Source organism: Archangium lipolyticum (assembly GCF_024623785.1).
Lineage (GTDB): Bacteria > Myxococcota > Myxococcia > Myxococcales > Myxococcaceae > Archangium > Archangium lipolyticum.
This window is the reverse complement of record NZ_JANKBZ010000020.1, coordinates 57672-114865: the sequence shown is the minus strand read 5'-3', so window position 1 is coordinate 114865 and position 57194 is coordinate 57672. Positions and strand designations below refer to the sequence as shown.

Here is a 57194-nt window from a genome sequence, read left to right as displayed (position 1 = left end):
CGCCCTGGCCGCTCAACCGGCGTAGCAACAGGCTGCGGCGGCAGATGATGCGGGCCGCGTCCACCAGATCGAGCGCCCCGGCCACGTGCGCCGCGGCCACCTCGCCCATGCTGTGGCCCACCACCACGTCGGGCACCACGCCCCACGCGCGCCACAGCCGGGCCAGCGCCACCTGCACGGAGAAGAGCGCGGGCTGCACCTGGTCGATGCGCTCCATCCACGCACCGTCGTCCGAGGACAGGAGCTCCAGCAACGACCAGTCCACGAAGCGGCGCAGCGCACCGTCGCACTGTTCGATGGCCGAGCGGAACACGGGCTCCTCGGCCAGCAGCCGGCGCCCCATGCCGAGCCACTGGGAGCCCTGGCCCGGGAAGATGAACACCACGGGCTGGTGCCGGCCATCGGCGCGGCGCGTCATGGCGACCCCCGGGCGCATCTCCCCGCGGATGAAGGCGGCCAGGCCGTCGCGCACGTCGGCGGTGGTGCGGACCATCAGCGCCAGGCGGTAGTGCAGGTGGGCGCGGTGCACGGCGGCCGAGTAGCAGACGTCATGCAGCGACAGCGGGCGCTCCTCCAGACGCTTCAGCAGCAGGTTCGCGCTCTCCACGAGCGCCTCGGGCGTCTGCGCGGACAGGGGCAACAGCTCCGTGCGTCCCGGCACCTCGGCGTGCCACTCCCCGGAGGGCAGCTCGGCCACCGGCACCTCCGGCGGAGGGAGCGCCGTCCAGCGCACCTGGACGCCCCGCGCGTGCAGGGCCCCGAGCGCCTCCAGCATCGCCGCGCGCGGCTCGTCGCGCCGCATCGAGCCCACCGCCAGTCCCCCCGTACGTCCGGCCTTGCGCAGCAGTTGCTCCACCGGGCGGATCAGCGACGGGTGGGGGCTGAGCTCCACGAAGGTGTCGACGCCCTCGCCCACCAGCCGCTCCATGGCCTGGGTGAAGCGCACCGGCTGGCGCAGGGTGCGGATGCGCGTGTCACCCGCGAGGCATGAAATCCAACGCCCCTCCAGCCCGCGGGCCCGCAGCCGCTCCTGGGCCTTCTCCAGCTCGTCGCGCAGCGAGTCCCACTGCCGCAGGCGGCTGGCGCGGTACACCATCCACACCGCGTCGGCGGCCTCCAGCCCCCCGGCGATGCACGCGGCGGCCACCTCGCCCACGCCGTGGCCCACCACCACCTCGGGCTCCACGCCCCAGGAGCGCCACAGGGCCGCGAGCCCCAGCTGCATCGCGAGCGTCAGCGGCTCGGCGGCGTCCTCGTCCAAGCGCACCCGCGTGCCCGGCTCCCGCAGCGCCCCCACCAGGGACCAGCCGGCCAGCGGCATGAAGGTCTTGTCCAGCGTCTCCACGCAGGCGCGGAACACCGGCTCCGTGGCGAGCAGCTCGCGGCCCATGGAGGGCCACTGCGAGCCCTGGGGCGCGCAGAGGAAGGCCAGGCGCGGCGGCGCCCCGGCCTCGCTGGTGAAGAGTCCGGCCCGGCGCTTTCCCTGCCGGAGGGCCTTGAGCTGCGCCGTCAGCTCCGCGCGCGTGCGGAAGGTGAGGGCCGCGCGGTGGGGCCCGCGTCCGGCGCGCAGGGCCCAGGTGCGGCACAGGTCGCGCAGGCACACCGGCTCCTGCTCGTGCAGCACCAGGGCCTCCGCCTTCGCCGCCTGGGCCAGCAGCGCCTCCGCGCTGTCCGCCGCCAGCGGCAGCAGCTCCTCGCGCCCCACCGGAGACTCCTCCAGCACCACGTGGGCGTTGGTGCCGCCCCAGCCGAACGCGCTCACCCCCGCCGTCGCCGGCTCGTCCTCTCCGGGCCACGGCATCAGCCGCTGCGGCAGGCTCAGCCGCAGCTCGCCGAAGGGAATGCGCGGGTTGGGCTCGCCATGCATCATGTGCGGCGGCACCAGCCGGCGCGACAGGGAGAGCGCCACCTTGATGAGGCCCGCGATGCCCGCCGCGCCCTCCAGGTGCCCGATGTTGGCCTTCACCGAGCCGATCAGCAGCGGCCGGTCGGCCGCCCTCCCCTCGCCCAGCGCGGACCCGAGCGCGCTCGCCTCGGTGGGATCTCCCAGCGCCGTGCCCGTGCCGTGCGTCTCCACGTAGTGCACGCGGCTGGGGGGCACTCCGGCGCGCTCGTACGCCTCGTGCAGCAGCGCCGCCTGTCCCGGCACGCTCGGCGCGGTGAGCCCGTTGCCCGTGCCGTTGTTGTTCACCGCGCTGCCGCGGATGATGCAGTAGATGCGCGCGCCCGAGGCGAGCGCGGCCGACAGCGGCTGCAGCACCACCAGCCCCGCGCCCTCGCCCCGTCCGAAGCCATCCGCGCCCACCGCGAACGCCTTGCTGCGGCCATCCGGTGACAGGCCGCCGAACTTGGACAGCAGCACGTTCGCCTCGGGCGAGAACATCAGGTTGGCGCCACCCACCAGCGCCATCCGGCACTCCCCCGCGCGCAGGCTCTGGCAGGCCAGGTGCACCGCCACCAGCGACGAGGAGCACGCCGTGTCCACCGACAGGCTCGGCCCGCGCAGCCCCAGCACGTAGGACAGGCGGTTGGCCACGATGTTGAGCGACTGGCCCGTCGAGCTGTGCAGCGTCACCGCCGCGCGATCCGTCAGGTGCCTGTCCGCGTACTCGTGCCAGATGGCGCCCATGAACACGCCCGTGCGCGAGCCCTTCAGGCTCGAGGACGGCACGCCCGCGTCCTCCAGCGCCTCCCAGCACACCTCCAACATCAACCGCTGCTGCGGATCCATCTCCGCCGCCTCGCGCGGGGAGATGCCGAAGAAGAGCGGATCGAACTGGCTCACCCCGTCCAGGAAGTAGCCGTGCCGCGTCACCATCTTCCCCGGCGCCTGCGGATCCGCGTCGTACCAGGCCGTGTTGTCCCAGCGATCCGGCGGCACCTCCCGGAGCAGATCCCTCTTGTCACACAGCAGCCGCCAGAACGCTTCCGCGTCCGGCGCGCCCGGGAAGCGGCACGCCAGCCCGACCACGGCGATGGGTTCCGCGCCCTGGGCATGCGCGGCTCCTGCCTCGGCTCCCCCCAGCTCCTGCTCCAACTTGGTGGAACCGGCGCCGAGCCCCAGCTGGATCTCGCTCTCCGTCATGAGTTGCCTTCCTGTGACCGACAACGGTCCACTGCGAGCTTGGTGAGTGTCAACCGCCAGACTGTCAATGAATTACGACTCTCACGGGGTTCGCGTGGTTTGCCATCCAGCGCTCAGGTCGTCTCAAGGATGCCATTCCCCCCCGCCAGGTTGCCGGACGCCAATAAACCCAGAGATGCGGCACTCGGACTCGGCATGCCCCAAAATCTCATGTCTTTTTTTGCAGGGGGAGCGGGTAAAGGCAGACCCCCACCCTTTACGGGAGATCCAGGACTCCAGACGTACCGGGGTCTCCCAAACCGATTCCGCCAATTCCAGACAGAACTCAGTTCGCCAGCTTTTCGATTTCTTCAGGGCTGAAGCCTGCCTCTGAAAGAATTTTGTGAGAGTGCTGTCCAAGAGTGGGAGGAGGCCGCAAGGGTGTCTCTCCCATTCGCAGTGGTGTGAGGAGATGGATCACCTTCCGTCCCCGCTGAGAGTCTTCAGACTCGATGAAAAGGCCACGCGCGCGGAGCTGGGGATCCTCCAACACCTCATCGCCCTCGAGGACGGGTTCGACACACAGGTCCCTGCCCGCGAAGCGCTCCTTCCAATGGGACAAGGGGTGCTCGGCGAAGATGCGAGTGAACTCAGACTTCACTCTCAGACCGGCCTCACCCGTGTCGTAGGCGTCCGCGAGGAGCTCCGGGCGGCCCAAAACCTCACACACACCGGCGAGGAACTTGGGCTCCAGCGCGCCCACGGACAGGTAGCGGCCATCGCTGGTGCGGTACAGGCCATAGCAGGCATAGCCGCCGTTGAGGGCCTCGCGGCCGCGGCGCAGGGGTTGGCCGTGCTCGCCCATGACGAGCCGCGCCGCCAGGTGCATGTGGAGGAAGGCCAGGGCGCCATCCGTCATGGACACGTCCACGAGGCGGCCCTCCCCGGTGCGCTCGCGCTCGTGGAGCGCCGCGAGGATGCCCACCAGCGCGAAGAGGCTGCCGCCGCCGATGTCGCCGAGCTGCACGCCCGGGAAGGCCGGTGCGCCCTCCGCGTCCCCGCCGTAGCCGAGCACGCCCGCGCGCGCCGCGTAGTTGATGTCGTGCCCCGCCTTGAGCCGGTCCGGCCCCGTCTGCCCATAACCGGAGATGGCGCAGTAGACGAGCCGGGGGTTCTGCTCGCGCAGCACGCTCCAGCCCACGCCCAGCTTGTCCATCACACCAGGCCGGAAGCTCTCCACCAGCACGTCGTAGCCGCGCACCAGCCGCTTCAAGGCCTCGCGCCCCTCGGGGGACTTGAGGTTGAGCACCAGCGAGCGCTTGTTGCGGTTGAGGCCGTAGTAGAGCGCGCTCTCGTCGTCGCGCATCGGCGGCATCTGGCGGATGTAGTCACCGCCGTCGGGGTCCTCGACCTTGTCCACCGTGGCGCCCAGGTCGGCGAGCACCAGCGTGGCGTACGGGCCCGGCAGCAGCCGGGACAGATCCAGGACCTTGAGCCCGGACAGGGGAAGCGTGTTCATGTTGGGGGAGTGGGGGGCTGGGGGGAGATGCGGACAAAAAAGAAGCGGCGCGGCCCCGGAGAGGAGCTCGCGCCGCCCGAGGAGACTCGCGCCTGGAGGCGCGGCTCCGGCGATTCTAGCCGAGCAGCTTCGCCAGCTTCATGGCGAGGCCCATGTCCATCGGCTTGAACTTGAGCTTGCCCTGCATGGCGGCCATCTGGGCGTTGAGCTGCTTGGCGCGGATCTTCACGAAGTCGTCGTTGCTGACGGTGATGGTCATCTTCGGGGTGCCCTCGGCGCCCTTGGAGACCCAGTCGGCCGGCTTGGTGCAGTCCAGCGTCCAGGTGCCCCCGTTGTCGCCGGTGATGTTGAAGTGGATGACCGAGTTGATGTCCTTGGCCAGCTGCGGGTTCTGCTGCAGCGTGGTCGGGATGTCCTTCTCGATGATCTCCTGAGCGTTCGACATGGCACTCTCCTTTGGAGGATTGACTGCTGAATCAACGACGGGCGGACCGTAATGATGGTACCCGGGCAGGTCAAGCCAGCTGGCGCCCCTCAGCGTCCGGCACTGGCCTGGGCTTGCCCCAGTGAACGCCGGACCATCTCCAGCAGGTCGTTGAGCTCGAAGGGCTTGGCCAGGTGGCCCACCGCGCCGATGTCCGTGGCCTTGCTGCCCACGTTGCGATCCGCACTCAGGACGATGAGCGGGATGTTGGCCACGTTCGGCTTCTGCCTCATCCGCTGGGCGAACTCCCAGCCGTCCATCACCGGCATCATCAGGTCCAACAGGATGAGCTGGGGAGGATCCGGCTCGAGGCGCTCCAGCGCCTCCTTTCCGTTGCGGGCGCGGCGAATCTCGAAGCCCTCGGCCTCGAGAATCTCGGAGAGGGCCTCGAGGATGTCGGGGTCGTCATCGACCACCAGCACGACACTGGCATCAGGGTGCTGAGAGTGAGCTGAGGACAGATTTTTCTCCTGAGGTTGCGCGCACCCAGATTTTCGCCGAATCCGAGCGGAAGGGTACGGAAGATATCAACTGGTACGAGGGGCAGGTTGGCAGGCTCGTTGCAAAATCGACAGTGCCTGCCCACCGTTCTCCTAACCCATGGACCAGGAGACGGCAGGCGTGAGGGAAGAGGGGGAGCAGCGGGTGGTGGCCGGGGAGGATGCGCCCGGATTCGCCATCCTCTCGCGTCGAGGTCATCTGCGCGAGGTGGATGGACGGATGCGGGCCCACCTGGGGGTGGCACAGCTGCCCGAAGCCGTGGGCTCGCTGGAGGAGCTGCTGAGGGGCGTGGGCTTCCGCCAGCGGCCAGGTGCGGATCTGTGGGAGCACGAGGGGCGGCTGCTCCGGGCGGGCGAGCGCCCCCTGGAGGACGGAGCGAGGCTGTTGTGGACGCTGCCCGTCGAGGGGGATGAGGAGCTCGTCCGGCGCCGGGTGCGCTATCTGGGGCTGGCCTCTCATGATCTGCGGGGCTCCCTGGCGAACGTGCGCTCCTATGCCGCCCTGCTGCTCAATGGCCGCATCCCGCTCGAGCCCAAGGCCAAACGCGGGTTGGAGACCATTCTCCGGAACACGGACCGGGCCCTGTCCTTCGCCCAGGATTTCTTCGATGCGAGCCGGGCCGACCTCGGCATGCTGGCGTGCGAGGCGGAGAAACAGGCGCTCGAACCGCTGCTGGCCCAGGCGGTGGAGCACCAGCTGGAGGCGGCGGGCGCGGCGAGCGTGGGCCTGAGCCTGGAGCTGCCCGGCACGGCCCTGCCCGAGGTGGAGGTGGACGGAGGCCGTGTGCAGCACGCCGTGGAGGCCTTCATCCGCCACCACCTGCTGCACGTCCAGCCCGGGGAGCAGTTGAGGGTGCGGGCGAGGCCGGAGGATGGGGGCCTGCGGGTGGAGGTACGGCGTGACGGCGTGCCTCCCTCGGAGGAGGAGACCGCCCTCACCTTCGCGCGGGAGGAGCGCGCCTTCCGGGAGAAGAAGCTGGAGGATCCGCTGCGGCTGGGCCTCGCGCGGCAGGAGATCGAGGCGCTGGGCGGCTCCGTGGGGGTGACGGCGGACGAGGGAGGGATCACCCTCTTCCTTACACTCCCCATCGCACTCGCTTCCTCGGCGAGCGCCCAGGCCTGAGCCTCCCGATCGTCTTGCTGGCGACCCGCGCCCTCCGAGGCTATCCTGCCCCGGCCTTTTCCAAGGAGTGCGAGATGGGTCTGAAGATGTCGGAGATTCTGCTGATCATGGGGGTGCTGCTGCTCCTCTTCGGAGGCTCGCGCCTGCCGCAGCTCGGCTCCGCGCTGGGAAGCGCCATCCGCAACTTCAAGCGCGGCTTCGGTGGCGAGGAGGCCCCCGCCGCCGAGGACAAGAAGCCGTCGGGGACGCTGGCGAGCGGCGGTGGCGTGGACAAGGACGTCAACGCCCGCAGCACCACCACCACCACCCACCAGGGCTGAGAGCCCGGTCCATCGCCGTACCAAGCGCCCGCTCGGCCCGCCCTCCTGGGGTGAGGCTGAACGGGCGTCGCCGCTCCAGCAGCGGCCAGCCGGCCGGGCGCCCGCTCAATCGGCGGTGTCGCCCTCGTAGAGGCTGTCCAGCAGGGCCTTGTGCTTGAGGCTGACGTGCTTGCGCTTCACCTTGAGGCTGGGCGTCAGCTCGCCGGTCTCCTGGCTGAAGTCGGCGTCCATCACCGCGAAGCGCTTGAGCGTGCTGTAGGACGGCAGCCCCGAGTTCACCTTGTCGAGGATCTCCTGCACCGCGGCGCGGAGCTCCGGCCGCCGGCACAGCTCCGCGTAGGAGCCGGGCGTCACGCCCTTGTCGGTGAGCAGCTTGCGCGCGGGCTCCTCGGCCACCGTGATGAGCGCCACCAGGTACTTGCGCTTGTCGCCATGCACCACCGCCTGGCTGATGAGCGGGAACGTCTTGAGCGTGTTCTCGAGGTTCTGCGGCGCGATGTTCTTGCCGCCGGCGGTGACGATGATGTCCTTCTTGCGATCCGTGATGCGGACGTAGCCCTCCGCGTCCACCTCGCCGATGTCCCCGGTGTGGTACCAGCCATCCGGCTCGAGATCCTCCGCGGTGGCCGCGTCGTCCTTGTAGTAGCCCTTCATCACCCCGGGGCCGCGGATGAGGATCTCCCCATCCGGAGCGATCTTCACCTCGGTGCCGGGCAGCGGCGGGCCCACGGTGCCGATCTTGATCTTCTCCGGCAGGTTGACGCAGGTGGCGGCCGACGTCTCGGTGAGGCCGTAGCCCTCCAGCACCTTGAAGCCGAGCAGCTCGAAGAAGTACGCGATCTTCCGCGACAGCGGCGCGCCACCGGAGATGAACAGGCGCATGTTGCCACCCAGCTTCTCGTCGAGCGCGGCGCGCACCTTGGAGAACACCAGCTTGCGCGCCAGGGCGAGGCCCAGTTGGGGCGGCTCGCGGCCCTGGAGCTTCGCCTCCACGTACTCGTCGAAGAGGGAGAACGCCCAGCGGAACAGGCGGCCCTTCAAGCCCGGGGCAGAGGAGCCGTTGGCCACCACGCCGTTGTAGACCTTCTCGAAGACGCGCGGCACGGCCGGGAGGATGGTGGGGCGCGTCTCCGCCAGGTTGGCCAGCAGCTTGTCCGTGCTCTCGGCGAACACCATCCGGAAGCCCATGGACAGCCAGGAGGCCTTCACCACCTGCCCGAAGGAGTGCGCCAGGGGCAGGAACATCATCACCGCGTCGGTGGGCGCCATCACCCCGATGCGCTTCACCCCATTGGCCTCGTAGGCCCAGTTGCCGTGGGTGAGGAGCACGCCCTTGGGATCGCCCGTGGTGCCGGAGGTGTAGATGATGCTGCAGATGTCGTCGGCCTTCATGGAGCGCACCCGCTCCTCGAAGGACTCGGGCCGGGCCGCATGGGCCTCGCGTCCCCGGGCCATCAGGTCCTCCAGCGTCAGCTCCGCGTCGCCGGAGGCCGGGCCCTCGAAGAGGACCACCTCGCGCACGCTGGGACACTCGGCGAGCTTCTGCCTCAGGCGGGTGGCGCGCCCGGCCTGCTTGGGCGTCTTCTCGTCATGGTCCACGAAGACGAGCGATGACTCGGAGTGGTTGAGGATGTAGCGGACCTCGTCCGGGGTGTTGGACGCGTAGATGGGGACGGTGATGGCCCGCGCCGCGTAGATGGCCAGATCACACACCACCCACCGCAGGCTGGTGTCGGCGAAGATGGCGACCCGGTCTCCCGGCTTCACCCCTCGAGCGAGGAGCCCGGCGGACAGCGCCTTCACGTCCTCGAGGATGTGCCCCCACGTGACGTCCTCCCAGCGGCCCCCCGTCTTCCAACTCGCACCGACCTTCGTGGGAGCTTGAGCCCGTTGCAGCAACAGCTCGACGAGGTTGCCCACGGGCGCGGTGGAGGGGGCCAGCTGGGTCTCGGCTCTCATTTGAGTTCCTCCTCGATGGCGGCCTGGACCTTCTTCGCCCACCCCTGGACGCGTTGACCCTCGGCCGGGTCATACCCCACGCTGCCCTGGGTCACCTTGAGGATGGCCTCGTGCGCCTGCTTCTCCTCGCCATCGGCGAGCAGCGTCTCGGCCAGGTACAGCCAGCCCCGAAGCTGCTCGGGATGTTTCGCGATGGCCTTCTGGTAGAGCGAGGCGGACTTCTTCAGGTCCCTCTTGGGCCACGGCAGCTCATAGAAATAACGGCCCTTGGCCAGAAGAGGTCCTCCACGCTCGAACATCGGGTCGATCTTCAGCGCGGCGTCCAGACGCTCGTTGTACTTGCCCTCCAGCCCCTCGCCGAGCGCCGTGACGATCCCCACCGCCTGCGAGTAGGCACCGATCCCCAGCGCCGCGAAGTACTGGCCCTCGACCCGGTCCGGCGACACCTTCCGGGCGCGATCACCCAGCTCCCACATCTGCTTGCCCAGGCTCTTCTTCGCCTTCGAGTCCGCGGTGCCATCCGCCTGCCACTGTCGAAGCCGGGCCGCGCGCCACAGCACCTCGTAGTCCTCGGGCGTGGCCGCGAGCGCCTTCTGCAGGGCCTCGTCCAGCTGCTTCACCGCGGCGGCATCGTTGCGGCGGGCGTACAGGGCATCCCATGAGGACAGCTCTTCAGGGGACGCGGCCAGCGCTGGCAGGGACACCAGCACGAAAAGAGCAAGTGAAATCGAGCGCATACTCGGCGTGTTAGCACGCGCTTTTCTCCACCAGCAACCCGAGCTCCCCAACGACAAGGGCGGCACCCGCGGTGCCGAAGCACCTCAGGTACCGCCCCGTTGGGTTATGGACATGGAGCCTGTTCCTGGGATCAGGCCGCGTCCGCGGAGGAGGGCTGCTGCTCCTCGTCCTGATTGAAGGCAGCCAGGTAGCGCTCGAGGAAGTTCTTCGTCTTGAGCTCCACCTGCCGTACGCGCTCGCGCGACACACCCCAGCGCTGGCCCAGCTCCTCCAGCGTGCGCGGCTTGTCCTGCGTGAGACGCTCCTGAAGGATGTCCCAGCCCAGGTCGCCAATGCGCTTGCGCACCTTGGCCAGCGCCTCCTGAACCTCCTCGGTCTGCTCGCGGCCCAGGAAGATCTCCGCGGGAGACGGGCCGCCGTCCTCGAGCCGATCCAGGAACGTCGTCTCGCCTTCCTCGTCGATGCTCGCATCGAGCGAGAAGTCCGTCATGCTGCCCCGCTCGGCCTCGCCGCCGCGCACCTGGCTGCGGTTGTCCTTCAGGTAGCGGGTGATGTAGGCGCGGATCCACCACACCGCGTAGGTGGCGAAGCGCACGTTCTTCTTCGGATCGAAGTGCTCGATCGCCTTCATCAGACCCACATTGCCTTCCTGGATGAGGTCATCCAGCCGGGCTCCGCGGTTGGCGAATTTCTTCGCCACCGCCACCACGAAGGCCAGGTTGGACGTCGCGAGCGTCTGTCGCGCCGCTTCATCACCCTTGCGGGCACGCCCGGCCAGCTCGTACTCCTGCTCTCGGGTCAGCTGCGAGTGATCCCCGAGATGGCGCAGGTAGTGCGACAGGCCCTCGGCTCCAAACTTCATCGTCCTGTTCGCCATTTTTCGCGTCCTCCATTCCCTCTTTGACGGACGCGCCCGCCCCAGTTCCGCGTCCACACCACTAGGACGCACAACGAGCCGAAGGGTTTCTCATTTCCGTTCAGGGGTATTTCTCTCGCTTACCCTGTCTACAAGCGTCCAGGGTCTGTCACGGGAGCGTTACAGCCCCTCTTCCCCTCGGGGAAGAGGCCCCTTGCCTCGGAAAACGAGCGCATCCGCGTAGGATCAAGAACGCTTGGGCGCGGGAAAGATTTTCTCGGGGTTCAACATCCCTGAAGGATCGAAGAAGCGCTTCAATTGGCGCTGAAGCTCCAGGACGGGCTCGGGCTGCTCCATCGCCAGATATTCCCGCTTGGCGTGTCCCACCCCATGCTCGCCCGTGATGGTGCCACCCATGGAGACGGTGAGCTCCAGCATGCGCTGGATGGCGGTCTCCACCAGCGCGCGTTGATGGGGCCCCTCGTAGAGGATGTTGGCGTGAAGATTTCCGTCCCCGGCGTGGCCGTACGTGGCCACCAGCAGACCCAGCTCTCCACCCATCTTCTTGAGCGCCTGGATGATGTCGGGAATACGGGACCGGGGTACCACGATGTCCTCGGAGATCTTGTGCGGACGCAACGCGCGCAGGGCGCGTGAAACCATCCGGCGGGCCGCCCAGAGTTTCTCGCGCTGGGACTCGTCCTGGGCGACCAGGACCTCCGTCGCACCGTGCCGCTCGCAGATTTCACCGAGCTGGCCGAGCTCCGCGAACAAGCCGTCCTCCACGTTGCCATCCACCTCGGCGATGACGGCCGAGCCGGCCCCTGGAGGGAAGTTGAAGCCCCGACCATCCACGGCCTCGAGCGCCACCTCGTCGATGAGCTCCAGCGTGCGAGGAAGAATCCCGGCGGCCAGCACGGCGGTGATCGCACGTGCGGCGGTGTGCACCGAGTCGAAAATGACCAGGGCCGTCTTCACGTACCGGGGATTGGGGATGAGCTGGACGGTGATCTCCGTGGCCACGCCGAGCGTGCCCTCGGAGCCCACGAAGAGGCCCACCAGGTCATAGCCGGCCACGCCCTTGATGGTGCGGCGGCCCAGGCGGAGCACCTCGCCGCTCGGCAGCACCCACTCCAGGCCGATGACGTAGTCGCGCGTCACACCGTACTTGAGCGCCCGGGGGCCACCGGCGTTCTCCGCCACGTTGCCCCCCATCGTGCAGAACTCCCACGAGTTCGGATCCGGTGGATAGAAGAGCCCCTGCGCCTCCACGGCCTTCATCAGGTCTCCCGTGATGACGCCCGGCTGCACCACGGCGGTGAGGTCCTCCACCGACACGCTCAGGATGCGGTTCATCCGCTCCAGGCTCACCGCCACGCCCCCCATCAAGGGCAGCGAGCCACCGCTCTTGCCGCTGCGCGCACCACAGGGCGTGAAGGGGACACCCAACGACTGGCACGTCCGGAAGACGGCCGATACCTGCGCGGTGTTCTCCGGAAACACCACGAGGTCCGGCGGGAAGACGCCGCTGTCGGACTCGTCCTTGGAGTAGTCCTCCCGCGTGGACTCGTCGCGGCGCACCTGGCCGGGCGAGAGCACCTCCACCAGCGCCGCGTGCGCACGCTCCAGGAGCGAGGGCTCGGGCCTGGGGAAGGTCCGCTCCGCTGGCAGCAGCGTCCTGGCTCCGCTCATCGCCTCGCTCCCAGCCGCGCCCACAGCTCGCGGCGCAGTGCTCCGTCCTTGCGCAACTGGCCCTCGTAGGCCTCCGCGTGGGTGCGGGCGTCACGCTGCCGGTCTCCCCGGATGCGCAGGCACGCCTGCTCCGCCTCGATGATGCAGGCGGTGGCGGGGCTCCCCAGCACACGAGCCAGCGACGAGGCCACCTCGCGCGCCAGGTCCTCCTGGAGGATGAGCCGGTGCGCGAAGCAGTCCACCAGCGCGCTCAGCCGGCCAAAGCCCACCACCCGCTTCGACGGCATGTAGGCCACGTGCGCCCGGCCCTCCAGGGGAAGCAGGTGGTGCGGGCACATGGAGTGGAAGCGCAGGTCCGTCACCACCACCAGCTCTCCGGACGAGCCCGGAGGCGCGGGGAACGTCTCCCCCAGCGCCTCCTCCGCCGTGCGTCCGTAGCCATCGAGGAACTCCTCCGCCCAGGCCTCGGCCACCCGCTCGGGAGTCCCCATCAGGTTGGGGTCCCCCTCCTGCTTCAGGCCCGCGGCACGCAGGAAGTCCTGGATGGCCGCGGCCATGGCCGCCCGGTCCGGCTTGCCCGCTCCTTCCCGTCCGGACTTCACGCCTCCTGGGACACGACGCGGTACTCGGGGGTTTCCCACAGGCGAAGCTCCTTTGAGGCCGTCGAGCGGGTGTCCCTCCCGGCCATCGCTATTCAGGGGGCGGGCAACCTACCCGAAGCCGCCACCTGAATCTCGTCTCCGATGACACGTACAGCGTAGATGCGCACCCGCGCGCCGGGATGCGTGGGGCTGTCGCCGGTGCGGACGTCGAAGGCCCAGGCATGCAGGGGGCAATAGAGGAGGCACCCGTCCAGATCCCCCTCCGACAGGGGTCCTCCCCGGTGGGGGCAGGCCTGCTGCACGGCATGCAGGCGTCCGTCCGCACGGACCAGTGCCACCCACTCCTTCCCTACCCTCACCACCGCCCGGCCCCGCTCGTCCAGATCGGCCAGACGCGCCACGGAAATGAAGTTCTCGTTGGCCTGTCCGTCCATCGCGATCCTCGAAGCACCGATAGGATGGGAGGCGCCTCGCCGCTCCCTTGACACCTCTATAGGGGACCAGTAGAGCAGATAATTACCGTTTTCCTGCCCGATGCGAATGCGCGCCCACATCGTTGCACACCTCATCGCCCTGCTCGCGGTGGGGATATGGGTTGCCCAGCCGCTGCTCGCCATCGCGCACGCGCGGGAACACGTGCACCGCTACTGCCCGACGCACCGTGCCTTCGAGGAGGCCTCGGTCAAAAGGGGGACGGCGCGCTCCAGCCAGGTCCAGGAAGCCAGGGCCATCGAGAAGCAGCCGCCCACCACGGTCGGCACCCTGCTCCATGAGGAGTGCGCCTTCGCGTCGGTCAGCGCTCGGCAGGAGCTGCCAGGGCCTCCCGAGGTCCAGCCCGTCGTCCAGGCCTGCCTCGAGGTGAGCCGCCCGGCCACCGCGCCGCCCCGGCCCCTCTGCGCGCTGTCCGTGCTCGATACCGCCCCCAAGGCCTCGCCTCCAGCGCGCGTCTAGCGCCGTCGAAGCGAAGTCATGGGTCGGCGTCCGCCCTCATCATCCGGACGTCTGGTTCGAGGAGTCCTTGTGTCCGTCACATCGCGCCGGCTCGCCGGCCTCGCCGTCTGCCTGTCGTTCTGTCTCTCCCTGTCCGCGTCGGCCCAGACATCGCCCGACGCGGGTACTCCCTCCGCTTCCTCCGACGCGGGCACACCGCCCGAGGAGGCCTCGCCGGACACGGGTGTCTCGGCCGAGGACATGAAGGCCCTCGAGGAGGCGCTCGGGCAGGACGCCGCCGCGGCGGCGCAGTCGGGCTCGAGCGCCGCGGCCAGCGGCACCCCGGCCACGTCGTCCACCAGTGGCATCACGCTCAGCCCGTCGAACATCAACATCCGGGGCCTGGAGCTGTCCTTCGTCCTGGACGTGGCGGGCGCCGCCTTCACCTCGAAGGAGCCCCTGCAGACGGGCGGGCACGATCCCACTGTCAGCGGCTTCAACTTCCAGCAGCTGGAGATGTCGCTCAACACGGCGGTGGATCCGTACTTCCGCTTCACGGGCAACATTGTCTTCAGCCAGTTCGGCGTCGAGGTGGAGGAGGCCTACGCCACCACCACCTCCCTGCCCGCCAACCTCCAGCTGCGCGCCGGCCAGTTCCTCACCCGCTTCGGCCGGCTCAACGCCACGCACCCTCACGCGTGGGACTTCGTGGATCAGCCCTTCTCCATCGGCCGCGTCTTCGGTGGCGAGGGCAACCGCGGGCTGGGCGTGGAGGCCTCCTGGCTCACCCCGCTGCCCTGGTACGTGGAGGTGATCGGCTCGGTCACCGACGCCAGCGGCGAGGGCACCGCGCGCAGCTTCCTCGGCTCCTCGAGTGGCGGCGTCACCTCTCCCTTCGACTTCCAGTTCACCGGCGCGGTGAAGCAGTTCTTCCCGCTGTCGGATGACCTGTCGCTGATGTGGGGCTTGTCGGGCGCCAATGGCCCCAACCCCACCGGCTACCGCAACCGCACCGACGTGATCGGCACGGACGTGTACCTCAGGTACCGGCCCATCTCGGGCGGCAGCACCACGATGGTGACCTTCCAGGGCGAGCTCTTCTACCGCCGCCGGCAGGTTCCCCAGGACGTGCTGTCGGACTTCAGCGGCTATGGCCAGGCGCTCTGGCGCTTCGACCAGCGCTGGGCCACCGCCGCGCGCTACGAGTTCGGCAGCCCCGCGCGCACCCGGGGTAGCCTCGTCGCGGATGATCCACTCGATCCCGAGTGGACCGACGACCGCCAGCGCATCTCCGCCAACCTCACCTTCTGGCCCACCGAGTTCTCCCGCCTGCGCCTGCAGGCCGCCACCGACCTCGCCCGCTGGCGCGAGCGCCCGGACTACTCGGTCTTCCTCGCACTCGAAGTGGTGATGGGCGCGCACGGCTCCCACGCCTTCTGAAACCCTCTTGCTCCAGGAGTCTCCGATGAGCCCCTCTCGATGGATCGCGGCCCTGAGCGCCGCCCTCTGCCTCCTCCTCTCCTTCCCCGCGCGCGCCGACCTGAAGGTGGTGACCTCCGTGCCAGACATCGCCGCGCTCGCCAAGGCCGTGGGCGGCGACAAGGTGCAGGTCACCTCGCTGGCCCTGTCCACGCAGGATCCGCACTTCGTGGACGCCAAGCCCAACCTCGCGCTGGATCTCAACCGGGCGGACCTGCTGCTCGCCATCGGCATGGATCTGGAGATCGGCTGGCTGCCCACGCTGCAGAACGGCGCGCGCAACGACCGCATCCTCTCCGGCAGCAACGGCTACCTGGACGTGTCCCAGTTCGCGCGCAAGCTGGAGGCCCCCACCACGCCGGTGGACCGCAGCCAGGGCGACGTGCACCCGGGCGGCAACCCGCACTTCCTCTATGACCCGCGCGCGGGCCTGGCGGTGGCCACGGGCATCGCCGACCGGATGATCACCCTGGATCCGAAGAACGCGGAGGCATACCGCGCCAACCTGGCGAAGTTCTCCACCGAGTTGGAGCAGGCGCGCGCCGGCTGGGAGAAGCGCCTGGCCGGGATGAAGGGCGTGCCCGTCATCGCCTACCACCGGACGACGGCGTACCTGGCGGACTGGACGGGCTTCCAGACCATCGCCTACCTCGAGCCCAAGCCCGGCATCCCGCCCAACCCCGCCCACGTGGCCCAGGTGCTGGGACAGGGGCGGCAGAAGAAGGTGCGGATGATCCTGCAGGAGGAGTACTACCCCGCCACCACCAGCAAGCAGCTGTCGAAGCTCCTCCCCGCGCCGCTCGTCGTCCTCCCCGGCGGCACCAACTTCCGTGGCGGGCAGACGTACATCCAGCGCATCGAGGAGGTCGTGACGCGCCTGGAGAACGGCCTGAAGGGCCAGGGGACCTGAGCCATGCGACGCTCTCTCTTCCTGCTGTTGGGACTGGCGCTCGGTGGCTGCGCATGGGAGCCCGGCCAGGGCTTCGCCGTGGTGGAGCCCTCCATGCGCGTCACCTACGAGCCGCTCTCCGAGCGCGCCACGAGCGACGGCTACCAGCGGCTGAGCTCGGACTATCAGGTGCGCGTGGATCTGGCCGTGATGCGGATGTCCGGCATCGAGCTGCTCGCCAGCGCGGGCGGCGGCGGCGGCGCCTTCGATCCGTCCAACCCCCCTCCGGGCTACTCGCTGTGCCACGGTGGCCACTGCCACCGCGACGACGGGGCGCTCATCCCCTACGAGCAGATCGCCGCGGAGATGGGTGGGGGCGGAGGCTCGCGCACGGTGGTGACGCTGCCCGTCGCGGAGCCGCTCGATCTGCTCGCCCCGGAGACGCGCGCGCTGAGCTGCTCGCCCCGGTGCGCCCTGCCGGAAGCCCAGGTGTCCCAGGGCCGCTGGGGCGTCGAGTCCCTGCGGTTGGAGGGCTCCGTGCGTGACGGACGCGTTCCCCCGCGCATCGCCGATGCGCGCCGCTTCCGGGTGGACTTCGTGCCGGACGATCAGAGCGACGCACCCGTGGCGATCCTCTCCGGCGAGTTGGACCTGCCCTCGGACCGCTCCACCCCTCCGGCGGCGAAGCTGGACCTGAGCCTGAAGCTGACGGCCGCGCTCTTCGATCCCCTGGACTGGAGCACGCTGAGTCAGGACCAGAACGGCGTAGTGAACATCACTGCCTCGACCCACCCCGAGGCATACAAGGCGCTGATGGAGCGGCTGGCCCGTTTCTCCCCCGAGGCGGAGGTGACCCGTGCAGACCCCTGACCATGCCCACGCCCACGACCATGCGGATGGACATGTCCACCACCAGCACGAGCACTCGTCCGACCTGCTCCTGTGCTGTGAGGACCTGGTCGTCGGCTACAACGGCAAGCCCCTCCTGCCGGCCATCAGCCTGCAGATCCGCCGGGGCACCTTCCTGTCCGTCATCGGCCGGAACGGCTCGGGCAAGAGCACCTGGTTCAAGACGCTGCTGGGCATGCTGCCCCCAGTCTCCGGCAGCGTGGCCCGCACCCACGAGCGCGTGAAGAGCGCCTACGTGCCCCAGACCTCCGGCATCGACGCGCTGCTGCCGGTGCGCTCGCGCGAGCTGGTGCAGTGGGGGCGGCTGTCCGGGTGGAACTTCCTGTGGCCCTTCCCCAAGAAGCAGGACCGGGCGGTGGTGGAGTCGGCGCTGGACTCGGCGGGAGCCCGGCTCATCGCCAACCGGCCCTACCGCGACCTGTCCGGAGGCCAGAAGCAGCGGGCCCTGCTGGCGCGGGTGCTGGCCACCGAGGCGGACCTGGTGCTGCTGGACGAGCCCACCGCCTCCATGGACGCCGTGGCCGAGCGCGAGACCATGCAGCATCTGGCGGAGCTGGCGCGCGGGCCCCGGCGGCTGGCGGTGGTGGTGGTGAGCCACGACCTGCAGATGGCCGCCGACTTCTGCGACCAGTTCCTCTTCGTGGACAAGGACGGCCCGGCCATCGTTCTGGGGGACGCGAAAACCGTCTTCTGCCATCCTGCCTTCCGCCACAAGTACGGCGACGACTACTGCCCCACCCACAACCCCGTTCACCCCCGATAGGACCGACGCTTGGATCCGCAGCTCGCCGATACCACCACCTGGTCACAGTTCTGGGATGCCTACGAGCTGTTCAGGGACCCCATGCTCTGCGCGCTCATCGCCGGGAGCGCGCTGGGGTTCCTCAGCGTGTACGTGGTGCTGCGGCGCATGGTGTTCGTCAGCGCGGCGGTGACGCAGTCGGCCGGCCTGGGCGTGGCACTGGCCTTCTTCGCGGAGATCCACGTGGGCTTCGCCATCGAGCCCACCCTGGGCGCGGTGGGCATGTCGCTGGTGGCCACGATGCTGCTGATGACGGATCCCTCGCGGCTGCGGCTCACGCACGAGAGCATGCTGGGTCTGGCCTACGCGCTCACGGGCGGCGCGGCCATCCTGGTGGGCGACCGCATCTCCCAGGAGGCCCATGACATCCAGGGCATCCTCTTCGGCACGGCGGTACTGGTGGAGCGGCCCCAGCTCATCGCGGTGACCGTGGTGGGCGGGACCACCCTCCTGCTCCACCTGTGGTGGTTCCGAGGCCTCACCTTCGCCAGCTTCGACCGCACCGGGGCCATGGTGCAGGGGCTGCCGGTGCGCATGCTCGACGCGGTGGTGATGATCTCCATCGGCCTGATGGTGGGCGTGTCGGCGCGGGCGCTGGGCGCGCTGCCGGTGTTCGCCTTCTCCACCCTGTCGGCCATCGCCGCGCTGATGCTGGACCTGCGGCTGCCGTGGACCTTCCTGCTGGCCACGCTCGCCGGAGCCATCTCCGGCCTGGGCGGCTACCTCTTCGCCTACTTCTACAACTTCCCCGTGGGCGGCTCGCAGACGGTGCTCGCGGGCGTGCTGGTGGTCCTCGCCATGGTCGCGCGGGCCCTGCGCCAGCTCTTCACGCACGGCACGTCCAGCTGATCCCAGCCCCTGCCCGGCCTCTCGGAGTCCTGGCAGGCAACCGACGGGTGGCCCGGAAGAAGCGGGCTCTGATGACCCCGGTCGGCCCCCATATTGGGCCGTGGGAGGTCTCATGAAGAGACAGGAGTGCCTCCCAGGGGGTCATCCACGGTGGGCACCACCTCTGGAGAGAAGAGCAAGCACCTGCCCACGGGCGTGGTCGGGTTGGATGTCGTGCTCCACGGCGGGTTGCTGCGCGGCGCGATGTACCTCATCACGGGCGCGCCGGGCACTGGCAAGACGGTTCTTTCCAGTCAGGTCGCCTTCCACCGCGCGGCCGCTGGCGAGAATGTCGTCTACGTCACGACGTTCTCCGAGTCCCACGCACGGCTGCTGTCCAACCTCGAGTCCTTCACCTTCTTCGACCGCTCGCTCGTCCAGAGCCGCCTCACCCTGCTGAGCGGGGTCGCGGCGCTCGAGGAAGGCGGCCTCAAGCGGTTCCACACGATGCTCAGCGAAGCGGTGCGCGAACATCACGCGTCCCTGATCGTCATCGACTCGCTGAACACGGCTTCCGAGCTGGTGTCATCTCCCTTCGCCTACCGCAAGTTCCTGCGGGAGCTCGGGACCTTCCTGTCGCTCATGGGCTGCACGGCGCTGCTGGTCGCGCACAAAGGGGAAGAGCAGGAGATGCTCCATCAGTTCGCCGCCGACGGCATCATCGAGCTCGACCAGAAGATGTTCGGGATGAGGCTGACGCGCGAGCTCCTGGTCCTCAAGCTGCGGGGCAGCTCGCACCTGGGGGGCCGGCACGTCTTCGACATCGGAGACCCGGGTGTCACGGTCCACCCGCGAAGGGAGGCGCTCCTGCTCGATCGGGAGCTGGTCTCCCCTCCCCCGGAGCACAAGAGCCGCTTCGGGATTCGCGGACTCGACAACATGTTGGAGGGAGGCGTGCCCTCGGCTTCGATGACGGCGGTGATGGGCGCTCCCGGCAGCGGGAAGACCCTGCTCGGGCTCCACCTGCTGAAGGAGGGATTGGACCTGGGGCAGCCGAGCCTCTATTTCGGATTCTACGAAACGCCCCCGCGGCTGATCGCCAAGGCGGAGGGAGTGGGTCTGCAACTGCGCGCGCACGTGGAGTCCGGACTGCTGGAGGTGCAGTGGCGGCAGCCGACCGAGCAGTTCCTCGACTCCGTCGCCGAGCAGATATTGGAGGTGGTGTACCGCAACAAGGTGAAGCGGCTGTTCATCGACGGGGTGGATGGACTGATGCAAGCCGCGGCACACCCGGAGCGCTTCCCCGTCTTCTTCACCGCGCTGAGCAACGAGCTGCGCGCGCTCGGAGTGAGCAGTGCCGTCTCGATGGAGACGCCCTTCGGCGGACCCGAGTTCGGCCTCCCCCCGGTGGGTCTGTCCGCGACCGTCGAAAACATCATCTTCGTGCGGTACGTGGAGCTCCGCGCGCAGCTCCACCGGCTCATCTCCATCCTGAAGATCCGCGAGAGCAACTACGACCCGTTCATCCGCGAGTTCCACATCACGTCCCACGGTCTCGAGGTCGCGAGCACCTTCGACAGTGCCGAAGTGGTGCTCGGCCAGATGAGCCAGAGAGGGCAGAAGGAACCCGCCCACGACCCTCCCCCCTCGCACTCCCGCTCCCCACAGGAAGGATCAGGAGACGACGTATGAGGCATGTGCTCATCGTCGATGACGAGCCGGACATCGCGAACGTGCTAGCGGAGCTCCTCGGTGAGGAGGGCTTCGATGTCCGCGTCGTGCACGATGGCCGTCAGGCCCTGGCCGCCATGGCGGAGAAGAAGCCGGATCTGCTCATCACCGACCTGATGATGCCCAGGATGGACGGGCACACGTTGATCCGAGAGGTCCGCGGTAGCGAGGCGCTCCGGGATCTCCCCATCCTGGTGATGAGCGCCGGAACACTGGACAGGAGCCTCGTCACACCCAAGACGCGGTTCCTGCCCAAACCCTTCGAGTTCGACCGGATGCTCGAGGTGATCACGCATCTGGTCGGGTGAGAGCTCAAAACACGCTGCGCACGAGCCCGCCGTCGACGCGGAGGGCGGCCCCGTTGATGGCGGAGGCGAGCGGGCTGCTCACGAAGGCGGCGAAGTCGGCGATCTCCTTCGGGTCGATGAGGCGCTCGATGAGCGACGTGGGGCGGTTCTCGCGCATGAAGCGCCGCTCCGCCTCCTCGAGGGACACGCCGGGGAAGAGATCCTGGACGAACTTGCCGACCCCCTCGGTCCGGGTCGAACCCGGCAGGAGGGTGTTGACGGTGACGGCCGTCCCCTTGGTCAGCTCGGCGAGGCTGCGGGACACGGAGAGCTGCATGGTCTTCGTCGCGGCGTAGTGGGCCATCTCGGGCGAGGGGCTGATGGCGGACTCGCTGGCGATGAAGATCACGCGGCCGGTCTTCTTCGCCAACATGCCCTTGAGGTAATGGCGGGCCAGACGCACGCCGCTCATGATGTTGACCTCGAACAGGCGCTGCCAGGCCTCGTCCGTCTCGTCGAAGAAGCCCACGGCCTCGTAGATGCCGAGGTTGTTGATGAGGATGTCCACCTCGGGGAACTGGCGGACGGTCTCCGCGGTGCCCTCGGCGGTGCCGTTGTCGGCGGCCAGCTTCTCGAGCTTCGCGCCCGGCACGCGGGCACGGATGTCGGCGATGGCGGACTCGACGCTGGAGACGCTGCGTCCGTTGATGATCACCCGGGCGCCCTCACGGGCGAGGGCGGCGGCGATTTCCTTGCCGATGCCGCCGGAGGAGGCGGTAACGAGGGCGAGCTTGTTGTCGAGGTGCAGGTTCATGACGGGTGCTCTTTAACGGGAGAGGGCCTTCGGGGCATCCCGAATTCAGTGCACCCACCTGCCCCCCATTGCTGACATGCTCGTGGCCAGAGGACTCACACCGAGCGGCCATGCAAACGAGCAACTACCACTTCACCACCCTCTGGCGGGTCGAGAGCACGGTCCAGGAGATCTACGAACTCCTGGAGAACGGGCGCGAGCTGCCGCGCTGGTGGCCAGCCGTGTACCTGGAATACGTCGAGCTGGCGCCTGGGGGCAAATACGGCCTGGGCAAGCGCTTCAAGTTCCATACGAAGGGGTGGATGCCCTACACGCTCCAGCTCACCTTCCACCGGACCGAGACGCGGTATCCGCACGGCTTCACCTTGCAAGTGACAGGTGACCTGGAGGGTACCGGCGTCTGGAAGTTCGAGCAGCACGGCCCCTATGTGCATGTCCACTATGACTGGACGGTCCACACGAACAAGCCGCTCTTGAAAGGCCTGGAGTTCCTGCTCAGGCCCTTGTTCGAGTCCAATCATCGCTGGTGCATGAATCGCGGCGAAACAAGCCTCACCCTGGAGCTGGCGCGGCGTCACGCCCGCAGCCCGGAGGAAGCGGCCCGTGTGCCGAATCCCCCTGGCCCTTCGTTCCCGCACAACCTGTGGCACCCCGTGCGCCTACTCGACTTCCCTGAAAGGGGTTAACGGACGGCGGCGGAGACCTTCTTGAACTCGGGAGTGCCCGCGCACCCGAGCAGATCGAAGAGCGCGGCCTCCACGGTGACGATGTGCGCGCCCGCCTCGCGGCACATCTCCAGGCCCACGCGGCGATCCTCCGGGTTGCGCGACATCACGGCGTCCGCGCAGAGGAACGGGGTGAAGCCCTTCTCGGTCAGGTCGCGCACCGTCTGGAAGACACAGACGTGCGTCTCCATGCCGATGAGGAGCACCTGCTTGCGCTGGCCGAGCCGCGTGGCCACGTCGGGCACACAGGCGGTGAACTCGAGCTTCTCCACGGCCGAGTAGTTGCCCAGCCGCATCTTCACCAGCGAGTGCGTGGGCCCCAGGCCCTTGGGATACTGCTCGGTGACGATGATGGGCAGCTCGAGCGCCTTCGCGCCCTCGATGGCGGCGTTGCAGCGGTTGAGCACCCGGTCGAGCGCGTCACGCTCCATGGCGGCGCACAGCCGCTCCTGGATGTCCACGACGAGGAGCGCGGCCTGGTCTCTCTTGAGTCGGAAGGTGGGCATGAGGGCGGATTGTCCGAAGCCGGGCCCCCTCGTCAAGCACGGCGCGCGGGCGATTGATGGCCCCCCAACGGGCCCGCTGAGGTATGCCGGAGCGCGATGAGCGACCCCCTGCACCTGGATGACTGGGGTGGCACCGGTCCGGTGTTGCACCTCGCCCATGCCAACGGCTTTCCACCGGGCAGCTACCGCAAGCTCATCGAGCTCCTCAAGCCGCGCTACCACGTCCTCACCCTCCGGAGCCGCTGCCTCGTACCGGGGACGGATCCGCGCGCGATGCGGGACTGGGACGACATGGCCGACGAGCTGGCCCAGGCGCTGCGCGCGCGCGGGCTGGAAGGGGTGGTGGGCGTGGGCCACAGCATGGGCGGCGTGGCGACCCTGCTCGCCTCCGTGAAGAACCCGGGGCTCTTCCGGGCCGTGGTGGCGTTGGACCCGGTGCTGTTCACGGGCAAACGACTGCTGCTGCTCCAGGCGCTGACCCTGCTCGGGCTGCGGCACCGGGTTCCCCCCGCGAGCCTGGCCCGGCGCCGCCGCGAGTCCTGGGGCTCCCGTGAGGAGGCCGCCACGAGCTACCGCAAGAAGACCCTCTTCCAACGATTCGATCCCGATTGCTTCCAGGACTACCTCACCCATGGGCTCACCGAGGTGCCCGGAGGCGGTTTCCGGCTCACCATCCCCAGGGACTGGGAGGCTCGCGTCTTCGAGACGTCACCGCGCGGCGTCTGGCGGAAGCTGCGCGCGGTTCCCGTACCAGCGCTCGTGCTGCGCGGGGAGGACTCGGACACGCTCCTCCCGGAAGCCCTGGAACGTGTCCGTCGCACGCTCCCCGGCGTTCACACCGGAGAGCAGCCCGGCACCCACCTCTACCCGTTGGAACATCCAGAGGACTGCGGGCGGCGCATCCTCTCGTTCCTCGACTCGGTGCCCGAGCCCGCGCGGCCCACGGCCTGAGCCACGCGGCACGCGCGAACGCTTCAGTACGAGGCGTTCTCCATCGCCCGGAGGGGGATGACATTGGAGCGCGCCACGGCCTTCACTCCGAGCCCGCCCCGGCTCGCGAGGAAGTCGCGGGCACGCCGGCCCTCCGGCAGGTGCGGATCCGCCTCTCGCCAGCACTCCAGGACGGAGGCGAAGGCCGGAGCCGCCTCGGAGAGGGAGCCCCGGGCGACCTGCGCCTCGGCCACGAGGAGCCAGGCATGACCGCAGCCGGGACGCTCCTTCACGAGCGCCTCGGCCAGCTCCAGCGCCCTGTCCGCCCTGCCCGAGCGCAGGCGCGAGCGGGCCAGCGTCTCACGCGCCGGGCGGGAGAAGGCCGCCGGACCCGCGGCGCGCAGCCGGCGCTCCAACCGCATCGCGCGGATGAGCGTGGCCTCGGCGTGGGCGTCATCCCCCTGGCGGGACTCCAGCGCGCCCCGCAGCTCGCAGGCCGCCAGTTCCACCACCCGGGCGACATCGCGCGGGCACAGCATGCGGCTGTCACCCTTGCGCTCCTCGGCCAGCGGCGGGTGCAGCGCATCGAGCTCCTCGCAGGCCCGCTCCGCCTCCACGAGCTTGCCGGACTCCAGCGCGCGCAGCCCCCGGGCATACGTCTCCAGGCCCGCGAGCAGCCCGCGCTCCGCCGGGCTCGCCTCGGGCGGCAGCTCCACGCGAATCTCCGCGGCCGCGCGCCAGAAACCGAAGCGCAGGTGCAGGCTGGCGAGCGCACCGGCCGCGAACACGAGCGCCTGTCCGGAGGGCGGCGTCACCGACTCCACGCGGGACCGCAGGCGGCGCGCCCAGGACTGGGCCTCGCCGTAGCGCCCCGCGTCGGCGCACGCGACGGTGAGCAGGCGCAGCGCATGGCCCGCCACCGGCGCGGCGGACTCGGGCAGGGACTCCTGGGCGAGCCAGGCGTCATCCGCGGCCACCGCCGCCTCGAGCACCTCGCGCGCCTCGCGCGTATGGCCCACGCGCAGCAGCAGCCGGCCGGAGCCGAGCAGCGCCGTGCTCGCGCGAGGTGCCAGCAACCGCAGGCGCCGCGCGCTCTCCAGCGCCGCCTCGGGGCGGGGACCGTCCGCCGTCACCTGGAGCCACGCATGGTGCACGCCCTCGTGGTTCGGGTGCGTGCGCAGCAGCTCGCGCAGGAGCGCCTGGGCATACGGCTGGCCCGCGCCGGGACGCCCATCCGGCTCGTACCCGTCCGTGAGGAAGCCGGCGAGCAGCAGCCGCGCCTCGGCGTCCTCGGGGTAGAGGTCCACGAGGGACTCCATCTCGCGCACGAAGCCATGACGGCCGTTGGCGGGGCCCTTGTCGGCCAGGAAGGTGGCCGCGACGATGTAGCGCTGCTCCGCGTCCGTCACGTCCTCGCTGAGGGCGAGCGCCCGGTGGATGGCCTCCGCCCGCTCCCCCGCGTAGCGGGCACCGGCCCCCCGCGTCATGGCCAGGCCCCAGTACGCCATGGCGAGCCGCGGATCCCTCCGCGCCGCCTCCGCGAAGGCGCGCCGGGCCTCGGCGCCCCACCCCAGGTGCAGCAGGCGCAGGCCCTGATCGAAGTACGCCTGGGCCAGGGGCACCCGGGTGCTCACCGGGAGGTGCGCGCGGCCCAGTCCCTCGCGCAGCGGAGGCGTGGACAGCTCCGCGTCCGGGACGTCGTCCCAGGGGCTGGAGGGGAAGATGGAGGGTTCCTCGGCTCGAAGGTGTCGTGACAGCATGATGACCTCTCTCACGCCCCGACCGGGGCAAACGATTCGTCCACAACGGGCCGCGCCAGCGCCTCGACGCGCCCGGCCAGTTCCCGCCACGCCACCGCCAGCTTCTCCACGGGCACCGGCGGCGCCTTGCGCCGTGCCGCGACGCACTCGTGCCGCCAGCCCATGCCCATCACCTCCACCACCCACTCCTCGTACCCGGCCAGCCATCCGGCCAGGGCCACCACCGCGGTGTGCGCGGCGGAGCACTCCCCCGGGGTGACGGGCTCGCGAGCAGCCCCGAGCCCCGCCGCGTGGAAGACGGGCCAGACCACCCGGCCCTCGTCCACCAGGGACGGGGAGAAACCGTCACGCGGCACGTAGACGGTCTCGCCGCACACGCGGCACAGCGCCCCGAAGCCCCACAGCGTGAAGGCCCCTCCCCCGGGCAACGCACCCGAGTAGGCGCTGGTGCCCTGCTGTCCCGCTGGAATGCGCTCGCGAGTGAGGCCCCGGCGCAACAACAGGTTGTCCACGTGGGAGACATCGCGGCCGATGCACCACATGGAGACGTCGAACAGCCGCTCCCCTTCGCGCCGCACGTCCGGCGGGAGGAGCTGGGGAAGGGAGGCGCCCATGCTCAGCTCGCCTTGGCCGCCGCGCCCTTGCGGGCCGCGACCTCGCCGAACAGCGCCTTGAAGTCGACCTGCTGGCCGCCCTTCTTGCCCAGCACGGCGTTCACCGCGCGCACCAGCTTGCCGCGCACCTTCGGCGACAGCGGCTTGTCCTCCAGGGCGGCCTGCACCTGCTGCACGCTCACGCCCCGGCCGCTCTTCGGCTTGCCGATGCCCAGCTCCGCGTACGGCTTCGTCTGATTCTCCTTGTCGCGCCGCTTGTCGGAGCGCTGCTTCGCCAGCTTGCGATCCGCCTCGTCGCGGGCCTCGAGCTGGCTGGACAGGCGCACCAGCGCCTCGGGCTTCACCTGCTGATCATTCAGGAACTGCTTGAAGGTACCCATCGTCGTCTCCTGCTGTGGAATGGCTGGAAGGGGTGGAGCGGGAGGCGGTCCGAGCCCTCCCGCGCCGGGTTTCAAGAGCGGGAGTGCTCAGTGCTCGTGATCGTGCTCGCCACCCTCCTCCTCGATGACGAGCGAGACGCTGCTCTGGGAGGTGGGGCCGAAGGTCAGCGTGTACGTGCCCACCTGGAGCTCCGCGACGTAGCGGCCCTTGACCTCGCCGCACGCCTCCGAGCTCTTCTCGGAGGACTCGAACGACACGGACGAGGAGCCGGCGGAGGTGGCGATCCCCAGGTTCACGTCGGCGCCGAGGAAGAAGACGTAGTGCGCGGCCTCGCCCACCGCGAAAGACACCGAGCCCGTGTTGCCCCCGGTGCCCGCCGGCAGCGCGATGTCGTAGCGCTTGTGGTCATTGCTCACGGCGGGAGCTCCGTTCGCCGTGGCGGTCGCGGTCACGGAGACGCCGGGGCCCTCCTTGAGGTGCTCGCACCCCTCGGTATCGGCCTCGCTGGTATTGCCGCATCCCACGACGAGGGCACTCGACAGCAGGCAGGCGAACAGGGACTTCTTCATCATGGTGTCTGACTCCAGCTAGGAACTGCGTTGTGGTGCTGCGATCTCCCCACGCTCCCGTCCCGAGGAAGACATGGGACTCCCGGAGCGAGGGGAAAGGCGTGCGCGTGGATGTGGAGCGGCAAGGGCCTCGCCTCACGCACCGGTGCCCTGAAGTCGAAGCGCCGTGGCCATGCACGCGCCGCGTGCTCCGGGCCTCAGGAGAGGCTCGGGCACACGTCCGGGTGCGGGAGACGGAGCCGCGTGGGCGGGGTGCGCGGGCGATTCGCGAGGGGACCACGGCCGCGCGCGAGGAGGGGCAATACCCTCACCCCGACCCTCTCCCAGAGGGAGAGGGAGGAGACGCGCGGCGAAGGACCTCGCGGGCGCTCAGACCACGGGCGGTGAGGACTTGGGTGCCAGGTGGAGCCACTCCACCGGCGGCTCCACGGCCTCGCTGTCCGCCACGAACACCGGCCCTGACAGGACCGGCTCCTCCGGCGACAGCATCACTCCGGCCGGAGGCGGCGCCACCCGGCGGAGGAAGACATGCGCGCAATGCGCGTCCGCGCCGTGCACGGACGCCTGGGCATCCGAGCCCGTGATGCGCTCGTCCTCGAAGGACACCCGCACCACCTGGACCGGCGCGTCACCCTGCTCGACTCCCCCCTCGTGCAGCAGCTCGCCGTGCTCGAGGCACGTGGCGTGCTGCACCAGGACGAAGTGCGCCACGCTCCCCAGGTACGCCAGCACACACAGCAGCACGAGCGGCAGCGCCAGCAGGCGCGACCTTCGGGACAGCTGTGGCTCGGAGAGGTGGCGGCTCACGGGAAACGCGGTTTCAGGGGAAATACAGTTGCGTCTTGGAGTTGTACGCGAGGGCGCGCCCTCATGCAAGCGATTGCCGAATCAGACGGCGTAGCCCATGGCACCCGCCTTCACCGGAGCCTCCGGATCGAGCATCACGTTGACGCAGGCCACCGTGCCGCTGGCCAGGGCCCGTTCGAGCGCGGGGCGGATCTGCGACGGTTCCGTCACGAGCTCGCCATGGCCGCCGAACGCCTCCACGACCTTGTCGTAGCGGGTGGGAGCCAGGCTCGTGCCCGGGGACTTGTCCTCACCGAACATCTGCACCTGGGGAATGCGGATCTGCCCCCAGGCGGCGTCGTTGCCCACCACACACACCATGGGGAGCTTGAAGCGCAGCGCCGTCTCGAAGTCCATGCCGTTGAGGCCGAACGAACCATCGCCCTGGATGATCCAGTGCGTGCGCTCCGGGTGCAGCACCTTCGAGGCGAGCGCGAACGGCGCGCCCACCCCGAGGCATCCGAGCGGGCCCGGATCCAACCACCGGCCCGGCCGGTTCAGCTCGATCACCTTGGCCGCCATGGCGACCCAGTTGCCTCCGTCGGCGATGAACACGGGATCCTGCCCCGGCCCGTTGGCCACGTCCGACAGCTCCCGGGCGAGCCGGTAGTGGTGGATGGGCACGCTGTCGTTCCGCGTCCACTCCTCGAGGTCGCGCAGCTTCTTCTGCTCGCGCTCACGCAGTTGCGCGATGAACGTGTCCCGAGCCCCCCTGGGCGCCGCGTCCGCGAAGGCGGTGAGCGCGCTGTGGCTGTCCGCGATGATGCCCACGTCCACCACGCGATTGCGTCCCACCTCGGTGGGATCGATGTCCACCTGGACGATCTTCGACGCGGCGCTGAAGGTGGGCTCGGCGCCGTAGTTGAGCCGGAAGTCGAAGGGCGTGCCGATGACGAACACCAGATCCGCCCCGCTCAGCGCGTCCTTGCGCGTGTGCTGGAAGAAGAGCGGGTGGTTCGCCGGCAGACAGCCGCGCCCCGCGCCGTTGAGGTACACGGGAATGCGCGCCGTCTCCGCGAAGCGCCGCAGCGCGTCCCACGCCCCGTCCCAGTACACCGACGAGCCCGCGATGATGGCCGGGCGCTCGGCGGACTTCAGCAGCGCCATGGCCTCGTCCACCTTGCGCGGATCCGGCGCCTGCCGCGCGTCCGTGCGGTAGCTCCGGGGCAGTTGCACGGTGTCCTCGTCCACGCCGTTGCAGAGCACGTCCCAGGCCAGCTCCAGGAACACCGGCCCCGGCCGCCCGGAGAGCGCCACGCGGAAGGCCTTGGCCAGGTACGCCGGCACCAGGTCCGGCGTGGGGATGCGGTCCGACCACTTGGAGATGCGGTGGAACAGGTCCACCTGCTCCATCTCCTGCAGGGAGCCGCGGCTCTGGTTGAAGATGGGGGCCGCGCCGCCCAGGAGGATCATCGGAGAGCTGGCCGCATGGGCGTTGGCCACGCCGGTGAGCGCGTCCGTCACGCCGGGGCCCGCGGTCACCACCGCCACGCCCACCCCGCGCGTCACCCGGGCGTAGGCATCCGCCGCGTGGGCGGCCGCCTGCTCGTGGCGGGTGTCGATGACCTGGATGCCCTCCTCCACGCACCCCGCGTAGATGGGGGCCACGTGCAGGCCCGAGAGGGTGAAGATGTGCCGGACGCCCTCCTTCTTCAGCATCCGTCCGACGAGCTGCCCACCGGTGACCATGCCCATGGCGTGCCTCCCTGTGTTGGAACCTCGGAAGACCGGCCATCATGGCCGAATCCTGCCGCCCTGGAAGCCCCTGGATGCCCGGTCCCCCCCTCGGCCGGCGCGAAAAGGCCCCCCTTGTCCTGTCGAAGGCACTCCCCGGATGGCCCCGGGCGGGATAGGAAGGGCGTTCGAAACGAGAAGGATCCCCCGTGCAAGAGTTCCTGGAAGTCCTGCGTCGCCAGGCGGTCCACTTCGGACCCGAGCTGGCCCGCACCGCATATGCGCGAGGCCTGGCCGTCACCCAGAAGGACGGCACCACCCGGCCCATCCCCGTCACCGCCACCCCCGTCATCCTCGACGCGGCGGAGATCCGCCGGCGCTCCGCCCTCTCCGCGCACCTGGCCTCGGCCACGGTGAAGATGACGCGCGCGGTGCTCGCCAGCGACCAGCGCGAGCTGCTGCTCGGCGGCCTCTCCCCCCTGGAGCGCGCGCTCACCGAGCGCACCTTCACCCAGGTGACGCGCCTGGCCACCACGCGGGTGGACTACTTCGTGGACTCGAAGCCGCGCGCCCTCGAGGTCAACGCCACCATTCCGGCCATGCAGGGCTACTCGGACATCGCGGCCCGCACGTTCATCGAGGTGGTGGGCCGGCACTTCCGCTACCCCGAGAAGGCCCTGCACACGGTCATCACCCCCAATGGCAGCAACGCGCTCGCCCTCTACCGGGCCCTGCTGGACGGCTACGCCGCCGAGCGCGACGGGAAGATGCCGGAGACGATCGCCCTGCTCTGCCGCCGCAACGACGCGCAGATCACCGAGCAGCGCTACCTGTGCGAGCGCTTCCGGGAGTTCGGCGCGGACGCGGACATCGTCCACCCGGACGAGGTGTCCGGCGAGGAGTACTTCGAGGTGCGCGGCAAGCGCTATGACCTGGTGTACCGGCACCTCTTCGTGCGGCGGTTGGAGGAGACGCCGGCGCCGTGGGTGGAGGAGTTCTTCGGCACGGTGCCTGGCCGCAAGGCGGTGCTGCTCAACCCGCCGGTGTCACCGGTGGAGGTGAAGACGACCTTCGCCCTGCTCTCGCAGAGCCTCGTGGAGCCCGCGCTCGCCGAGTCCGCCGGACTGTCCGCCGAGGAGGTGGAGGCGGTGCGCGAGTCGGTGCCCTGGACGAGGCCCTTCCGGCACGGCCCCGGAGTGGGACCGGACGGCGAGCGCGTGGAGGACCTGGTGGCACGCGTGGTGTCGGAGCCCGGACGCTTCGTCCTCAAGCGGGCGTGGGACTACGGCGGCCGGGCGGTGTACCTCGGCCGCTCGGTGGGCACCCAGGCATTCGAGGAGCGTGCGCGTGCCGCCTACGGCATGGTGCCCACCTGGGCGGAGCTGTGCGAGCGCGCCGCCACGGATCCGGCGGGCGGTGGCTTCGTGGTGCAGGAGGTGGTGGAGACCACGCCCGAGGAGCACCTGCTGTGCGAGGAGAGCGGCGTGACGTCGATGCGGCTCCATGTGGACTACTCGGCGTACGCCTCGGTGGGGCTGGCGAAGCAGCCGGCCTGGGGCGGGGTGTGCCGGGGCTCCACCTCGGAGATCGTCAACATCGTGGGCGGGGGTGGCGTGCTGCCCCTCATCACCACCGAGGTCGCCCAGAAGCTGCTCATGGCCTGGAAGGCGCTCTAATTAATCATTGCGACCGGTTCCGGGAAGGGATGCCCGGCACAGGGGTTGTTGGCAGGTTATAAGGACAGTGCCGGGCGGGAATCACCGCCGGGTGCAACAGAAAGGAAACGGAAATTCATGGCTTGGGAAACTTCCGGATGGCAGACGGCTCGAGCCGACGTCGGTGACGTGCTCGTGCAGGAGTCGCAGCGCGCGTTCATGTCGCGCGTGTACGGCTGGATGTTCGCCGGGCTCTCCATTACTGGCGTGGTGGCGGTCCTCACCGCCGCCAATCCGCAGTTCGTGGCGCAGATCGCCCAGTGGCGCTGGCCGATGTTCTTCGCGCAGCTCGGTCTGGTGTTCGCCCTGTCGGCGATGGCCCACCGGCTCTCCGGCGCGGTGGCCGCGGTGATGTTCCTCGCCTACTCGGTGCTCACCGGGCTCACCTTCTCGGTGCTCTTCTACGTGTACACACGGGGCTCACTCGCCAACGCGTTCCTGCTGACCGCGGGCACCTTCGGCGCCATGACCATCTTCGGGACGGTCACCAAGAAGAACCTGAGTGGCTGGGCCACCTTCCTCTTCATGGGTGTCATCGGCGTGGTCATCGCCAGCGTCATCCAGGCCTTCTGGCCCAGCCCGATGCTGAACTTCGTGGTGGGCTGCGCGGGCGTGCTCGTCTTCGCGGGCCTCACCGCGTACGACACCCAGAAGCTGCGCGAGATGCACGCCGCCTCGGGTTACAACTCGGCCGCCGCGCTGAGCATCGTCGGCGCGCTGACGCTGTACCTGGATTTCATCAACCTCTTCATCTCGCTGCTGCGCCTCTTCGGCGCTCGCAACGACGACTAGCCCGCGAGGGCCGGGCACGGTGAGTGCCCCCATGCAAGGAGGCGGTGGGCTCCCGGGCCCGCCGCCTCTTCATTTTCCGCGCCCCCGCGAGGCCCGCGGCCGGAGCAGGGGCACCTCCCGGCCGCGCGCCGGACGAACTGGTCCGATGGTCGGACCAGTTGCTCCCGAGCGCGCCCGGGACCTCCCCCTGACAGGACCTCCCCCACCTCGCCTAGACTTTCCGTCATGACCCAAGAGAACGGTCGACCGCGGCGGGATGACGAGCTGGAGCTGGACTGGAAGGGACGCACCACGCCGGAGGAGCGCACCCAGCAGCCCGCGCTCGTGGAGGCGGGAGCGGGCCGTGGAGCGCCGGGAGATCCCCGTTACATGGGCATGGAGCTGCGCGGCGTCCTCGGCCCGCTGATGGAGGGGCCGGGCCTGAGCATCCGGCAGATCAAGGAGTGGGCGGAGATCCTCGTCGGCTGGGAGACGCGCAACCGCTACGAGGCGATCGATACCGACGGGCGCTTCATGCTGTACATCGGCGAGACGGGCGAGGGCTGGGGCAACGCGCTGCTGCGCAACCTCTGGCCCTTCCGCCGCGTGGAGCTGGAGTGCATGACCCAGGGGGGCACCCGGGCCCTGAGCCTCCATCAGCCCTGGACGTTCTTCTTCACGTACGTGGAGGTGACGGCCTGGGACGGGCGCCAGCTGGGCTACATCCAGCAGCGCTTCGGGCTGCTGCGCCGGACGTTCGACCTCTGCACCCCGGCGGGCGTGGTGATGGCCACGCTGGAGGGTCCGCTGTGGAAGCCCTGGACCTTCCACGTCAAGCAGCGCGGCCAGGAGGTGGCCACCATCCGCAAGCAGTGGAGCGGGCTGGGCAAGGAGATCTTCAGCGACTCCGACAACTTCGGGGTGGAGTTCCACCCCGGCCTCACCGACGCCCGGTTGAGGCAGATGGTGCTCGCCGCCACGCTGATGGTCGACCTCTGCTACTTCGAGGATCGTAGCCGCAGCGGCTCCTTCTGGGACGTGCTGAGCTTCTTCGACTGAGGCCGGGCTACTCGGCCTTCTTGCGCGAGAACGGCATCAGCAGCCGCTCCACGGGGCGTCCGCCCACGAGGTGCTCGTCGACGATGGCGGGCACGTCCTCGGGCTTCACCGCGCCGTACCAGGTGCCCTCGGGGTAGACCACCACGGAGACACCGAACGAGCAGGTATCGAGGCACCCGGCCGCGTTGGCTCGCATCTGGCCCTTCAGGCCGCGCTTCTCCAGCTCTTCCTTGAAGCGGGCGCGGACTTCCTCGGCACCCTTCGACGCGCAGCACCCCTTGGGGTGCCCCTCGGGGCGCTGGTTCGTGCAGACGAATACATGACGCTTGAACGGAGGCATGTCGCCCTCCTAACGCGCCTTCCGTCCAAAAGCGATTAACGGAAACGGCACCTGCCTGTGCCTTTCTTGCCTCGGGCCCTAGGCGGCCGGACGATCCGTGCACAGACTCTCAGCAAACATCCGCTAGTGATCATCGGCCTTTCCGCGGGAGTGACCCTACATGACTCGTCATATGATGAGGATCCACTACACCGAGGGCTGCGCAAGAGAGTTGATCGCTGGGCGGGCAGGCTTTAGATCGGCTCCCCCGGCGCGGCTTCGAGCCGCGGAAAGCGTTCCGGACGTGGACCGTCCAATCGGTCACACTCCCCTATCTGTAGGTGGCTCAACGATGGCGGACACAAGATCTGGGGGTCACAGAACCTTGACGAGTCCGGAACGAAGATCGTACCTTTACTTACCTGTCTGCCCCCCAGGAGAGCAGGCGGGACCCCAAGAAAACAGACGTTGAACCCTCGCTACGCACCCTTCCCTACCCAGGGAGGAGGCGTGTCGAATCGAGATCACTCGATCCCGAGAGATCTCGCGGGCTTGGCTTTTTGCAAATTTTGCAACCACACGCTGGGTGAAGAGCAGCGGGAGGGACCATGGAGCACGAGCGGAGCGCCACGGCAGCGGTTCTGGATGGCAAGGAGACGGCGGCGGGGCTGAAGCCGAGAGGCCCCGCTGGCGGGCTGACGGTGGAGCGGTTCTTCACCACGCCCGGGGTGGATCCCGCCGATGAGCTGGCGTGGGAGCTGCGCACGGCGGCCATCTCCGGTGAGGACGGAAAGTCCGTCTTCGAGCAGAAGAACGTGGAGGTGCCCAAGTCCTGGTCGATGCTGGCCACCAACGTGGTGGCGTCGAAGTACTTCCGGGGCACGCCGGGCACCCCGGAGCGCGAGACGAGCGTGCGCCGGCTGGTGGCGCGCGTGGTGGACACGCTGACGCGCTGGGGTGTGGAGGGCGGCTACTTCGCCACGGCGACGGATCGTGACTCGTTCCACGCCGAGCTCACCCACCTGCTGCTGCGCCAGAAGGCGGCCTTCAACTCGCCCGTCTGGTTCAACGTGGGCGTGGAGGAGCACCCGCAGTGCTCGGCGTGCTTCATCAACTCGGTGGGGGACTCCATGGAGTCCATCCTCGGGCTGGCGAAGACGGAGGGCATGCTCTTCAAGTACGGCTCGGGCACGGGCAGCAACCTGTCCACCATCCGCTCGAGCAAGGAGCTGCTGGCCGGTGGAGGCACCGCGTCGGGCCCCGTGTCCTTCATGAAGGGCTTCGACGCGTTCGCCGGCGTCATCAAGAGCGGCGGCAAGACGCGGCGCGCCGCGAAGATGGTCATCCTCAACGCGGACCACCCGGACGTGCTGGACTTCATCCGCTGCAAGTCCAGCGAGGAGAAGAAGGCCTGGGCGCTCATCGAGGCCGGGTATGACCCGAGCTTCAACGGCGAGGCCTACTCGTCGGTGTTCTTCCAGAACTCGAACAACTCGGTGCGCGTCACCGACGAGTTCATGCGCGCGGTGGTGAACGACAGCGCGTGGACGACGCGCGCGGTGCGCGACGGGCGTCCCATGGACACCTTCAAGGCGCGCGACCTGTTCCGGGAGATCTCCGAGGCGGCGCACCTGTGTGGTGATCCGGGCCTGCAGTTCGATACGACCATCAACAACTGGCACACCTGCTCGAACACGGACCGGATCAACGCGTCCAACCCGTGCTCGGAGTACATGTTCCTCGACGACTCGGCCTGCAACCTGGCGTCGCTGAACCTGATGCACTTCCGCACCATCGACGGGGACTTCGACGTCACGGCGTTCAAGCACGCGGTGGACGTGGTGCTGCTGGCGATGGAGATCATCGTCGGCTTCTCCAAGTACCCCTCTGAGAAGATCACCCAGAACAGCCACGCGTTCCGGCCGCTGGGCCTGGGCTACGCCAACCTGGGCGCGCTGCTGATGGCCACGGGCCTGCCGTACGACTCGGACGCGGGCCGCAACTACGCGGCGGCCATCACCTCGCTGATGTGCGGCGAGGCGTACGCGATGAGCGCGCGCATGGCCGGGAAGATGGGGCCGTTCGCGGGCTACAAGAAGAACGAGGAGCCGTTCCTCGGCGTCATCCGCAAGCACCGCAAGGCGGCCTACAACGTGCAGCCGGTGGGTGTGAGCGAGGAGCTGTTCGAGGCCCAGAAGAAGGCCTGGGACGAGGCGCTCGCGCTGGGGACCGAGGTGGGCTACCGCAACAGCCAGGTGACGGTGCTGGCGCCCACGGGGACCATCGGCTTCATGATGGACTGCGACACGACGGGCATCGAGCCGGACATCGCGCTCATCAAGTACAAGAAGCTGGTGGGCGGCGGCATGCTGAAGATCGTCAACCAGACGGTGCCGCAAGCGCTGGAGAAGCTGGGCTACCCGCAGACGCAGGCGCAGGACATCATCACGTGGCTGGACAAGCACGAGACGATCGAAGGCGCCCCGCACCTCAAGCCGGAGCACCTGCCGGTGTTCGACTGCGCCTTCAAGCCGGCGAAGGGCCAGCGCAGCATCCACTGGATGGGCCACCTGAAGATGATGGGAGCGACGCAGCCGTTCCTGTCGGGCGCCATCAGCAAGACGGTGAACATGCCGGCGGACGCCTCGGTGGAGGACATCGAGAAGGCGTACCTGGAGGCGTGGAAGCTGGGGCTGAAGGCGGTGGCGGTGTACCGCGACGGCTGCAAGCGGACCCAGCCGCTGAACACGTCGAAGGACAAGGTGAAGGACACGAAGGCGGCGGTGGCCGAGCCGGCGCTGGCGGCGGCGAGGGACGCCAACGCGATGAGGCGGCGGCTGCCGGACGAGCGGCAGGCGATCACGCACAAGTTCTCCATCGGTGGCCACGAGGGCTACCTGACGGTGGGCATGTACGAGGACGGCACGCCGGGCGAGCTCTTCTGCGTGATGGCGAAGGAAGGCTCGGTGGTGAGCGGCCTGATGGACAGCTTCGCGACGGCGGTGTCGCTGGCGCTGCAGTACGGAGTGCCGCTGCAGGTGCTGGTGGACAAGTTCAGCCACACGCGCTTCGAGCCGAGCGGCTTCACGGGCAACCCGGCGGTGCCGATCGCCAAGTCGATCGTGGACTACATCTTCCGGTGGCTGTCGCTGAAGTTCCTGCCGAGCGAGCAGGCCGAGGGGATGGAGGAGGCGGTGGAGAAGCAGGTGGCGGCGGAGCCGGCGAAGCCGGTGCAGGTGGCATCGGTGGCGCTGCCGATGTCGACGCCGCGGAAGACGTACCTGAACCAGGCGGACGCGCCGCCGTGCCACACGTGCGGAGAGATCATGGTGCGCAACGGGGCCTGCTACAAGTGCAGCAACTGCGGCACCACGAGCGGCTGCAGCTGAGTTCCCTCCGAGCCCCCTCCCCTCTCCCTCTGGGAGAGGGACGGGGTGAGGGTATGAAGTGAACTCGGGTTGGCTCCCGGCTCCCGGGTAGAAAACCCGAGTCCCAAGAAGGCTCCGGTGCGTACCCGCGCCGGAGCCTTTTTCATTACCCCTCGATGTCGGGCAGAGGACGCAACCACCTCGCGTCACCCGAGGCCACCGTCCGCGACGTACCCGAGGCCCGCGGAAGCACCCGCAGGACTCCAGCCGCGTCACACGCGTAGAGCCCCGAGCTCCAGGCGGGGTTCAGCTCCACCACGGCCCACCCGCGCCCCTCGATCCGACCCACGTCGAGGACGACGGCGGAAGGGAACGAGTCCCCAGCCCTCGCGAGCACCTCGGCCGCGAAGGCCTTGGCGGCCTCCAAGTCGAACGCGGCCAGTGAAGGCTCCTCGCGCTCGCCCTTCCAGGCATAGGGGCTCGCGGTCACGACACGGCCCTCGAGAACGAAACAACGGTACTCATCGAGCCAGCGCACGGGCTCGGCGGTCAGGACGGGCAGACTGTCCTCGAGCACCTCGGAGCCGGGAAGCTCCGCCCCCGAGTGGTAGACCGAGGCCCGGAACTGCTTCTCGTCGGCGGGTTTGACGAATCTCGGAAACCGCTCGCCGCGGGCAGCGCCGAGCGAGGTAAACCGCACGTCCCGGAGCACGAGCTCCGCGGGCAGGAGGGACAGCGAGTCGGCGGCGGGCTCGAGCAGCGCCAGGCCCAGCGCCTTCCCGATGGTATCCGCCAATAACGACTCTCCGTAGAAGACGAGGTCCTCCTCGGCCAGCCGCGCGGGAGGACGCCGATCGTGCAACCGGTGGACCCGCCACGAGAGACGCGAGGCCTCCGTGGCGAGGGCGATCGAATCCGAGCTGAAGCGCGGCGACAGCAACAGAACGGGCACGGAGGCACCCCACTCAGAACGAGGAGCCGCTCAACCGGCCATAGGCCTCGGACGCAGCCGTGATGAGCTTCTCCAGGTCGTCGAGCTCCTCCGCGCCGAACGGAGAGGGCCCGCCATCGAGGACGACGAAGCCCACGGTACGCTCACTCGCGCGGATCGGCGCGGCCGCCAGGTGCGAGAACGACTCGCCCAGGGCCGCGAAGAGCGCCTCGTCCTCCTGGCTCTCCGGCATGCTGGAGACCACGAGCCTGCCACCGGCGGCGGCCATGGCGAGGAGCGAGGGCGCGTCGAGATCCACCTGCAACGCGGTGACCGCGGACTTGTTGCTCCCGGGGCCGTACCCACGCCCCACCCGGGCGAAGCCGAACGTCTCGCCGAGCAGGAAGCCTCGCGGGAAACGCCCCTGGCAGTAGGACAGCAGCACCTTGCCCAGCGCGCCGCGCGTCGTCGCCTGCCGCAGGGCCTCGAGTGCCTCCTCGAGCTGCACCAGTTGCACGCCCTGGGAGTCCCCGGCGCTCTCGGCCGGCTCCGTGGAGCTCGCCGCCGAATCGGCGGACGGATCCCAGGTCGGGATGAACTCGTGGACGGACGCCAGGGGGATCTCCTCCTGCGCGCCGGAGGAAGCCGCCTGGGTGGCGCTCGCGTCATCCGACGAGAAGTCCACCTCGATGGCTCGCCGCTCCCAGGGAGACACGGGCTCGGAGTCGGCTCCGGCCTTCGCCGCCTCCGACTGCCGCCACCTCATGAGCTCCAGGTTCGACGTCACCTCCAGCTCCCGCGAAGGCATCCTCGGCAGCTCGACGGGCGCGGGCGCGACCCTGGCCTTGCGCTCGGAATCCGCACCGAGGGGGGCCGGGCTCGCCTCGGACGAAGGCGGCACCACCCCGGACGCATCGGGAGCGCGCTCCTCCTTCTTCTTCGGCTCTGGAGTGGGAAGCGGCGTGGCGGACACGGACTCGGCCGCCGGAGGCGACTGGACCGTGGCCCCCGTGGGCTCCCCGATGGGAGCAGCGGATGCCTCGGCCTCCACCACGAGCGAGACCGCTTTCAGATCCTGCTCGAACGAGGGCGTCGACGTCTGTGCAGGTGCTTCCACGGGCGCCGCCTGAGCGGGCACGGGCTGAACGGAGGGCGCGGACACCGCGGGCTTCGTCTCCGGCGCCGAGACAACGGGAGCGGGAGGCGCGGACTGGACCTGCCCCGCTGGCGAAGAGGACTGCACGCCACCCGGAGCCGAGACCTGCGGCGCGGAGGGAGCCGAAGCACTCGGAGGCCGAGGCGAAACAGGCGTGGCCTGCGCAGCCGGAGCGCCGGGAGGAACCGGCGCGCGAGGAGCACCAGCCGCGGGCTGCGGAGTCCCCGGGCCAGGAGGCGTTGCCTTCTGTGCCGGTGCGGGCTGCGACGACGGGCTCGCCCCCGGAGCAACGGCCGAGGGAGCCGGTACCTGGCCAGCGGGAGGAACCGTCCCCCCCTGCACCGGCGCGGGCCCGGGACGAACCGGGGCGCTCGAAGGCTCCTGGCGCGGCGACATCCCCGGAGGAGGCAAGACCCCGGGAGGACGCGCCGTCGCGGGCGCACCAGGAGGAACCTGGGCTCCGGGAGCCGACGACACTCCTGGCGCCGGAGGACGCACGGGTGCCGCTCCCGGCTGACCCGCCAGAGCCTCCGGAGGACGAGGCGTCCCCGCCGCCGGAGGAGATACCTGCCCGGTGCCCGCGGCAGTGCCCTGAGGAGCCGCCCCCTGCGCGGGAGGAACCGAGGCGGCCCCGGAGGGAGCCGCTCCCGGGGCGCTCCGAGGCAGCATGCCCGGAGGCAGGTTCGGACCAGGTTGCGAGGAGCTACCCGTGGTGGGCGCGGTCCCCGCCGGCTTCGCGACCGCCGGAGCGCCTGGCGAAGCAGATGTTCCAGCGGCCGGTGCCGCGCTCGGAGCCGTCGGCCCGGCAGGCGGTTTCGCGGCAGGAGGCTGATGCGGGACTCCAGCCCCGCCCTGCCCGCCAGCGGGTGCACTCGTCACGGCAGGAGACGTGGGTGCGCCCGTCGCCGGTGCGGGGCGCGGAGGCACGGCGGCGCCAGGCCCAGCGGCGGCTTTCGGAGCCCCCGAGGGCTGCGCGGACACGGCACCGGCGGGCGCGCCCGGAGCAGCGACCGCGGAAGCAGGCTGAGCGGGTGCGGCCCCCGCGGGAGCACTCCCCGGCGCGGTGGGCGCGCCAGGAGCAGCCTGTGGCCGCGAAGGCACCGCCGCGCCAGGCGCCGGAGACGTACCCGCCGCCGGAGGCTGCGCGGAAGGCCCTGCCCCCGGAGCACCGGGCGACCCCGGCGGACGAGGCGCCGCGGCCCCGGCCGGGACACTCCCTGGAGCCACTGGCACCTGAGTGCCACCCATCGTCATCGCGGGCTTCGGAGGAACCGCGCCCACGGGAGCACCGGCGGGCGCTCCCGGCGTGGCGGGCGCTCCCGGCGCGACGGGCGCTCCCGCCACCGGCGCCGCGGGCTTCGCGACGGGCCCTGCCGCCGAGGGCGCGGGCCGCATGCCCGGAGGCTGATTCGCCACGGGAGCCGCCGGAGGCTGAGCATGAGGACCCGCCCCGGGGTTGGCACCCGGAGCGGACGCAGGCGGAGGCCCCGCGCGCACGGCGGCGGGAGGAGCCCCGGGCGCGGGCGCGGGCTGCGCCGGAGCCGAAGGAGCCGGAGCACCCGCGACCGGAGGCCTCGGCGCGGACGCGGCCGCCGGCTGGGCCTGCAACGGCTGCGGCGACGCGGGCTTCGGAGCCGGAGCGGCCCCCGGCCCCACCGCGAGCTTGGGCTGGCCGGGCCGGGTGGGACGCGTCGGCTTGGGGATGCCGTAGCGCTTCTCCAGGAAGTGGAAGAGGCGCAGCTCGGGCACGATGGAGGGCACGATGCGCATGCCCGTGGCGAAGCTGAGCGCGTCCAGGTGCTTGGGATCGAACGGCGCCACCATGGCCGCCTTCATGCGGCGGCCCTCGATCGCCAGCGGGAAGGCCAGATGGCTCCGAGCCAGCTCGGGCTTGAGTTGTGCGAGCGTCTCCGCGGGCACCGCTTCCATCTCCGCGTCCGTGGCGAGGGGGAAGTGGTACACGTCCGACAGCGCCTGGCCCAACGCATCCAGGTCGAGCACACCCAGCTCGACCAGGTTGATGCCCAGACTGCCGCCGTAGATGAGTTGAGACTTCAGCGCTTCATCGAGCTGAGACTGAGTGATGAGGCCCTTGCGGACCAGGTGCGCTCCGAGCTGTTCGGCCATGGGGCCCCGATACTAGACCGGTCCGCGCCCAAGAGCGCATGCGACTCGCATCCCCGCCGTGCGGCACCCCACAACCACGCCCGAGTGCCCCGGCAGCGAGCTAGTAGGCGTTCTTCGACAGGAAGCCGCCCAGTGCAGTGCGGATGAGAATCTTCAGGTCCATCAGCAGCGACCAGTTCTCGATGTAGTACAGGTCGTACTCAATCCGCTTCTGGATGGACGTCTGCCCGCGCAGGCCGTTGATCTGCGCCCAGCCGGTGATGCCGGCCTTCACCTTGTGGCGCAGGTGGTAGCGGGGGATCTGCTTCTTGAACTCCTCGATGAACACGGGCCGCTCGGGGCGGGGGCCCACGAGGCTCATGTCGCCCCACAGCACGTTGAAGAACTGGGGCAGCTCGTCGAGCGAGTACTTGCGCAGGAAGGTGCCGATGGGCGTGCGCCTCGGGTCCTCCTTGCTGGCCATCATGGCGCCACGGACCTCGGCGTCCACGCGCATGGTTCGAAATTTGAGAATATGAAAAGTCTCGCCATCCATGCCCATGCGCTCCTGGGCGTAGAGGATGGGACCGCGGCTGGTGAGCTTCACCGCGAGGGCCACCAGCAACATGATGGGCGCGCTCACCACGATGGCCACCAGCGCGAAGAGGATGTCGAAGACGCGCTTGGCCACCATGTTCCAGCCCGTCATCGGATCGCCCTGGAGGCTGATGATGGGCAGCCCGCCGAACTCCTCGAGCCCGCCGTACAGGGTGACGTACTGGTAGAGGTCCGGCACCACCTTCACGTCCACCGTGCGCAGCGCGAGCTGCTCCATCAGCGGCTTGACGGCGGCCTGGTCCTCGAGCGGCACGGCGATGACGACCTGATCCACCGGGCGCGCATCCAGCACGGAGTCCACGTCCTTCACGTGGCCGATGACGGGCACGCCCAGCACCTGCTCGCCCACCTTCTCGGGGCGCAGCGAGAGCACGCCCACCACGCGGAAGCCCAGCTCGCGGTGGCTCTCCACCGTCTCGATGACACGCTGGCCCAGCTCGCCCGCGCCGATGAGCAGGATGGACTTGAGATTGTAGCCGCGCCGGCGCACCTCGTTGAGCACCTCGCGCAGCACCAGGCGCACCATCGACACGCCCACGAACGAGTAGCCGGCGAAGAAGGCCAGCATCAGACGCGAGTAGCGCTCGCGGGTGAAGTACGTCAGCGCCACCACGATGAGGGTGGCCATGACGGTGGCCTTGAAGACCTCGAACACCTCGCCGATGTGCGTGCGCGCCCGGTTGGTGGCGTACAGCCGCGACTGCCGGTAGGTGACCGGGAAGACGATGAGCACCGTCGCCAGGGACAACAACGTGTCATCCAGGGGCGGCAACCCGTGGAACACGGGGATGGGGCCCTCGAAGCGGGTGACGTAGGCGAGCGCGAACGCCACCGTCAGCATCACCACGTCGGCGGCGACTTTGATGGACGTATAGAAGCGCTGGAACCGGCTGAACACGCGGGCCTCCTTCTGTGGCCTGCAAGACGCGGCCGCCACCTGCAATCGTCGCACCCCACCCCGACACGCCGTCCGCTACCACACACCCCATGCGGCCGGAGCGCTCCTAACACGGAAACCGCCCGGAATCCAAGGGGTTGCCCCCGCTTGTGGCCAACGGTGCGAGCCTCCTGGACCCCGGGCGACCCTCTCGGAAAAGGAGGGCCTCCAGGACAGAAGTGTCAGGGTGCGGCGGCCCGGGCGGAAGAAACGACAGGAGCCCCCATCACCACGTCCACCTCGGCCTGGATGGAGCGCAGGAAGGCGGCCCGGCTGAAGCGCTCGGCCTGGGCGCGGGCGTCGGCGGGGCGGAAATCGGGCTCCCACCGCTCGAAGCGGCGCACGGCCTCCACCAGCGCATCTGGCGTCTGCGCGTCGAAGAAGAGGCCCGTGCGAGGGCTGACCGTCTCCAGTGCCCCACCCCGCCCGTAGGCGATGACGGGACGGCCGCAGGCCTGTGCCTCCAACGGGACGATGCCGAAGTCCTCCTCGGCGGTGAAGATGAGGGCGCGGGCGTCACGATAGAGGCCGGCGAGGGCCTCGTCCGACACGGGCCCGAGGAAGCGGATGTGGGAGGGCAGCGCCCCCGAGGTGAGCCTGGCCGCCTCCTGGCCGGTACCCACCACCCAGAGCGGCGCGTCCAGCTGGCGGAAGGCCTCCAGGGCGATGTCGAGCCGCTTGTAGGGGGCGAAGGCGCCCAGCCACAGGTAGTAGCCGCCCTGGCCGAGGCCCTCCAGCGGGTGCTGGCAGAAGCGCTCCAGGGCGACGGGCGGGTACACCACCTGGGCCTCGCGGCCCCAGAAGCGCCGCACCTTGCCGGCGATGTGCTGGCTGTTGACGAGGATGCGGTCGACGCCAGCGGTGCTCTCGCGATCCCACTTCTGGAGGTACGGCCGCACGGCATGCGCGGCCACGCGGACCGGCAGCGAGGCACGTCCGGGCCCGAAGTAGTCGTCGAACAGGTCCCACATGTAGCGCATGGGGGCGTGCACGTAGGCGAGGTGCTTCGCCCCGGGCGGCTTGCGGATGCCCTTGGCCACGCAGTGGCTGGAGGAGACGACGAGGTCGTACCCCTCGAGACGCATGGACTCGATGACCTGGGGGAGGACGGGGAGGAAGTGCCGGTAGAGCTTGTGGATGCGCGGAATGCGCTGGAGGACGGAGGTATGGATGGGCCGCGACTCGATGCGCGGGTGCACCACACCGGGGCGGTAGACGAGGGTATGGATGTCCGCCTGCGGGAACAGCTCGCACAGTGCCTCGAGCACGTGCTCACCGCCGCGCTGGGTGACGAGCCAGTCGTGGACGAGGGCGACCTTCACGGGCGGGCCTTGTACCACCGCTTGGCCCCGATGCCGACAACCGGGCAACCGAGCCCCCCACGGCGGCCCGCGCGTGTGGTAGTGCCTGCTCCGTGGCGAGCGTCCTCATCGACCTGCGGATGGTCCGTGGCCGGCTGCACGGCATCGCGCGATACGCGCTGGAGCTGGCGTGCAGGCTGCCGGAGATGGCCCCGGACCTGCGCTTCAGTGGCCTCACGGGCCCGGAGGGGCTGCCAGCGGGACTCGGCGCCCTCACCCCGCGCATCCCCCTGCACCGCTGCCCGGCGAGCTTCCTGTCGCCGCTGGAACAGCCGGCACTCGGGGCCTCGCTCGCCCGGCTGGGGCCGGATCTGTTCCACGCGACGTCCTTCTCCGTGCCGGCGCTGTGGCCCGGACGACTGGTGGCCACGCTGCACGACGCCAACCACCTGGTGCTGTCGGAGCAGTACGGCCCGGGCCGCCGCGCCTACTACAAGCTCATCGTGGGCCCGAGGGCGAAGACGGCGCGGGCGCTCATCACCGTCTCCGAGTTCTCCCGCGCGGAGCTGGCGCGCGAGCTCGGCCTGTCGCCATACCGCCTCCAGGTGATTCCGAACGGAGTGGACGCGCGCTACCAACCGCCAACGGCCTCGGAGCTGAAGGACTTCCGGGAACGGCGAGGGCTGCCGCAGCGCTTCTTCCTAGCGGTGGGCAACACGAAGGCGTTCAAGAACCTCGGGATGCTGGCGGAGATCGCACCGTCACTGCCGGTGCCCATCGTCCTGCTCGCGGGCAGGAAAGCGGTGTGGGAGCTGGGCTTCCCGGACAGCACGATCGAGCTGGCCGATCTGCCCGAGGACGACATGCCGCGCCTCTACGGAGCCGCGACCGCGCTGCTGCTGCCCTCGCGATACGAGGGCTTCGGGCTGCCCGCGCTGGAGGCGATGGCCTGCGGCACTCCGGTGGTGGCCGCGCGAGCCACGTCCCTGCCGGAAGTGGTGGGCGAGGCCGCACTGCTGCTCTCGCCGGACGATGCGAACGCCTGGCGCGAGACGGCGTTGAAGCTGCTGCGCGACGACGCCCTGCGCCGGGAGCTCTCGGAGAAGGGCCGAGACCGAGCCGCGCTGTTCAGCTGGGAGGACTGCGCCCGGAAGACGCTGGCCACCTACCGCCGGGCGCTCGAGGCCCGCTGAGCCTTCTCTCTGCTCCATTGAAGGACATCCACCCCATGAAAATGGCTTTGGTTCCGCGAAAGCTCGGCGCTGCGGTCCTCTGTCTATTGTGGCTTTTGTCGCCGCGGTTGCAGGTTCGGGCGGAGGTGTTCTCTGCCTCGTGCCGCTCCTGGCCGTGGCCTCGGCGGACCCGGTATCGGAATTGCCCGCTGGCTCGCTATTCGCCGAGGTGCTGAATGCGAATCCATGACCTCCTCAATGAGGCGTTTCTCTTGATTGGCAACTTACAGCGAGCGGCTGAATTCACTGGGAAGGGGGACGAGGTCGCCCTCTGGCAGCACCTGCGCGAGCACTGGAATTTCACCGTCACGGCCGGCCAGGTGTACGTCTTCGAGGACTACCTCGCTGGCCTCGATCCCGCGCGCACCGCCTACGTGAGTACCGCCTTCAACGCGCGCGCGGATGCGATGTCCCGACAGACCATGGCCATGCTGCTCCGGACCCTGGATGAAATGGCGGAGCCAGAACGGAAACGGCGGCTCCTCATTCTCATCGATCTGCTCAACTTCATAGCGGCCACCGATCAACAGGAGGCTCTCGCACGCTATCTCAAGGATTCTCGTTCCGATGATGCTCCACCCGCCCTCGCCTTTTTCGATACTCGCGAGGAGGCAGATACCTGGCTGAACCAGCTCGCGGCCCCTCCCAGCTATGGCAAAGTGATGATCGGCGACGAGTATTACGAAATCTGGTTCTCACGCGAGGACAACATTCGCGAGCTACTGCATGACTCTGTGATGGAGTATTTCCTCGAGGATTTCGAGTCGAAGGCCCTGCCTCCCGCCGCCGCGTCGTTCAACACTCGCGAGGAGGCCATGGAGTGGTTGGCGAATCACCCCGCCTCTCCAACATCCCTGGTGATCATCGCGGGTGAGCGCTACCACGCCGTCAATCACAAGAAGTTCAATCGCCACACCCTTCATTCCCTTTCACGCCTGAAAGAAGAGCGGGCGAAGAGAAAGGCCGAACTCGCACAGCAGGACAATGTAGAAGTAGAGCCCTCCAAGGATTGAAAGAAGACATGCCCTCATGAGAGGTGTCGCTCCCCTACTAGATTGCCGAGGGCTCCACTTTCGCTCAAGATGGAGATATGCGACGTCTTCCTCTGTTCATTTTCGTGACGTTCCTTCCACTACTGCTCGGGATGACAGGAGTGGAATACACGCCGAACATCACGCAGCAAGCAACTGCCGCGACAAGCCTCGTAGGCTCGCTGGTTCCTGAAGGTCTCACGACTCCGGGTCTTGAGACAATCGCTAGCAAGCGGCCCGGCTCTCGTTTCACACAGAAAGACAAGCTGACCGTCAAACAGGACAATGCTTCTCGAAATGGGGGCAAGACTCAGTGCGAGAAGTGTGGTGTCGAGACGGTTCCAGCTCAGCAGCATCAGAAGGGTGTTACGCCTCCCAAGAACGAGACGCAGGTCGACCACGTGGTCCCCAAATCAAAGGGCGGCCCTGGAACTCCCGATAACGGCCAAGTTCTCTGTCGGGATTGCAATATCAAGAAGAGTGACAAGGAACAGTAAAGGTGACTCGACCATGACGGAGCACGCTCCCTCACAGCACGTAAAGCTACTGTTCGAGCTGGAACAGGACGAGGACGGTTACCCGCCAGCCAGTGCGGAAACACTCTGGGCCATCAAGGTGGGTGAGGGTCTCTTCAAGATCGATAACATTCCGTTTTTCGCGCTCGGCGTCGCCGTGGACGACATTGTTTCGGCTGTGCCAGAGGAGAGCGTCTTTCGCTTCAAGGAAGTCGTTCATCCCTCAGGACACAGTACGATTCGGGTCATCGTCTACGACCCCTCGGATGTGCCGGCTGTGCATGCGCACTTTCAGCAATTGGGATGCTCGACGGAACAGAGCCATCTTCCCCGACTCCTCGCCGTCGACGTGCCGCCCACGGTCTCACTGGAAAAGCTGAGGCAGGAGCTAGACTCTGGCAAGGAAGCGGAGCGATGGGGCTACGAGGAGGCCTGCCTGGCACAGCCTTGACGGAGACTCCCTACCCTGGCGAGTCACCCTCGAAGCTCGATACTCCCGTCCGGACGAGGCCGGAGACCAGTACCGTCCGCTCCAACTCGGCGGGGTTGAGACGAAACCAGCGGGCGACGAGCAGAACCTCCTGCGCCTCGTGGGCACGCAAGCCCACCGTCCTGGGCTCGGGCCGCTCGAAAATCTCACTCGCCTTCTCCTCCAACGCCAGGCGTTCCCCAGGCGTCTGGGGCGCGGAAAGCTCGGCTCGTACGCTGCCCCGGCGCACGATGTAGACCCGGTCCTCTCCGTCGTGGCCCGGCACCGTGTAGAGGAACGAGAGACGCTCCACGTCCTGACCGACCCGGACCAGTTCCGCCTGCACGCCCTCCAGGGTCTCGGCCCGATCACGGAGATCCGCGGCGTATTCGAACTGGAGGCGGCTGGACGCCATGCTCATGCGCTCGCGCAGCTGAGCGAGCGGCTGCTCCGTGAGTCCATTCAGGAAGTTTCGCGCCTGGGCAACACGCGCGAGGTACTCGGTGCGCGTGCACCCTCCCGCGCACGGGGCCACGCAGCGCCCGACCTGTCCCCGGATGCAGCGTGGATCCTCCCGGAGTCCGAACAGGTCGATCTGATCCGCCAGCCGCATGGGCGTGTCCGAGGGACAGTCCCGCAGCTCCAGCAGATCCGACACCGCCCTCACCGCCTCCACGGCACGCTGCCGGCCGCGAACGGGCCCGAAGTACTCACAGCCATCGTTGATGACCTGCCCCACGACCAGCAGGCGAGGCACCGGCTCGCGCGTCAGCTTGATGAAGCACAGCAGGCTGTCTCGCTTGTGCTCCACGTTGAAGGGAGGCCGCCAGCGCTTGATCAGCCGGAACTCCTCCAACAGCGCGGCGAACTCGCTCGGGACGTACTCCCACTCCACCTCGTGCGCATGCCCGATGATCTCCGCGGCCTTCTCCCCTCGCTGCGCCCGGAAATAGGAGAGCAGCCGCGTCCGCACCTTCACCGACTTGCCCACGTAGAGCACCTCTCCCGAGGGTCCCCGCATGCGGTAGACCCCGGGACGGTTCTCGGCACGGGCGCGAACATCCGCGCGCAGTTGTGGGAGGCGGCTCGAGCTCACTGAACCGCAAAAGGTACAGCCCACACACATCGGGCGCCGACAGCCAGCGGGGCGGGCGCCTCGGGAACGGCGGAGGGGGGAGCGGAAGAGCGGGCGCTCATCCCGCTCCCCAAGTGCCCTCCTTACTGCCTCACTGGTCGTCGCACGGCGTCCCCAGGCGGGCGCCCGTGTACACGCCGAGCTCGTTGTAGATGAGCGGCAGGTTCTCGGAGAGCGGCACCGTGCGCAGCTCGGTCTTCTTCTTCTTCTCGACCCAGATCGAGGGGGCCTCCTTGTCCACCACCAGCCGCAGATCTCCCTTCTTCGTCGAGAAGATCTCCCCCTCCGAGTCGGAGACCACGTCCGTCATCTTCTGCTGCTGCAGGTTGCCCTTGGGGCCGATGAACACCCGGAACTTCTTCTCCTCGGACGGATGGAAGCCGCGGTCCACCAGGTAGTAACGGCCCTTCTGATCGCGCAGCAGCGCATAGGGCACGTATTTCTGCGGGTTCGGCTCGAAGGTGGCATTGCCCAGCACCTCCCGCGCCTTCTCGAATTCGAGCATCGAGAACGGGATGATCCGCTCACCACAACGGACCTCGCAGAGCTTCTGCTCCTCCTTCACGTTCACCTCCGAGTACACGCGCATGTCGAGCCCGCGGAACGAGGAGTTCATCGTCTTGTTGAAGAAGCGCGGCTCCAGGAAGTGATTGCCCGTGAGCACCCAGGGAGGAGGCGCCACCGGGACGAACTTGCGCCCATCTCCATAGGACAACTGCACGCCCTGCTTCTCATCGGGCGTCACCACCACGTAGTGACCCTTCCCATCCGTGCACACCTGCGTCTTCGCCACACGAATCCCCTCCGCGAGCGTCTCGCCCTGGCCTCGTGAGGACTCGAGGTTCTCCTCGAAGTACCTCGTGGCGAACTCCTCCTGGTTCGCCGCGTCCACGGCCGTCGTCCAGCCCACCCGGCCCGCCCGCACCTCCAGCTTCATCGCCTCGCCGAACCGGCAGGAGATCTCCTTCACCTGCGCCTGGATGGCCCTCTTCGCCTCGAACGACTCGCACAGCCTGCGCAGCGACTCGAACGGCGTCCCGCAGTAGGAGGAGATGCTGTACTGCTTGAGCTGCTCGTCCGAGACGCTGCCCCAGTCGATCGTCGCCTTCACCGAGGTGCCACACGCCTCGTTCATGGACTTCACCGACTCGGCGAGGCCTTCCTCCGACTGAGCCGTCTCGGCCTTGCGGTCGAAGGCCATCAGCTTCGTGAGGGTGCCGTCCGACTGCTGCTTCTTGTGCAGCGCGTACACGTCCTGGGCCTTCAGGGCCTTGGTGCGCGCGTCATCGAAGGAGACCTTGAGGCCATCACGCCGGCCGGGAGTGTTGAGGTAGTTCGTCTTACGGCCGCCCGCGTTCGTGTCGATGACGAAGGTGGAGAAGGCCCGTCCGCGCCACTGCGTGGTGTAGTACACGTCGTCGCCCGACTCGCGGATCTCGTAGGGGAGGACCTTGCCGTCGAGCTCGCTCCCCGTCCCCTGCACCTGGATCAGGGCCTTCTTGCTCTCGACGGGGGTGAGCGGGACGACCGCCACCTGCTCCCCCTCGGGGCCGGAGAACACCTTCGCCGCTTCCACGGGAGCCGCCGCCCGCGCGGGGACCGCTCCCAGCATTGCTACCGCGATGAACGTCGCCAGAACCGCTCTCACATCTTCCTCCTGTCGGGTGCGCCAGGACCTGGTCCGATGGCGCGAGCGCTCACAACTAGAGCTGGATGTCGTGCTTGTCGCAGAACTGGCGGACCCGCGCACGCTCCTTGAGGGACATCATCGACCGGCCCTCCCGCCACCTCGCGTTGGCGTGACCAAGAGACCCTTGAGTGCAGTAGACACGCGTGCTCAGGGAGAACCCCGCTCCTGACGGGCGGATCCGCAGGCTCCGTGCGGCGAGATCGAGCGCCTCCTGGGTCTTGCCCTCGGCCAGGGCGAGCTCGCCTTGCTCCAGCATGCCCCGTACCTCCTCCGGCACGGCCTCTCCCGGCGAGGACACGCGAGAGGCGGGGCGGCGCTCGACGACGGGAGCCACTGGCGGAACAGGGGCAACAGGGGCAACCACCTTCACCGGGGCAGGTGCGACGGAAGGCTCGGGTGGAGCCGGCGCCTTCATCGCCGGAGCCGGGAGCGCCACCACGACGGTCGTCTCGGTGGGCCCCCACGTGAACCGGGGCCCGAACCACCAGCCGGCGGCCACGCACCCGAGAAGCAGTACCCCCGCTCCCGCCATCAGGCCCGCCCTCGGAGCGGGGCGGCTCAGCGTCACCTGCGGCGCGGTGGCGGGGACGACCGGGGCGGCGGCTGGCCGCTGCTGGGACATCACGGTCGATGAGGGAACGTAGGTCGCTTCGACTCCAGCCTCCTCCATCGAGGCGGCTGCCGGGGCCGGAAAGCGTGCCGTGGACGAGGGCACATGCGTCGCGGCGAACCCGCCTTCATCCATCGCGTCCGGAGCCGGGAGGCGCGCCGTGTCGAAGGGCACGTGCGTCGCGGCGAATCCACCCTCCCCCTCCGGGACCGGAATGGAGCGTGCCCGCGAGGAGGAGAACGAGGGCACCGCGATTCCCGTGAGCGACTGAAGCGGGCTGCCGGTCAGCTCCAGGACGAAGGTGGCGACATCCGGCTGGCGATCCCCCGGGTTCTTCGACAGCGCCCGCTCCACCGCCGCGAGAACCCGCGCGGGCACCTCTGGACAGAGCGTCGCCAGGGGCTCGGGCTGCGTGTGGACGATCCGGAAGATCACCTGCACGACGCTCCCGCCATCCCCCTCGATGGCGAACGGCGGCGTCCCGGTGAGCATCTCGTAGACGATGCACCCGAGCGCGAAGAGGTCCGTCCGGGCATCGATCTCCCGGTTCTTCCCCATCGCCTGTTCGGGCGACATGTACTGCGGCGTGCCCATCAGCACGGCTTCCTGGGTCTGGAGCGTCTGCGAGTCGAGCATCTTCGAGATGCCGAAATCGAGCAGCTTCACCCGCTCGTCCACCACGCCGCCGGAGTCGGTGGGGACGAGGAACACGTTGGCGGGCTTGAGATCGCGGTGGACGACCCCGGCGCGGTGCGCCGCCTGGAGGGCCGAGCCGATCTGCCGGACGATGGAGAGCGCCTTGTCGAGCGGGAGCCGGCCCCGCTCCAGCCGCTGCTCGAGGCTCTCGCCGCGCAGGCACTCCATGACGAGGAAGGGCGTGCCATCCGGCAGGGCGTCGAAGTCGACCACCTCGACGATGTTCGGATGGCCGAGTTGGGAGGCGATCTCCGCCTCGCGGCGGAAGCGCGCGTACAGCTCGGGGTTCTGGCTCGCGCTGTTCCGGAGGACCTTGACCGCTACCTGGAGGCCGGAGAGCCGGCGATGTTGGGCCAGGAAGACCGAGCCCATGCCCCCCTTTCCGAGCAGCGAGGTGATCTCGTACGTGTCCCGAAGGACCGTGCCCACACGAATTTCACTGGCAGCCGGTTGGGTCATGGAGAGTCGGGCGCACCAGGGGCCCCCTCCCGAGACTTAGTCCGCTTTGGCCCCCCTTCGCCAGTCACCCCCGGGCGAACCGCCGGGCGGTCTCGACCAGCGAGGAGAGATCGAAAGGCTTGTGCAACACACCCGCGAGGGAAGGATGCGACACCGGCAGGGCACTGATGGCGACCACCGGCACCCCATCGAGCCCCGGGTCGGCCCGCATCCGTTCGAGGAAGGCCCAGCCGTTCATCCGGGGCATGATGAAGTCGAGCAACACCAGTGCCGGTCTCTGACCTCCGTGGAGCCACGCGAGTGCTTTCTCGCCGTCGGCCATGCACGTCACCTGGAAGCCCTCGTCCCTCAGCAGCTCCTCGATGGTGTCCCGCAGGTCGGACTCGTCCTCGACCAGGAGAATGACAGGCGGAACTCCGGCCGGGGTGGACATGGTGGGCGCTGCTTAGGCCAGCGGGCGGCGGAGAACCAGGGAACATCCGCCGGGTCCGACCCGGCGCATCCTCCGGGTCTCAGTGCTCCTCGAACATGGCCTGGAGGACGCGCCAGGCGAGCTGGACCTCGCGGCCCGAGCGGCGCGAGAGGAAGTCGCAGATCTCCGCGACATGATCGGGCCGCTCGCGCTCGAAGTTGTGGAACAGCGTCCTCAAGGACACATTGAGCCCCACCGACAGCTTCGACAGCGTTTCGAGAGACGGGGAGAACGAACCGCGCTCGATGCGCCGGATGGCGTCGACGGACAGTTCACTGCGCTCGGCGAGCTTCTCCTGGGTGAGTCTCCTTGCGTTCCTGAGGCGCCGCATGTGGTCGCCGAAACGGAGAGGCAACTGTCCCCCCCCGGACAGCCTGTTCTTCTCGTTGTCCATACGCACCGAGAATAATTGGTGGGCTACCTCTCGATGTGAAGTGCGCATGTTCTGGGATGGACGCTGCTTTCAGCGTCAAGCCCTCAACCACCAAGGGGCATCGTCCGGCGGTACAACCCCGCGCCCAGCACCAGCATCAGGGCCTGCGAGGCCTGCACGTGGAAGAGCGGATCGTGCAGCAGCGACAGCAGGCAGAAGAAGGCAAGTGCCCCGAGCGCGCCCAGGCCCTCGGGCCGCTTCAGCGGGAAACGCCAGGCGAGCCAGCCCAGCAACACCACGAAGAGGATGGCGCCCGGTACGCCCGCCTCGGCGGCCATGCTGACGAACTGGTTGTGAGACTTGCCGGCGTGCTCTCGCGCCTGCTGCGGCATGTCGGGAGTGGCGTAGAGGCGGGCCTGGAAACGTCCCGCGCCCACGCCGGTGACGGGGTGCTGGCGCACCGCGCACAGCCCCGTCTCCAGCAGCGCCGCCCGGCTCCCCGAGCCCTTCTCCGTGGTGCTGTTGAGGAAGCGCTCGCGCAGGGGCTGGTTGAGGGCCAGCGCCAACCCGGCCAGCCCCAACACCGCGGCGCACGCGGGCAGGCCCACGCGCCTCGGCAGGCCAATCACCACCACCAACCCCATCACCGCCACCAGGGCCACGCTGGCCGCTCGCGCGTACGGGAAGAGGCCCACGGCGACGAGCCCCACCCCCGCCACCGTCAGCGCAGCAATGCGCCGCCGGCCTTGCAGGTGCAGCCCCACGCCCAGCGCGAAGGCCACCGCCATGCCGCCGATGTGCGAGAACTTCAGCCGGTGGAACAGCAGTCCCCCGGCCATGAAGCGATCCTCCGTGCCGGGAACGAGCTCGTAGACGCGATCGAACGGGATGCGCGTCCACGCCAGCGGCGCCCAGGCCTCCGGCGGCGGCCACACCCCGAAGTGCTGCAGCCCCGCCACCGCGCACGAGATGAGGAACACTCCACCCAGCACCCACGCCAGGCGCACCCGCCGCGCCTCCGACAGGGCGCCGAGCGCCACCGCCGCCACGGGGATGCCCACGAAGTCCAGCAGGCGCGCCACGCCCGTGCCTCTCGGTGGGTTTCCGGAGAGCAGCGGCGCCAGCAGCGCCCACGCGAGGAAGGCCACCAGGGGCGCCCAGGCGCGCAAGGCCCCGCGCACGGTGACGCCGTTCCGCCGGGCCACCACCACCGCGCCCAGCGCACACCCCACGAACCCCACCGCGGACACGGCCTCCAGGAACAGGCAGCCCACGCCCCACAGGGACAGGAACACGAGCAGCCAGCGCTCGAGCGCCTCGGGCCGCACGTTCACGTGCTTCGTCTCCGCAGCCAGCCCTCGCCCTGCATCCACAGCAGGGCCGCGGCCACCACCAGCAGCGCGACCGGGAGCCACGCGGCCACCGCCGGTGACATGCGCTCGGAGATCGCCAGCGTGCGGGTCACCACCATCAGGCCCCACATCGTCACCGAGACGAGCAGACCCTCGACGATGGCCACCGTCAGGTGCCCCTTGCGTCCCGGGCGCAGCGCCAGTCCCACCGCCAGCAGCGCCGCGGGAAAGCCCGCCAGCGGGTAGGCGAAGCGGTTGTGGAACGCGAGCGAGAACCGCCCCGTCTCCAGTCCCACCTCCCGGCGCGCCTGGATCTGCTCGCGCAGCACCGGCAGCCCCATCTGCTCGGGCCGGCCAGGGCGGATGCGGAAGGTGTCCGGGGTGACGCCCAGCTCGTACTCGGCCTCGTCCACCTGGTGCACCTGGGACTGGCCATCCTTCGTGAACGAGCGCTCCACCACGCCGCTCAGCTTCCAGCGGCTGCCCTCCACCGGGGACATCGTCCGCGCGTCCAGGCGCCTCGCCAACCGGAAGTCCGGGGTGACGGTGAGGATCGCCACGTTGCGGAAGCCTTCCTGCGCACTGCCCGCACGCAGGTAGAAGATGTTGTCGCCCCGGCGGAACCACTGCTTGGGGCTGTGGTACAGGCCCCAGTCGCCCCAGCGGTTGAACTTCTCGGTGGTGATCTGCTCCACGCGCCGGGCCGCCTTGACGACGACCCACTCGTCGAACGCGACGAGCCCCACGCAGGCCACCGCCACGCACAGCGCCACGGGCAGGTAGAGGGCGCCCGGTCCAAAGGTCAGGGCACGCATCGCCGTCACCTCGCCGCGCTTGCGCAGGGAGGACACCGAGGCCCCCGCGGCCAGCAGCAGCGCCGCCGGCCCCACCTGCTGCGTGGAGACCAGCGCCTTGTTGGCGTACAGCAACATCACGTTCCAGACCCAGCCCTCGCCGGTGTAGTTGCGCGCCCGGTCGACGAAGTCCACGACGAGGAACACCGTCACCACCGCGGCGAGGATGCCCACCGCGAACTGGAGGTACGTGCGCGCCACGTAGCGGAAGAGCGTCCGGTTCACCGCACCGTCCCCGAGCGGTTGACGCGGTACATGGCCACCACGCCCGCCGCGCAGAAGAGGATGTTGGCGAGCTGGCCCGCCAGCGGCACCGGCAGCTTGCCCTGCTGGCCCATCTGCTCGAAGAGCCGCATGAGCAGGTAGAAGAGCACGTAGCCGCCCAGCGTGAAGAGGTAGCCCCACGCGCGTCCGCCCTGCCTCCGTCCGATGGCCAGCGGCGTGCCCAGCAGCGCGAAGGACAGCGGCGCGAGCGCGTGCCCCACGCGGTTGTGCAGCGCCATCAGGAAGGGCCGGGGATCTCCCCCGGTGCGCTCGGCCTCGTCGGCGGCCTGGAGCAGCTCCACCGGCGTCAGCTCCTCCTTGGGGGAGCGGAAGCGGTTGCGGCGCCCCATGGAGCCCTCCACGCCCACGGCGATCTCACCCTTCTGGAAGGTGACGACCGAGTAGGCCGAGGAGGTCTGATTGGCCCGGTGCGCCTCGCCATCGCCGAGCACCAGCGTCAGCACCTGGCCGGCGGTGTTCGTGTTCACCTGCCCGTTTTGCGCGAGCATCAGCAGGGGCGAGGACGGCTCGCGGTCATCGTGCAGCAGCACGTTCGTCCACCGGCGCTCCTCGCCCTCCACCGTCTCGGCGTAGAGGGTGAGGTTGGACAGGTCCTCGTAGAAGACGCCCGACTTCACGTCGCCCACCACGTTCTTCTTGATGATCTCCGCCACGAACTCCTTGACGCTGGTGAGCCCCCACGGCTCGGCGGTGGAGGTGATCAGCAGCATCAACGCGGCCAGCACCGCGCCGATGGCCAGCGGCCCCGCGAGCAGCTGCACCGGACCGATGCCGAGCGCCTGCAGCGCGGTGAGCTCCCGGTCCTCCGACAGCCGGCCCAGGCCCAGGAGGATGGCCAGCAGGAAGGCGATGGGCAGCGCCATCATCAGGAAGTGCGGCGCGAGGTAGAAGATGAGCTGCCCCATGTCCTCCAGCGTCACCGCGGACCCGAGGAGCACGTCCGTGCCCCGCAGGAACTGCATGACGAAGAGCAGCAGGAAGAGGAACGCCACCCACACCACGAGGGGGATGACCAGTTCCTTCAGCAGGTAGCGTGCGAGCAGCTTCACGGCGTCGTGCCAGGCGCCCTCAGACCCTTGGCGCCGATGTCCCGGCGGAAGTGCATGCCCTCGAAGCGGATGCGCTCGATGGCGGCGTACGCCTTGGCGCGGGCCTCCGCCAGGTCCGCGCCACGCGCGCACGCGGTGAGCACCCGGCCACCGGCCGTGAGCCACGCACCGCCCTTGTCCTCCACGCCCGCGACGAATACGGGCGCGTCGGCCGGAACGGAGTCGACGCCCTCGATGCGGTCACCCTTCCTCGGCGCCTCCGGGTAGCCGTGGGCGGCGAGCACCACCCCCACCGAGGCCCCCGGGTGCACGGCGAGCGGACGGGACTCCAGCCGGCCACGGGCGCACGCATCCAGCAGCGGCAGCACGTCCTCCGCCAGCTGCATCATCAACACCTGCGTCTCGGGGTCCCCGAAACGCGCGTTGAACTCGAGCACCCTGGGCCCATTGCGCGTCAGCATCAGCCCCGCATACAACGCGCCCCGGAAGGGGATTCCCCTGCGCCGCAGCGTCGCCAGCGTCGGGGCGATCACCTGCTCGCCCACCTCGGAGAGCTGCGCGGGAGACAGGAAGGGAGCCGGTGCATACGCGCCCATACCGCCGGTGTTGGGCCCCGTGTCACCCTCCCCCACCCGCTTGTGGTCCTGTGCCGGCGGGAGCAGCACGTAGCGCTCGCCGTCGCACAGGGCGATGACGGAGACCTCCTCGCCCTCGAGCAGCTCCTCCAGCACCATGCGCTGGCCCGCCGCGCCCATGAGGCCCACCGCGCGCACCGCCTCGCGAGCGGCCTGGACGTCATGCGCCACGATGACGCCCTTGCCCGCGGCCAGCCCGTCCGCCTTCACGACGATGCGGCCCTGGGCCATGGCGTAGGCCTCGGCGTCGGCCACGTTGTCGAAGACCTGGAAGCCGGCGGTGGGCACGCCCGCCTCGGCCATGATCTCCTTGGCGAAGGCCTTGGAGCCCTCGATGAGGGCGGCCCCGGCCACCGGACCGAAGCAGGGGATGCCCGCCGCGGCGAGCGCATCCGCCACGCCCGCCACCAGCGGCGCCTCGGGGCCCACCACCACCAGGTCCACCTTCTCCCTCCGAGCGACGGCCACCACCGAATCGGGAGCGTCCGCTTGAAGTGGGACGTTGGTTCCCACGCGAGCGGTGCC

The 57194-nt window shown here is 69.2% G+C and carries 52 protein-coding genes (2 of these 52 cut by a window edge); 20 read left to right on the top strand and 32 right to left on the bottom strand.

The window, feature by feature from the left end; genetic code table 11:
- From NR810_RS33635 to NR810_RS33620, 4 genes are all read right to left on the bottom strand, one after another.
- On the bottom strand, positions 1–3085 hold the start of the coding sequence (locus tag NR810_RS33635; RefSeq protein ID WP_306818721.1) for an SDR family NAD(P)-dependent oxidoreductase. 4664 nt of this gene lie to the left of the window's left edge; only the first 3085 of its 7749 coding nucleotides appear in the window; the start codon lies at positions 3083–3085; the stop codon falls past the left edge of the window.
- Between the two features lie 325 nt (positions 3086–3410).
- On the bottom strand, positions 3411–4583 hold the full coding sequence (locus NR810_RS33630; protein ID WP_257458551.1) for a CaiB/BaiF CoA transferase family protein: 1173 nt from the start codon (positions 4581–4583) through the stop codon (positions 3411–3413).
- A 115-nt stretch (positions 4584–4698) separates the two neighbouring features.
- Positions 4699–5028: an SCP2 sterol-binding domain-containing protein gene (locus NR810_RS33625; protein ID WP_257458550.1), complete on the bottom strand. Its 330-nt coding sequence runs from the start codon at positions 5026–5028 to the stop codon at positions 4699–4701.
- A gap of 89 nt (positions 5029–5117) precedes the next feature.
- Positions 5118–5489, bottom strand: a complete 372-nt coding sequence (locus tag NR810_RS33620; protein ID WP_257458549.1) for a response regulator — start codon at positions 5487–5489, stop codon at positions 5118–5120.
- A gap of 199 nt (positions 5490–5688) precedes the next feature.
- Here NR810_RS33620 and NR810_RS33615 point away from each other — a divergent pair, with 199 nt between their 5' ends.
- Positions 5689–6690: a sensor histidine kinase gene (locus tag NR810_RS33615; RefSeq protein WP_257458548.1), complete on the top strand. Its 1002-nt coding sequence runs from the start codon at positions 5689–5691 to the stop codon at positions 6688–6690.
- Positions 6691–6764: 74 nt separating this feature from the next.
- The gene (locus NR810_RS33610) at positions 6765–7010 is read left to right on the top strand and encodes a twin-arginine translocase TatA/TatE family subunit (protein WP_257458547.1); all 246 of its coding nucleotides are present in this window, start codon (positions 6765–6767) and stop codon (positions 7008–7010) included.
- A 105-nt stretch (positions 7011–7115) separates the two neighbouring features.
- On the opposite strand, the gene NR810_RS33605 is transcribed toward NR810_RS33610, so the two are convergent.
- The 6 genes from NR810_RS33605 to NR810_RS33580 form a co-directional block, all read right to left on the bottom strand.
- A complete protein-coding gene (locus NR810_RS33605; RefSeq protein WP_257458546.1) occupies positions 7116–8969 on the bottom strand; it encodes an AMP-dependent synthetase/ligase in 1854 nt (617 codons plus the stop codon).
- A complete protein-coding gene (locus NR810_RS33600; protein ID WP_257458545.1) occupies positions 8966–9706 on the bottom strand; it encodes a hypothetical protein in 741 nt (246 codons plus the stop codon). Before NR810_RS33600 ends, NR810_RS33605 begins: the two co-directional genes overlap by 4 nt.
- Positions 9707–9837: 131 nt before the next feature.
- Positions 9838–10584 (bottom strand): sigma-70 family RNA polymerase sigma factor, encoded by a 747-nt coding sequence (locus NR810_RS33595; protein ID WP_257458543.1) that lies wholly within the window; start codon positions 10582–10584, stop codon positions 9838–9840.
- A 225-nt stretch (positions 10585–10809) separates the two neighbouring features.
- A complete protein-coding gene (locus NR810_RS33590) occupies positions 10810–12255 on the bottom strand; it encodes an FAD-binding oxidoreductase (protein WP_257458541.1) in 1446 nt (481 codons plus the stop codon).
- Positions 12252–12812, bottom strand: coding sequence for a GTP cyclohydrolase I (folE, locus tag NR810_RS33585; protein WP_306818742.1), 561 nt, complete (start codon positions 12810–12812; stop codon positions 12252–12254). Before folE ends, NR810_RS33590 begins: the two co-directional genes overlap by 4 nt.
- 137 nt (positions 12813–12949) lie before the next feature.
- Complete coding sequence (locus tag NR810_RS33580) at positions 12950–13291, bottom strand: Rieske (2Fe-2S) protein (protein WP_257458538.1); 342 nt, start codon at positions 13289–13291, stop codon at positions 12950–12952.
- A gap of 106 nt (positions 13292–13397) precedes the next feature.
- On the opposite strand from NR810_RS33580, the gene NR810_RS33575 reads away from it, so the two are divergent.
- The 8 genes from NR810_RS33575 to NR810_RS33540 all read left to right on the top strand — a co-directional run bounded on the left by NR810_RS33575 (position 13398) and on the right by NR810_RS33540 (position 20733).
- A complete protein-coding gene (locus NR810_RS33575) occupies positions 13398–13808 on the top strand; it encodes a hypothetical protein (protein ID WP_257458537.1) in 411 nt (136 codons plus the stop codon).
- A 69-nt stretch (positions 13809–13877) separates the two neighbouring features.
- Complete coding sequence (locus NR810_RS33570; RefSeq protein ID WP_257458536.1) at positions 13878–15227, top strand: zinc-regulated TonB-dependent outer membrane receptor; 1350 nt, start codon at positions 13878–13880, stop codon at positions 15225–15227.
- Between the two features lie 25 nt (positions 15228–15252).
- Entirely contained in the window at positions 15253–16176 is a 924-nt protein-coding gene (locus tag NR810_RS33565; protein ID WP_257458534.1) for a metal ABC transporter substrate-binding protein, read from the top strand.
- 3 nt (positions 16177–16179) lie between these two features.
- Positions 16180–17025 carry a hypothetical protein gene (locus NR810_RS33560; RefSeq protein WP_257458532.1) on the top strand — a complete coding sequence of 282 codons (846 nt, stop codon included), beginning with the start codon at positions 16180–16182 and terminating at the stop codon, positions 17023–17025.
- A complete protein-coding gene (locus NR810_RS33555; protein WP_257458531.1) occupies positions 17012–17827 on the top strand; it encodes a metal ABC transporter ATP-binding protein in 816 nt (271 codons plus the stop codon). The genes NR810_RS33560 and NR810_RS33555 overlap by 14 nt, the downstream gene beginning before the upstream one ends.
- A gap of 9 nt (positions 17828–17836) precedes the next feature.
- Positions 17837–18715: a metal ABC transporter permease gene (locus NR810_RS33550; RefSeq protein WP_257458530.1), complete on the top strand. Its 879-nt coding sequence runs from the start codon at positions 17837–17839 to the stop codon at positions 18713–18715.
- A 150-nt stretch (positions 18716–18865) separates the two neighbouring features.
- On the top strand, positions 18866–20386 hold the full coding sequence (locus tag NR810_RS33545; protein ID WP_257458529.1) for an ATPase domain-containing protein: 1521 nt from the start codon (positions 18866–18868) through the stop codon (positions 20384–20386).
- A complete protein-coding gene (locus tag NR810_RS33540; protein WP_257458528.1) occupies positions 20383–20733 on the top strand; it encodes a response regulator in 351 nt (116 codons plus the stop codon). The genes NR810_RS33545 and NR810_RS33540 overlap by 4 nt, the downstream gene beginning before the upstream one ends.
- 4 nt (positions 20734–20737) lie before the next feature.
- Here NR810_RS33540 and NR810_RS33535 read toward each other — a convergent pair whose 3' ends face one another.
- Entirely contained in the window at positions 20738–21526 is a 789-nt protein-coding gene (locus tag NR810_RS33535) for an SDR family NAD(P)-dependent oxidoreductase (RefSeq protein ID WP_257458527.1), read from the bottom strand.
- 110 nt (positions 21527–21636) lie between these two features.
- On the opposite strand from NR810_RS33535, the gene NR810_RS33530 reads away from it, so the two are divergent.
- Positions 21637–22212: an SRPBCC family protein gene (locus NR810_RS33530; protein ID WP_257458526.1), complete on the top strand. Its 576-nt coding sequence runs from the start codon at positions 21637–21639 to the stop codon at positions 22210–22212.
- On the opposite strand, the gene NR810_RS33525 is transcribed toward NR810_RS33530, so the two are convergent.
- Positions 22209–22757, bottom strand: coding sequence for an isochorismatase family protein (locus NR810_RS33525; protein WP_257458525.1), 549 nt, complete (start codon positions 22755–22757; stop codon positions 22209–22211). The two genes, NR810_RS33530 and NR810_RS33525, sit on opposite strands and share 4 nt — an antisense overlap.
- Before the next feature lie 96 nt (positions 22758–22853).
- Here NR810_RS33525 and NR810_RS33520 point away from each other — a divergent pair, with 96 nt between their 5' ends.
- The gene (locus NR810_RS33520; protein WP_257458524.1) at positions 22854–23708 is read left to right on the top strand and encodes an alpha/beta fold hydrolase; all 855 of its coding nucleotides are present in this window, start codon (positions 22854–22856) and stop codon (positions 23706–23708) included.
- Between the two features lie 23 nt (positions 23709–23731).
- On the opposite strand, the gene NR810_RS33515 is transcribed toward NR810_RS33520, so the two are convergent.
- From NR810_RS33515 to NR810_RS33490, 6 genes are all read right to left on the bottom strand, one after another.
- On the bottom strand, positions 23732–25447 hold the full coding sequence (locus tag NR810_RS33515) for a tetratricopeptide repeat protein (protein ID WP_257458523.1): 1716 nt from the start codon (positions 25445–25447) through the stop codon (positions 23732–23734).
- A gap of 11 nt (positions 25448–25458) precedes the next feature.
- The gene (locus NR810_RS33510) at positions 25459–26061 is read right to left on the bottom strand and encodes a hypothetical protein (protein WP_257458522.1); all 603 of its coding nucleotides are present in this window, start codon (positions 26059–26061) and stop codon (positions 25459–25461) included.
- A 2-nt stretch (positions 26062–26063) separates the two neighbouring features.
- A complete protein-coding gene (locus tag NR810_RS33505) occupies positions 26064–26441 on the bottom strand; it encodes a hypothetical protein (RefSeq protein ID WP_257458521.1) in 378 nt (125 codons plus the stop codon).
- A gap of 87 nt (positions 26442–26528) precedes the next feature.
- Positions 26529–27014 (bottom strand): hypothetical protein, encoded by a 486-nt coding sequence (locus NR810_RS33500; RefSeq protein ID WP_257458520.1) that lies wholly within the window; start codon positions 27012–27014, stop codon positions 26529–26531.
- Between the two features lie 366 nt (positions 27015–27380).
- A complete protein-coding gene (locus tag NR810_RS33495; RefSeq protein WP_257458519.1) occupies positions 27381–27818 on the bottom strand; it encodes a hypothetical protein in 438 nt (145 codons plus the stop codon).
- 81 nt (positions 27819–27899) lie between these two features.
- Positions 27900–29552, bottom strand: coding sequence for a thiamine pyrophosphate-binding protein (locus NR810_RS33490; RefSeq protein WP_257458518.1), 1653 nt, complete (start codon positions 29550–29552; stop codon positions 27900–27902).
- A 188-nt stretch (positions 29553–29740) separates the two neighbouring features.
- On the opposite strand from NR810_RS33490, the gene NR810_RS33485 reads away from it, so the two are divergent.
- From NR810_RS33485 to NR810_RS33475, 3 genes are all read left to right on the top strand, one after another.
- A complete protein-coding gene (locus NR810_RS33485) occupies positions 29741–31207 on the top strand; it encodes a hypothetical protein (RefSeq protein ID WP_257458517.1) in 1467 nt (488 codons plus the stop codon).
- A 117-nt stretch (positions 31208–31324) separates the two neighbouring features.
- A complete protein-coding gene (locus NR810_RS33480; protein ID WP_257458516.1) occupies positions 31325–32038 on the top strand; it encodes a Bax inhibitor-1/YccA family protein in 714 nt (237 codons plus the stop codon).
- A 225-nt stretch (positions 32039–32263) separates the two neighbouring features.
- Positions 32264–33076 (top strand): phospholipid scramblase family protein, encoded by an 813-nt coding sequence (locus NR810_RS33475; RefSeq protein WP_257458515.1) that lies wholly within the window; start codon positions 32264–32266, stop codon positions 33074–33076.
- Positions 33077–33083: 7 nt separating this feature from the next.
- Here the strand turns inward: NR810_RS33475 and NR810_RS33470 are convergent, their stop codons facing one another.
- Positions 33084–33416, bottom strand: a complete 333-nt coding sequence (locus tag NR810_RS33470; protein ID WP_257458514.1) for a (2Fe-2S) ferredoxin domain-containing protein — start codon at positions 33414–33416, stop codon at positions 33084–33086.
- A 587-nt stretch (positions 33417–34003) separates the two neighbouring features.
- Here NR810_RS33470 and NR810_RS33465 point away from each other — a divergent pair.
- Positions 34004–36784 carry a vitamin B12-dependent ribonucleotide reductase gene (locus NR810_RS33465; RefSeq protein ID WP_257458513.1) on the top strand — a complete coding sequence of 927 codons (2781 nt, stop codon included), beginning with the start codon at positions 34004–34006 and terminating at the stop codon, positions 36782–36784.
- Positions 36785–36929: 145 nt separating this feature from the next.
- On the opposite strand, the gene NR810_RS33460 is transcribed toward NR810_RS33465, so the two are convergent.
- The 4 genes from NR810_RS33460 to NR810_RS33445 all read right to left on the bottom strand — a co-directional run bounded on the left by NR810_RS33460 (position 36930) and on the right by NR810_RS33445 (position 43833).
- Positions 36930–37715 carry an ATP-grasp domain-containing protein gene (locus tag NR810_RS33460; RefSeq protein ID WP_257458512.1) on the bottom strand — a complete coding sequence of 262 codons (786 nt, stop codon included), beginning with the start codon at positions 37713–37715 and terminating at the stop codon, positions 36930–36932.
- A 13-nt stretch (positions 37716–37728) separates the two neighbouring features.
- Positions 37729–40977 (bottom strand): GspE/PulE/PilB domain-containing protein, encoded by a 3249-nt coding sequence (locus tag NR810_RS33455; protein ID WP_257458511.1) that lies wholly within the window; start codon positions 40975–40977, stop codon positions 37729–37731.
- A 100-nt stretch (positions 40978–41077) separates the two neighbouring features.
- Positions 41078–42472: an undecaprenyl-phosphate glucose phosphotransferase gene (locus tag NR810_RS33450; RefSeq protein WP_257458510.1), complete on the bottom strand. Its 1395-nt coding sequence runs from the start codon at positions 42470–42472 to the stop codon at positions 41078–41080.
- A 221-nt stretch (positions 42473–42693) separates the two neighbouring features.
- Positions 42694–43833 carry a glycosyltransferase gene (locus NR810_RS33445; protein WP_257458509.1) on the bottom strand — a complete coding sequence of 380 codons (1140 nt, stop codon included), beginning with the start codon at positions 43831–43833 and terminating at the stop codon, positions 42694–42696.
- 119 nt (positions 43834–43952) lie between these two features.
- Between NR810_RS33445 and NR810_RS33440 the strand changes: the two genes are divergently transcribed.
- The 4 genes from NR810_RS33440 (at position 43953) to NR810_RS33425 (ending at position 47041) form a co-directional block, all read left to right on the top strand.
- Positions 43953–45005 (top strand): glycosyltransferase family 4 protein, encoded by a 1053-nt coding sequence (locus NR810_RS33440; protein ID WP_257458595.1) that lies wholly within the window; start codon positions 43953–43955, stop codon positions 45003–45005.
- Between the two features lie 215 nt (positions 45006–45220).
- A complete protein-coding gene (locus NR810_RS33435) occupies positions 45221–46057 on the top strand; it encodes a hypothetical protein (RefSeq protein WP_257458508.1) in 837 nt (278 codons plus the stop codon).
- Between the two features lie 77 nt (positions 46058–46134).
- Positions 46135–46572, top strand: a complete 438-nt coding sequence (locus NR810_RS33430; protein WP_257458507.1) for an HNH endonuclease — start codon at positions 46135–46137, stop codon at positions 46570–46572.
- 13 nt (positions 46573–46585) lie between these two features.
- Entirely contained in the window at positions 46586–47041 is a 456-nt protein-coding gene (locus NR810_RS33425) for a DUF4265 domain-containing protein (RefSeq protein WP_257458506.1), read from the top strand.
- Positions 47042–47051: 10 nt separating this feature from the next.
- Here the strand turns inward: NR810_RS33425 and NR810_RS33420 are convergent, their stop codons facing one another.
- The 9 genes from NR810_RS33420 to purD all read right to left on the bottom strand — a co-directional run.
- Complete coding sequence (locus NR810_RS33420; RefSeq protein ID WP_257458505.1) at positions 47052–48080, bottom strand: UvrB/UvrC motif-containing protein; 1029 nt, start codon at positions 48078–48080, stop codon at positions 47052–47054.
- Positions 48081–48285: 205 nt separating this feature from the next.
- Entirely contained in the window at positions 48286–49842 is a 1557-nt protein-coding gene (locus NR810_RS33415) for a hypothetical protein (protein WP_257458504.1), read from the bottom strand.
- 55 nt (positions 49843–49897) lie between these two features.
- Positions 49898–51619 (bottom strand): serine/threonine-protein kinase, encoded by a 1722-nt coding sequence (locus NR810_RS33410; RefSeq protein ID WP_326522530.1) that lies wholly within the window; start codon positions 51617–51619, stop codon positions 49898–49900.
- 94 nt (positions 51620–51713) lie between these two features.
- Positions 51714–52082, bottom strand: coding sequence for a response regulator (locus NR810_RS33405; protein WP_257458502.1), 369 nt, complete (start codon positions 52080–52082; stop codon positions 51714–51716).
- A gap of 79 nt (positions 52083–52161) precedes the next feature.
- Positions 52162–52515, bottom strand: coding sequence for a helix-turn-helix domain-containing protein (locus tag NR810_RS33400; protein ID WP_257458501.1), 354 nt, complete (start codon positions 52513–52515; stop codon positions 52162–52164).
- Positions 52516–52598: 83 nt separating this feature from the next.
- Positions 52599–53828 (bottom strand): O-antigen ligase family protein, encoded by a 1230-nt coding sequence (locus tag NR810_RS52640; protein ID WP_257458500.1) that lies wholly within the window; start codon positions 53826–53828, stop codon positions 52599–52601.
- Positions 53825–54925 (bottom strand): LptF/LptG family permease, encoded by a 1101-nt coding sequence (locus NR810_RS33390; protein WP_257458499.1) that lies wholly within the window; start codon positions 54923–54925, stop codon positions 53825–53827. Before NR810_RS33390 ends, NR810_RS52640 begins: the two co-directional genes overlap by 4 nt.
- Positions 54922–56034: an LptF/LptG family permease gene (locus tag NR810_RS33385; protein ID WP_257458498.1), complete on the bottom strand. Its 1113-nt coding sequence runs from the start codon at positions 56032–56034 to the stop codon at positions 54922–54924. The genes NR810_RS33390 and NR810_RS33385 overlap by 4 nt, the downstream gene beginning before the upstream one ends.
- Positions 56031–57194: the 3' portion of a phosphoribosylamine--glycine ligase gene (gene purD, locus NR810_RS33380; protein ID WP_257458497.1), read on the bottom strand. The gene runs 105 nt beyond the window's last position; the window shows 1164 of its 1269 coding nt (coding positions 106–1269); its start codon lies off the right edge, out of view — the gene reads right to left on this strand; it ends in the stop codon at positions 56031–56033. The genes NR810_RS33385 and purD overlap by 4 nt, the downstream gene beginning before the upstream one ends.

What these genes read in the sequence shown, in the direction of transcription:
- NR810_RS33540 (WP_257458528.1), top strand. Translation starts at nt 20,383, where the DNA reads ATGAGGCATGTGCTCATCGTCGATGACGAGCCGGACATCGCGAACGTG.
- NR810_RS33440 (WP_257458595.1), top strand. Translation starts at nt 43,953, where the DNA reads ATGGTCCGTGGCCGGCTGCACGGCATCGCGCGATACGCGCTGGAGCTG.
- NR810_RS33520 (WP_257458524.1), top strand. Translation starts at nt 22,854, where the DNA reads ATGAGCGACCCCCTGCACCTGGATGACTGGGGTGGCACCGGTCCGGTG.
- NR810_RS33505 (WP_257458521.1), bottom strand. Translation starts at nt 26,441, where the DNA reads ATGGGTACCTTCAAGCAGTTCCTGAATGATCAGCAGGTGAAGCCCGAG.
- NR810_RS33565 (WP_257458534.1), top strand. Translation starts at nt 15,253, where the DNA reads ATGAGCCCCTCTCGATGGATCGCGGCCCTGAGCGCCGCCCTCTGCCTC.
- NR810_RS33560 (WP_257458532.1), top strand. Translation starts at nt 16,180, where the DNA reads ATGCGACGCTCTCTCTTCCTGCTGTTGGGACTGGCGCTCGGTGGCTGC.
- NR810_RS33490 (WP_257458518.1), bottom strand. Translation starts at nt 29,552, where the DNA reads ATGGGCATGGTCACCGGTGGGCAGCTCGTCGGACGGATGCTGAAGAAG.
- NR810_RS33420 (WP_257458505.1), bottom strand. Translation starts at nt 48,080, where the DNA reads ATGCGGGGACCCTCGGGAGAGGTGCTCTACGTGGGCAAGTCGGTGAAG.
- NR810_RS33595 (WP_257458543.1), bottom strand. Translation starts at nt 10,584, where the DNA reads ATGGCGAACAGGACGATGAAGTTTGGAGCCGAGGGCCTGTCGCACTAC.
- NR810_RS33435 (WP_257458508.1), top strand. Translation starts at nt 45,221, where the DNA reads ATGCGAATCCATGACCTCCTCAATGAGGCGTTTCTCTTGATTGGCAAC.
- folE (WP_306818742.1), bottom strand. Translation starts at nt 12,812, where the DNA reads ATGGCCGCGGCCATCCAGGACTTCCTGCGTGCCGCGGGCCTGAAGCAG.
- NR810_RS33580 (WP_257458538.1), bottom strand. Translation starts at nt 13,291, where the DNA reads ATGGACGGACAGGCCAACGAGAACTTCATTTCCGTGGCGCGTCTGGCC.
- NR810_RS33575 (WP_257458537.1), top strand. Translation starts at nt 13,398, where the DNA reads ATGCGCGCCCACATCGTTGCACACCTCATCGCCCTGCTCGCGGTGGGG.
- NR810_RS33465 (WP_257458513.1), top strand. Translation starts at nt 34,004, where the DNA reads ATGGAGCACGAGCGGAGCGCCACGGCAGCGGTTCTGGATGGCAAGGAG.
- NR810_RS33610 (WP_257458547.1), top strand. Translation starts at nt 6,765, where the DNA reads ATGGGTCTGAAGATGTCGGAGATTCTGCTGATCATGGGGGTGCTGCTG.
- NR810_RS33430 (WP_257458507.1), top strand. Translation starts at nt 46,135, where the DNA reads ATGCGACGTCTTCCTCTGTTCATTTTCGTGACGTTCCTTCCACTACTG.
- NR810_RS33630 (WP_257458551.1), bottom strand. Translation starts at nt 4,583, where the DNA reads ATGAACACGCTTCCCCTGTCCGGGCTCAAGGTCCTGGATCTGTCCCGG.
- NR810_RS33500 (WP_257458520.1), bottom strand. Translation starts at nt 27,014, where the DNA reads ATGATGAAGAAGTCCCTGTTCGCCTGCCTGCTGTCGAGTGCCCTCGTC.
- NR810_RS33590 (WP_257458541.1), bottom strand. Translation starts at nt 12,255, where the DNA reads ATGAGCGGAGCCAGGACGCTGCTGCCAGCGGAGCGGACCTTCCCCAGG.
- NR810_RS33470 (WP_257458514.1), bottom strand. Translation starts at nt 33,416, where the DNA reads ATGCCTCCGTTCAAGCGTCATGTATTCGTCTGCACGAACCAGCGCCCC.
- NR810_RS33535 (WP_257458527.1), bottom strand. Translation starts at nt 21,526, where the DNA reads ATGAACCTGCACCTCGACAACAAGCTCGCCCTCGTTACCGCCTCCTCC.
- NR810_RS33455 (WP_257458511.1), bottom strand. Translation starts at nt 40,977, where the DNA reads ATGGCCGAACAGCTCGGAGCGCACCTGGTCCGCAAGGGCCTCATCACT.
- NR810_RS33625 (WP_257458550.1), bottom strand. Translation starts at nt 5,028, where the DNA reads ATGTCGAACGCTCAGGAGATCATCGAGAAGGACATCCCGACCACGCTG.
- NR810_RS33605 (WP_257458546.1), bottom strand. Translation starts at nt 8,969, where the DNA reads ATGAGAGCCGAGACCCAGCTGGCCCCCTCCACCGCGCCCGTGGGCAAC.
- NR810_RS33425 (WP_257458506.1), top strand. Translation starts at nt 46,586, where the DNA reads ATGACGGAGCACGCTCCCTCACAGCACGTAAAGCTACTGTTCGAGCTG.
- NR810_RS33400 (WP_257458501.1), bottom strand. Translation starts at nt 52,515, where the DNA reads ATGGACAACGAGAAGAACAGGCTGTCCGGGGGGGGACAGTTGCCTCTC.
- NR810_RS33525 (WP_257458525.1), bottom strand. Translation starts at nt 22,757, where the DNA reads ATGCCCACCTTCCGACTCAAGAGAGACCAGGCCGCGCTCCTCGTCGTG.
- NR810_RS33475 (WP_257458515.1), top strand. Translation starts at nt 32,264, where the DNA reads ATGACCCAAGAGAACGGTCGACCGCGGCGGGATGACGAGCTGGAGCTG.
- NR810_RS33600 (WP_257458545.1), bottom strand. Translation starts at nt 9,706, where the DNA reads ATGCGCTCGATTTCACTTGCTCTTTTCGTGCTGGTGTCCCTGCCAGCG.
- NR810_RS33515 (WP_257458523.1), bottom strand. Translation starts at nt 25,447, where the DNA reads ATGCTGTCACGACACCTTCGAGCCGAGGAACCCTCCATCTTCCCCTCC.
- NR810_RS33530 (WP_257458526.1), top strand. Translation starts at nt 21,637, where the DNA reads ATGCAAACGAGCAACTACCACTTCACCACCCTCTGGCGGGTCGAGAGC.
- NR810_RS33510 (WP_257458522.1), bottom strand. Translation starts at nt 26,061, where the DNA reads ATGGGCGCCTCCCTTCCCCAGCTCCTCCCGCCGGACGTGCGGCGCGAA.
- NR810_RS33480 (WP_257458516.1), top strand. Translation starts at nt 31,325, where the DNA reads ATGGCTTGGGAAACTTCCGGATGGCAGACGGCTCGAGCCGACGTCGGT.
- NR810_RS33405 (WP_257458502.1), bottom strand. Translation starts at nt 52,082, where the DNA reads ATGTCCACCCCGGCCGGAGTTCCGCCTGTCATTCTCCTGGTCGAGGAC.